Genomic DNA, 57,298 nt, shown 5'->3' with positions numbered 1-57,298 from the left:
TCGTGCGGTTCGGGCTGCCGATCGCCCGCATGGTCGTGGACCTCGCCGCCGCCGCCACGATCGGTGGCCTCGCGCTCGCGACCGTCGGGTTGTCCCGCACGGCGCCCGAGTGGAACCGGGCGATCGACGTCGCCGCCGGTGCCGCGGGCGTCTGGACGGTGGCCGCCGCCGTCTCGACCTTCTTCACGTTCCTCAGCGTCGCCGGCTCGACGATCAGCATCGACGAGCAGTTCGGGCAGTCGATGGGGGTGTTCCTCACCGGGACCGAGCTCGGCCTCGCCTGGCTCGTCACGGTCCTCGTCGCGGCGGCGGTCACGGTGCTCTGCTTCGCCGTGCGCGCACGGGGCATGGTCGCCCTCACCGCGGGCGTCGCCATGATCGGCCTGCTCCCGCTCGCCCAGCAGGGGCACGCTGCCGGGACCGCGAGCCACGACGCCGCGGTGACCGCCCTGGGCCTCCACCTCGTCGGTGCCGCGCTCTGGGTGGGCGGTCTCGTCATGCTCGCGCTGCTGCGTCCCGTGATCGACGGGGACCGTCTGCCGGTCGTCGTCGGCCGGTACTCGAGCATCGCGCTCGGGTGCTTCGTGCTCGTGGCCGTCTCCGGTGTGGCGACCGCGCAGATCCGCGTCGGGGTGCTCGCGAACCTGTTCACCCCCTACGGGGTGCTGGTGCTCGTCAAGATCGCGGCCATCGTCGCGATCGGGGTCTTCGGCGCCGTGCAGCGTCAGCGGACGATCCGCTCCCTCGTCGCCGCACCCGGACGCCGCGGTCCGTTCTGGCTCCTCGTCGTCGCCGAGCTCGCCGTCATGGGCGTCGCCAGCGGGTTCGCCGCTGCGCTCGGCCGGACCGCGACCCCGGTCGACCAGGTCGCCCTGAGCAAGACCACGAACCCGTCGCCGGCCGAGCTGCTCACCGACGACCCCCTGCCGCACGCACCGGGTGCCTGGGGGTGGCTGACGGCGTGGAACATCGACCTGTTCTGGCTGATGGCGGCCGTGCTGCTCGCCGCGGCGTACGCGGCCGGCGTCGTCCGCCTGCGTCGAGCGGGCGTGCGCTGGCCGGTCCGCCGGACCGTCGCGGCGGGCATCGCGATCGTCGCGCTCGTCGTCGCGACGTCCGGTGCGCTCCACACCTACGACCGCTTCCTCGTGTCCGCGAACGTCGGCTCGCACGTGCTGCTCGGGCTCGTCGTGCCGGCGCTCGTCTGGGCGGCCGCGCCGGTGCAGCTCATCCGCCGGGCCGTGCACCCACGTGACGACGACAGCACGGGTGTCCGCGAGTGGACCGGGGTCCTCGTCGACAACCCGGCGGTGCGGTACCTCGTGCAGCCCTTCCCGGCGTTCCTGTTCCTCGCCGCCGCGTGGTGGGCGTTCTTCGCGACCGACGCGCTCCGGTGGTCGATCAGCGACCCGACGGGGCGGACCGTGATCGACGTCGGGTTCCTGCTCGTGGGGCTCCTCGCCGTGCCCACCCTCCTCACGCCGGTCGCCGCCGGGGCGCGGGCGGCGTCGCCGTCGGCGCTCGCGGTCCGGATCGCCGGGGCGGTCGTGGTGGCCGCCGGGCTCGTCTCGCTCGGCATCGCGATGCGCGGACCGCTCGGGCTCCTGCAGGCGTCCTGGTTCGGTGCGATGGGGCGCAGGTGGGGGCCGGATCCGCTCGTCGACCAGGCCCGCGCCGGCACGGTGCTCGTGGTCGCCGGCATCGCGGTCGTCGTGACCGTCGTCGCCGTCGGACTCGTCCGTGTGCGAACGGGCCAGCGGGGCGCGACCGCCGACTCCACGCGCACCGTCGGTCCGGGTGACCCGGTGTCGGCGCGATGAGCGTCGAGCTCAGCGCCGAGCAGCGCGCCGTCTTCGAGTACATCGAGCACACCCGCGACCACGTGTTCATCACCGGTCGGGCGGGCACCGGCAAGTCGACGCTGCTGAACCACCTGTCGTGGAACACCGAGAAGCAGGTCGTCATCTGCGCGCCGACCGGGGTCGCTGCGCTGAACGTCGGCGGCCAGACGATCCACTCGCTCTTCCGGCTGCCGATCGGGCTCATCGCCGACGCCGACCTCCGGCAGGGGCCGGACACCCGCAAGCTCCTCAACACGATCGACACCCTCGTGATCGACGAGGTCTCGATGGTGAACGCCGACCTGCTCGACGCGATGGACCGGTCGCTGCGGAAGGCCCGCGGGCGCCAGTTCGAGGCGTTCGGCGGCGTGCAGGTCGTCATGTTCGGCGACCCGTACCAGCTGCCGCCGGTGCCGGGCGACGGCGACGAGCGCGCGTACTTCACCGACCACTACCGTTCGATGTGGTTCTTCGACGCCAAGGTGTGGCTCGAGGCCGAGCTCCACATCGTCGAGCTCGCGACGGTGCACCGGCAGCGCGACGACGCCTTCGCCGCGATGCTGACCGCCGTCCGCCACGGGCGCGTGACGGCCGAGGTGGCCGGGCAGCTCAACGCCGCGGGTGCACGGACCGCCCCGGACGACGCCATCACCCTGGCGACCCGGAACGACACCGTGACGCGCATCAACAAGGCCGCGCTCGACCGGCTGCCCGGCAAGGTGCGGACGGCACGCGCCGACGTGAACGGGGACTTCGGCGGCCGGAACTTCCCCGCCGACGAAGCCCTCGAGCTGAAGCCCGGCGCGCACGTGATGTTCCTCCGGAACGACCCCGACCAGCGGTGGGTGAACGGGACCCTCGGGGTCGTGCAGACGATCCGCGACACGGTGTGGGTCGACGTCGACGGCGAGTCGTTCGAGGTCCAGCCGTCGGTCTGGGAGAAGTTCAAGTACTCGTACGACCCCGACAAGAAGGAACTCAAGAAGGACACCGTCGGGGAGTTCCAGCAGTTCCCGCTGCGCCTCGCCTGGGCGGTGACCATCCACAAGTCGCAGGGCAGCACCTACGACCGTGCGGTGGTCGACCTCGGCAACCGGGTCTTCAGCGCCGGCCAGACGTACGTCGCGCTGTCGCGGCTGACCTCGCTCGAGGGCCTGTACCTCACCCGGCCGCTGCGGCCGCAGGACATCATCGTGGACCTCGACGTCCGGCGCTTCATGTCCGAGGCGCCCCGGGTCGTGGCGACGGAGCTCGAGGCGGCCCCGGCTCCCGACGACGCCGACTGACCCCCCCCGGTCCGGCGCGACGCGACGCGACGCGGCGTGGCCCGGGCCGGCACTGTACGGTCCGGCGTGCCGCGGCCCGATGCGGCCCGGCCTGCGCCGCCGTCCGGACGACGCAATGGCCGCGCCCCGGACGCACGACGCCCCGCCGACCACGACGGGCGGGCGGGGCGTCGAGGACGCGAGGGTCAGCCCCGGGCGGCGGCCCGGAGTGCGCGGAGGTTCTCCTTGTCGGCGCCGAACGCCGTGAGCAGGAGGACCACGCCGACGATCGCGTGGAAGACGTTGTCCGTGGTGTTGAGTGCGAACACGTTCGCCGAGGTGTTCACGAACACGAAGCCGTACACCGCGAGCACGACGAGCACGACGCCCACCAGGACGTTCGCGTTGCGCGACCCGACGGTGTTGCCGAGCCCGACGATGAGCAGCACGGCGGCGAGCAGCACCCACAGGAGCGCGAGCGGCGGGTTCACCCCGAACGCGTTCCAGAGCATGCCGCCCTTGCGGCTGAAGAAGCCCGGGTCGCCGTCGGCGGCGAAGAAGAACCCGAGGATGCCCCAGACGAAGAGCAACGCCCCCACGGTGAGCGCGAGACCGCGGTTCGGGGAAGCGGTGATGCTCGGTTCCTTGATGGCCACTTCGGTTTCCTCCTCGTACGCAACCGGCGTCGTGTCCGCCGGTCCGGCGATGCGCGCCGGTGCGTTCGACCGCGCGCGACCGGTCGACACGTTCCCGGATCCGAAGGTCGCTGCCCCGCGGTTCCCAGGCTCCGACCGGCGTCCCAACGGTATCGTGTCGGACCCCGACCGTCCGAATCGCACGCGCGTGACCAGACGTGCGACGACACCGACGACCAGCACCCCGAGGAGGACCAGCCCGGTGACCCGAACGCCCGAACGCAGCGCACCCGAGTCGCGTGGACCGAGCGTCTCACGGAGGGTGCGGTGGGGACTGTTGTCGGCTCTGGGGTTCGTGATCGTGCCTCTCGTCTACGCGGTGGCGGTGTTGACGCCGGTGGGGCAGCGGGTCGAGGACGCCGCACTCGGCGGGGTCCGGGAATCCGACCTGTTCTCGTCGGACACTGCCCTGAACGTCATCTCGGTACCGGTGATCCTGTTGCTCGTGGTCGTGATCGCCGCCGTCGCACTCGCTCGGCGCCGGCTCGCGGTGGGGCTCGGAGCCGGTGTCGTCGTGCTCGCCTCGGCAGCCACCTCGACGCTCGTCAAGCGTATCGCCGAGCGCCCGGAGATCGCCGAGTCCACGACGCCGAACTCGTTCCCGTCCGGCCACGCCACCATCGCCCTCGCCGCACTCTTCGCCGTCCTGATGGTCACGCCGCGTCGGTTCCGCCCGCTCGTCGTGGTCGTGGGCGCCGCCTACGCGGTGTTCGTCGCGAACCAGACGGTCGTCTACGGTTGGCACCGGGTGAGCGACATCATCGGCGCCTGTGCCATCGCGCTGTTCTGGGTCGGTGCGGTCCGCGCCCTCGGGCCGCGGGTCGACCGTGGTGCGCGCGGTGACCGGGACGGACGCCGTGGGCCGCGTCGCCTGGTGACCTGGGTCCTCCTGGTCGCCACCGGCGTCACGTTCCTCGTCGGCGTCGCAGCCCTGGTGTACGGCGTCTCGGGCGGGGTGCACGACCACGCCGCCATCCTCGTCGCTGGTCGGATGGCGTCGAGCGCGAGCGTCCTCGCCGTGGTGACGATCGTCTGGATCGCGGACGGCATGCACCACGCGGCGCGGACGGACACCGAGGCACTGCCGGTCCGGTAGGGCGCGGACCCCTGGCGGGAATGCCGGGCGCTGCGGTACGTTGTACCGAGCAAGTCGATGCAAACGCATCGAAATCGCAGGCGGAGGGACTCCGCGGAAGGCGGCGCATCATGCAGTTCGGCATCTTCACGGTCAGTGACGTCACGACCGACCCCACCACCGGGACGACCCCGGACGACACCCAGCGGGTCCGTGACATCCTGACGATCGCCGAGCACGCCGACCAGGCGGGGCTCGACGTCTTCGCGACCGGTGAGCACCACAACCCGCCGTTCGTGGCCTCGAGCCCGACCACCATGCTCGGCTACCTCGCCGGACGCACGAAGCACATCACGCTCTCGACGTCGACGACCCTCATCACCACGAACGACCCGGTACGCATCGCCGAGGAGTACGCGATGCTCCAGGTCATCTCCGACGGCCGCATGGACCTCATGATGGGCCGCGGCAACACCGGGCCGGTCTACCCGTGGTTCGGGCAGGACATCCGCCAGGGCGTCAACCTCGCGATCGAGAACTACGCGCTCGTCCGCCAGCTCTGGGAGAACGACGTCGTCAACTGGCAGGGGAAGTTCCGCACGCCGCTGCAGGGCTTCACCTCGACGCCGCGTCCGCTCGACGGCGTCCCGCCCTTCGTGTGGCACGGCTCGATCCGCACGCCGGAGATCGCCGAGCAGGCCGCGTACTACGGCGACGGGTTCCTCCACAACAACATCTTCTGGCCGATCCAGCACACCGAGCAGATGGTGGGCCTCTACCGTCAGCGCTTCGAGCACTACGGGCACGGGCGTGCCGACCAGGCGATCGTCGGGCTCGGCGGCCAGTTCTTCGCCCGGAAGAACTCGCAGGACGCCGTCGCCGAGTTCCGTCCGTACTTCGACAACGCCCCGGTCTACGGGCACGGTCCCTCGATGGAGGACTTCACCGAGCAGACCCCGCTCACGGTCGGTTCGCCGCAGCAGGTGATCGACCGGTACGCCGCGATGAAGGACCACGTCGGGCACTACCAGCGCCAGCTGTTCCTCGTCGACCACGCCGGGCTGCCGCTCAAGACGGTGCTCGAGCAGATCGACATCCTCGCCGAGGACATCGTCCCCGAGCTCCGGAGGATCAACGAGGAGGGCCGGCCGGAAGGCGTGCCGTCGAACCCGCCGTCGCACGCCGACCGCGTGGCCGCCGCGATGGCCGCCGGCACCCTGGGCAGCGACCACGTCGCCGCGGAGGACGAGTTCACCGGAGCGTCCGTCTGACGCTCGCTTCGTGAGCAGCAATGGTCGGGTCCCGCAAGGTGACCCGACCATTGCTGCTCACCATGCGCGGTGAGCGTGGCCCCAGATCGGACTGGAGGCGCGGTGCCGGCTGGCACCGCGCCTCCTGTCCGTCTCGGCATGCGTCCACGGCGCGAGCCGGGTTTCGGGGTCAGCGACGGGCCACGGGGCCGGCGGCGCGTGAGCTGTCGCTCAGCGCGAGAGCTCGGCCGGGGAGGCCGGCTCGCACCGGGCGGGCCGGCACGAGCTTCAGACCGACGACGCAGCCGACGATGCCGGCGATGAACAGCAGGCGCAGCGCGGTCACGGGCTCCGCGCCGGTGGCCATGCCCCACAGGACGGTGAGCGCGGCACCGGTCCCCGTCCAGACGGCGTACGCGGTGCTGATCGGGATGTGCTTGAGGACGTAGCCGAAGGCGCCGAGGCTCACCACGATGGTGACCGCGAAGACGATCGTCGGCCGGAGCTGGGTGAAGCCCTCGCTCTCGCCGAGGGCGGTCGCCCACACGGTCTCGAGCGTGGCGCTGACGAACAGGACGATCCACGCCACCTCAGCTCACCACCTTCAGGCCGACCACGCAGGCGACGAGGCCGAGGACGAGCGCGACCCGGGCGACCGACGCGGCCTCCTGTCGACGGAGGATCGCGACGACGACCGTCAGCGAGGCGCCGATGCCGACCCAGACCGCGTAGGCGGTGCCGACCGGGATCGCCGTCATCGCGAACGCCAGTCCGACCATGCTGAGCGCCATGCCGGCGACGAACACGATCGTCGGCACGACCTTCCTGAAGCCGTTCGACGCGCCGAGCGCGGTGGCCCACACCGCCTCGAGCACGCCCGACAGGACGAGGACTGCCCACGCCACGACGGTCTCCCTTCGATCTCGTTCCGCAAGTCGCACGACTGTGCGACAACGGACCCCACGGTAGCACGAACTCGCACGACTGTGCGAGTATTATCGTGTGGCCAGGAGCATCGACCTCGACGGACGCCGTCGCACCGTGTCCGTGGCGGCGTTCCGGGTCCTCGCCCGGGACGGTCTCGGCGCCCTGAGCGTGCGGAACGTCGCGGCCGAGGCGGGGCTGCCGCCGAGCACCGTCCGCTACGTCTTCCCGACGCAGTCGAGCCTTCGCGAGCACACCATCACGCTGGTCTTCGACCGCACCCGGGAGCGCATCGCCGCGATCCCCGACGCCCTCCCCGCCCGCGAGCGTGCACACCGGATCCTGCTCGAGCTGCTGCCCCTCGACGACGAGCGCGTGATCGAGCTCGAGGTCTACCTGGCCCTCGGGAACGCGGCCCTGACGGACGCCGGACTCCGACCCGCCCTCGACCGCGTCGTCGCCGAGATGGGCACGTGGAGCGCCGAGGTCCTCGACCTCGTGGGGGTACGGTCCACCGACCGTGAGTACGAGGCCCGTCGGCTGCACGCGCTCATCGACGGGCTCGCGATGCACGTCGTGCGCCTGGCGCCGGGGGAGTCCGGCGAGTGGACGATCGCCGTGCTCGACCGGCACCTCGACACGATCGCGCAGGCCTGACGGACACCCTCCACGGAGCGCCGGTCGCCTATCCTTGCCCGGTGACGACGACCACGCCGCCGCAGCGCACGAGCGCCCGGGTGTTCACCGGCCCCGGGCTGGTGCTGCTCGCCGTCGTCCTGCTGCTCGGGATCCGGCTGCTCTCGCCGGCCGTCGGCACCGCGGGACTGCCGGACGTGGTGCAGGACTTCCTCACCCTGGCGATCAGCGTCGTCGTCGAGTCCCTGCCGTTCGTCGTGCTCGGCATCGTGCTGTCCATCGTGGTCGAGGTGTGGGTGCCCGTCGGCGCGCTCGAGCGGGTCCTGCCCCAGCGGCCGATCCCACGCCGGGCCGTGATCTCCCTGATCGGCATGCTGTTCCCGGTGTGCGAGTGCGGCAACGTCCCGCTCGCCCGCGGCCTCATGCTGCGCGGGTTCACCCCGGCCGAGGCGGTCACGTTCCTCGTCGCCGCCCCGATCCTCAACCCGCTCGTGATCATCAGCACCGCGCAGGCGTTCGGGTGGTCCGGCTGGATCCTGCCGGTGCGCATCGTGGGCGGCTTCGTGGTGGCGAACCTGGTCGGCTGGATCGTCGCCGCGCACCGCCGACCCGCCGAGCTCCTGCTGCCCGCGTTCGAGGCCCGCTGTCGTGCGGCGATCGGCGCCCCGGGGTCGCGGAACCGCTGGCGGGACAGCGCCGCCCAGTTCGGTGGCGAGACCGCCACGATGATGCCCGCGCTGTTCGTCGGCGCCGGGCTCGCCGCCGCGATCCAGGTCGCGGTGCCCCGGTCCACCCTGGTGGCGATCGGGGCGAACCCGGTCCTGTCCGTCGCCGCGATGATGCTGCTCGCGATGACGGTGTCGCTGTGCTCGAACGTCGACGCCTTCTTCGCCCTGTCCTTCGCGTCGACCTTCCTGCCCGGGTCGATCACCGCGTTCCTCATCATCGGGCCGATCATCGACGTCAAGATGATCGCCCTGCTCCGGACGACCTTCCGTGCGCGCTTCCTGGTGCTGCTCGCCGTCGTCTGCGTCCTGTTCGCCGCGACCGTCGGGTTGGTGATGAATGTCCTCGTCTGAGTCCCGACTGCCGTCGTACCTCGGCCTCGGGTCCGTCCTCGCGGTGGCGTTGTGCACCCTGTGGCTCGCCCTCGCCGGGCACCTCGACCTGTACATCAACCCGCGCTACGCGGTCTTCACCGTCGTGCTCGCGGCCGTCGCGGTCCCGGCCGCCGTCGCAGGTCTGGTCGTCGCGGCGCGAGGACACGGGCACGACCACGACCACGACGAGCACGAGCACGAGCACGAGCACCGGCAATCGGGTGCGGCCCGTCGCACGCGGGCCGTCCTCGGCGGTGCCGCGGCCCTCGTCACGATCGGGGTCACCGTCGCCATGCTGGTGCTCCCCCCGACGACGCTGTCGGCACGCACCGCCCAGCAGCGGAGCGTGGACTCCGCGACGCTGTCGAACGCCACGGGCTCCGAGGCCGCGGTGTCGCTGCTCGGCAGCACCTCGGTCGACACGTCGGAGTACGGCGTGAAGGACTGGGCCGCACTCATCCGGCAGACCACGGACACCTCGTCGCTCGTCGGGAAGCGCGTGCGGCTCACCGGCTTCGTCGTGCCCGGCTCGGACGGCTCGTTCACGCTGACCCGGTTCGTGATCAGCTGCTGCGCGGTGGACGCCCAACCCGTCGGGCTCGGGGTCGTCACGGACGGCACCGTGCCGGACGAGGGGCGGTGGGTGCGGGTGACCGGGGCGCTCGCCGCCAACCCCGACCAGTCGGCCGACGCCCGGATCGTCATCCGGGCCGCCAGCGTGCAGGCGATCCAGCAGCCCGAGGACCCGTATGAGTACTGAGCTGCGCAGCCGACCGCGGAACCGCTTCCGTCGCCGCCTCGTCGCGACCGTGCTGGCGTTCGTGGTCGTCGGCACCGCCGCGGCGGTCGTCGGATCGCAGCAGGGTCCGCGCCTCCGTGACGTCTCGTACGACGCCGTCGGCCTGGTGTCCCGACCTGCGCAGCGCGTGATCCTCACCGCGAACCAGGCGGTCGAGCGGGTGTCCGCGAACGAGGTGACAGTGCATCCGGCCGCCGCCCACACCGTGACGTCGAGCGGCAACACCATCGCGGTCGAGTTCGCCGGCCCGCTCGCCTACGACCGCTCGTACGAGATCCGGGTCGCGGGCGTCCGCGCGCCCGGGCAGCGTGCGACCTCCGACCTGCGGGCCTCCGTCCGGACCGGCAGCACCGACGTGCTCGCGCTCGTCCCCGGCGGCGCCGGTACCCCGGACCGGATCGTCCGCCGCTCGCTGGATGCCGGCGGGGCGACCACCGTCTACCGGGCCGCCGGCATCTCGGAGTACGTGCGGCTCGGCCGGTCGCTGGTGGTGGTGACCGGCACCGACGCGGGGTCCGCCGTCGACATCGTGCCGCTCGCGGGCGGTGTGCAGGACGAGGACGCCCCGGTCGAGCACCTGACCCTGCCCACCGCCGAGGGACGGGTCACCGCGCTGCACGCCGCCGACGACGGGGCGTCGTTCGGGTTCGAGTACGCGGACACCTCGACCGGGCAGTCCCGGAACGTCGGTCTCTACGTCGTCGACATGACCGGCACGCACCTGCCGACGGCGATCGATGCCAGCGGGAAACCCAGGACGGGCGCGGTCCCGATGAGCGTCGGGCAGTGGGCGTACGTCCCGCGCACCGAGAGCGCCCTCGTCCGGACCGGTGGCGACGACCTCGTGCTCGTCGACATGAGCGGCCGGACCGACCCCGTCCGACTGGGGAGCGCGACGTACCTGCACGGCTTCGTCGGCACCGGGACGACCGCCGTCGTGGAGACGGGCACGAGCATCGTCCGCCTCGACCTCACCGACGGGGACCGGACCTCGCTGCGGGCGCCCGCCGGCAGCACCGACGCCGCGTACCTCGGCCGGATCGCACAGCTGACCGACGACGCGTACCTGCGTGTCGTCGGCGACGTGCGCTCTGACGGCACCCTCGCCCAGCGGATCGTGCGGGTGGACGGGGACCGCGCCTCCCGGCTGCCCGTGAGCGTGCCGTCGGACGCGAGCATCACCGCGGTCTGCCCGTCCCCGAACAGCCAGTTCGTCGCCGTCGCGACCAAGTCGGCGACGGGGTCGCTCGTGAGCGTCGTCGACGCGACCTCGGGCGCGCTCGAGGCGAGCGTCGGGGCGGAGACCGTGGACTGGTGCAGCGCACTGCCCTCCGGCGACGAGGTCGGCTAGCGGCGGAGGGTCTGCTTCGGGTACTCGCCGAACCGACGGAGGTACTCGCCCGAGAACCGGCCCATGTGGGTGAAGCCCCAGCGGGCGGCGACGTCGGCGACGGACACCTGGCCCGGTGTCGCGGCAGCGAGGTCGTCGTGACACCGTCGGAGCCGGACCTCGCGCAGGTACTGCATCGGGGACCGGTCGAGGGTGCGCTGGAACGCCTCCTGCAGTCCGCGCACGCTGAGGTCGGCGGCCCGGGCGACGTCCGTCACCGTCAGGGGTTCGTGCGCGTTGGCGTGCAGGTACTCGACGGCCGTGCGGATGCGTGCGTTGCGGTGCCCGCTCCAGCCGACCGGCGCCGGCTCGGCACGGAAGCGGTACATCTCGAGCAGCGACCGGGCGACCTCGCGCTGGGACTCCTGCCAGGCGAGCGAGTCCGCGCCCGCGGTGCGGAGTGCGTGCACCGACGACGCGACCGTCCGGCGCCACCGGTCGACCGACCCGGCGGTCGGCGGGGTCGTCGTGTCGAAGTCGACCGCCCCGTCGACGAGGTACCGCTCCGAGGCGACGTCGAGCACGAGATCTCGCCGCAGGTGCACGAGCCGCTGGTCCCAGTCGCGGTAGTCCACGTCGAACCGGCGTTCGATCGGGAACAGCGTGGGGACGCCCGGTTGCATCCGGACCTCGGTGCCGCCGACCTCGAGCGATGCGGTGCCCGAGTCGATCCACTGGACGACGATCTCGCCTTCGACGGCGACGTCTCCGTGGAGCGAGCCGTTCATCTGCGACCGCCGGACGCTCATCCGGTCGTCGCCGACGCCGACGTAGCGGTACCAGTACTCGCCCTCGGTGCGGCTCGAACGCCAGGCCCGTCCGGCGTACATGCCGGCGAGCTCGGTGACGGCCGCGTCGGTGTCCGTGCCGGCGAAGGACACCAGGGACGCGCTTCCCTCGCCCGCCGTGCTCGTCATCCCCCGAGTCTGTCGCGCCGAGGAGGGGCGGGACACCGCGCTGCGCGAGCCGGACGAGCCGCTCGCGTTGTGGGGACAGACCGGACGACGGACGGGAGGCGCGGTGCCGTCCGGCACCGCGCCTCCCGTCAGATCGTGACGCGCGTCAGGCGAGGGTGGCCGCGTCGATCACGAAGCGGTAGCGGACGTCCGAGGACAGGACCCGCTCGTAGGCCTCGTTGACCTGGTCGGCGCTGATGAGCTCGGTCTCCGGCAGGATGCCGTGCTCGGCGCAGAAGTCGAGCATCTCCTGGGTCTCGCGGATGCCGCCGATGGCCGAACCGGCCCAGCTGCGACGCGAGCCGATCAGGGCGAACGCGGGGACCTCGAGCGGCTCGGCCGGGGCACCGACGTTGACCATCGTGCCGTCGACCTTGAGGAGGCCGAGGTAGGCGCCCATCGGGATCTTCGCCGACACCGTGTTGATGATGAGGTCGAACGAGTTCGCGAGCTGCTCGAACGTCTCCGGGTCCTTCGTCGCGTGGTGGGCCACGGCGCCGAAGCGGAGCGAGTCCTCCTGCTTGGAGGTGGTCTGCGACAGGACGGTGACCTCGGCGCCGAGTGCGGCGGCGATCTTCACGCCCATGTGGCCGAGCCCGCCGAGGCCGACGATCGCGACCTTCTTGCCGGGGCCGGCCTTCCAGTGGTGCAGCGGCGAGTACAGCGTGATGCCGGCGCAGAGCAGCGGCGCGACCTTCTCGATGTCGAGCGACTCGGGGACGCGGAGCACGAAGTCCTCGTTCACGACGACGGCCTGCGAGTAGCCGCCCTGCGTGATCGAGCCGTCGGCGGGGTCGACCGAGGCGTAGGTGCCGATGTTGCCCTTGAGGCAGTACTGCTCCTCGCCCTTGACGCAGTTCTCGCACTCGCCGCAGGAGTTCACCATGCAGCCGACGCCGACGCGGTCGCCGACCTGGTGCTTCGTGACGTTCTCACCGACGGCCGACACGTGGCCGACGATCTCGTGGCCGACGACCTGCGGGTACTGGATCTGGCCCCACTCGCCGCGGACGGTGTGGATGTCCGAGTGGCAGATGCCGGCGTAGGCGATGTCGATCTCGACGTCGTTCGGGCCGACGTCGCGACGGGTGATGGTGGTCTTGACGAGCGGCTCGGTGGCCGACGGTGCGGCGTACGCGTTGACGGTGCGCATGGTCTCCTCGTGGGTGGTGCGGTGCGGGCCGGGTCCGGTCCACGACCAGTCTCGTGGAGCGCGCCATCGCGTGGGGGGTCACGTTGGGGCACCCCTGTACGGAATGCCGGCGTGTCGCGTGCGGGCGTCCCGCTCGCCGCGCGTCAGGCCAGGCGGGCGAGTCGCTGGCCGGCGATCCGGGCGAAGCGCAACGGGTCGGCGAGGGCGTCGTCCGGCTCGCCCGTCGTCTGCGTCGCCAGGACGGTGAGCGAGGCAGCGGCGTCGAAGTCGTCGAGCGCTGCCTCGATCGCCCCGGCGACGAGCATCGCCCGGGCAGCGGGGGCGTGCCGCGTCGCGAGGGCGCGCATCACGCTCGGCACCTTGCCGGCAGCGGATTGCCCGTCGAACCGTCCCTCGCCCGTGATCACCACGTCGGCGCCGTCGAGGAGGGCCGGCAGCCCGAGGACCTCGGCGACCCCGTCCGCGCCGCCCGCCAGGGTCGCGCCCCAGGCGAGCAGCCCGAACCCGACACCACCGGCCGCTCCCGCACCCGGTGTCGCGGGGTCGACCTCGGGGAAGCACCGCGCCCAGTTGGCCAGGCGGGCGTCGAAGGCGGCGATCCGATCGGGCGTGATGCCCTTCTGCGGGCCGAACACCGCCGCGGCCCCCGTCGGTCCGAGCAGGGGCGAGGTGACGTCGGTCAGCACGACGGCGCCGTGCTCCGGTAGCCGCCGCATCCACGTGGTGTCGACGCCGGTGACGTCGTCGAGCAGCTCGGCGCCCTGCTGCGGCCGCGGTGGGTGTTCGGGCACCGCGGGAGCCTGGTGGATGAGTGCGCCCAGCCCGATCAGTGCGTCCGCACCGCCGTCGGTCGAGGCGCTGCCGCCGATGCCGAGCACGAGCCCGGTCGCCCCGTCGTCGAGCGCGGCGGCGATCGCCTCGCCGAAGCCCCGGCTCGTCGCGGCGTCGGGCAGGGCCTCCGGCAGCAGGGGGAGCCCGCTCGTCGCGGCGAGTTCCACCACGGCGCGGCCGTCCGGCAGTCGCAGCCAGTGGGTGTCGACGGGCGTCCCGGCGGGGCCCGTGACGGTGATGGGGACCCGGGTGGTCAGGGGGATCGCGCTCTCGAACGCGTCGAGCGTGCCCTCGCCGCCGTCCGCCATCGGCGCGAGGACGACCTCGTCGCCCGGTCGCTCGGTGAGCCAGCCGTCGCGGACGGCCGCAGCGATCTCGGCTGCGGTCGCCGTCCCCTTGAACGAGTCCGGAGCCACCACGATGCGCACGGCACCACCGTAGCGGTCCACCCGGTCCACCCGGCCCGCCCGGTCCATCCGGTCCACCCCGGCTGGTCCGAGGGCCCGGCCGCCCGGCGCGTCCCGCCCGTCACGCTCGGGACCGCCCATCGATACGCGTCGCTGACCGTCCTGGTTCGCGAAACCCGCGATCCGCGAACCAGGACGGTCAGCGCCGAGACCGGAAACGGGCGCCCGGAGCGGCACCGCCCGACGTCAGGGTCAGCGGGTGGGGAGTGCGGCCAGGAAGATCGCCTCGGCGAGGGCCATGTGCTCGATCTCGGACGGGTCGACGCTCTCGTCCGGGGCGTGCACGTTCGCCGTCGGCTCGGACACCCCGGCGAGGATCACCTCGACGCCCGGGATCGCCCGCTCGAGGGTCGCGCAGAGCGGGATCGAGCCGCCGCCGCCGAGCGAGCCGACCGGAGCCGGGTGGTAGGACTCCGCGAGCGCGTCGCGGAACGCCGACGAGGACGGTCCGCCGAGCGCACGGAACCCGGCACCGACCCCGGTGACCCGCGCCGTGACCTCGACGCCGGCGGGCGCCCGTCGGAGCAGGTGCGCCACCAGGAGTTCCCCGGCCGTCGCGGGGTCGACCCCCGGCGGCACGCGGAGGTTCAGCGCGGCACCAGCCCTCGCCTGCACGGACGGCGAGGACCCCGCGACCGCCGGGGCGTCGATCCCGACGACCGTGAGGGCGGGGCGTGCCCACACCTGGGACGCCGGGTCCGCCGAACCGACCGGCACCGCGCCGTCGAGCAGTCCGGCGTCGGCGGCGAACCGGTCGGCGTCGTAGGGCAGGCCGGCCCAGGTCTCGGACGCGTCGAGCCCGTCGACGGTGGTGTCCCCGGTGTCGTCCCGGAGCGACGCGAGCAGGGCGACGAGCACCGCGATCGCGTCGGGTGCCGCGCCTCCGAACATCCCGGAGTGCACGTTCCCCCGCAGTGCCCGGACGCGGAGCTCGACGAACGCGGTGCCGCGGAGCGTCGTCACGAGCGCGGGAGCGCCGACCGCGGCGTTCCCGGCGTCCATCACGACGGCGGTGTCCACGTGCCGGAAGTCGGCGGCGTGGTCGGTCACGTACTGCTCGAGGCCGTCGGTGCCCTGCTCCTCCGAGCCCTCGACGAGGACGACGAGCCCGACCGGGAACGTCCCGTGCACGTCGAGCAGCGCCCGCAGGGCCACGAGGTGCGTGACGATCCCGCCCTTGCAGTCCGCCGCGCCCCGGCCGTACAGGCGACCGTCCCGTTCGGTGAGCGTCCACGGATCGCTCGTCCAGGCGGGCAGGTCCCCGGCCGGCTGCACGTCGTGGTGCGCGTAGAGCAGTACCGTCGGTGCACCGGCGGGTGCGGGGTGGGTCGCGATGACCGCCCGCGAGCCGTCCGCAGTGGTGGCGAGCCGCGCCTCCAGACCGAGGTCCGCGAACGCGACCCGCACCGCCTCCGCGACCCGGTGGCAGTCGTCGAGCGACTGCACGGCCGGGTCGTGGACGGACGGGATCGCCACGAGCGCGGCCAGGTCCTCGAGCCCCTCGGGCAGGCGGCCGCGGACGGCGTCGCGGAGGGCTGACGGGCTCACGAGCGACCGATCTCCCAGATGCGGAACTCGCCGGACGCGTCGACGGACTCCGACAGCCCGGTCAACGACTTCTGCCCGATGACGTTCTCCTGCCCGGCGAGCAGCGGGATGAGCGGGACCGACTCGGCGGTGTCCCGCTGGATCTGCTCGATCTGCTGCGTCCGCTTCGCCGTGTCCGGCTCGACGGCCTGCGCGGCGACGAGGTCGTGCACCGTGGCGTCGTCGAAGTGGTTCGCGAGCAGGTTGACGTCCGCGGCGCCGTAGGCCGGGGTGAGGTACGACGAGGCGTCCGGGTAGTCCTGGAAGAACCCGAGCTGGAAGACGGGGTACTCACCCTTGCCGACGTTCCCGACGTAGGTGTCCCAGCTCGCCGACTGCAGGTCGACCCGGAACAGGCCCGTGTCCTCGAGCTGCTGCGCGATGAGCGCGTACTCGTCGTCGGAACCCGAGCCGTAGTGGTCCGTCGTGTACTCGATGGGCAGCGTCACGGGCGTGGTCACCCCGGCCTGCTGCAGGATGGCCTTCGCGTCCTCGCCCGACAGGGACCGGAATGCCTCGGTCGCACCGGTGAACCCGCTCGGGACGATCGAGTACGCCGGCGCGTAGGTGTCCTGGTAGACGTCCTTCGCGATGGCCTGACGGTCGATCGACGCCGCGACGGCCTGGCGGATCGCCTGCTTCTGGGCGCTGTCCTTCCCGGGCATCGTGTCGAGGTTGAACGCCAGGAACCGGATCTCGCCGGAGTCGCCGTGCACGGTCTGCAGGGAGTCGTCCGACGACAGCGAGGTGACCTCCGTCGGCGTGAGCTGGCGGTACGCGACGTCGGCGTCGCCCTTCTGCACGGCGAGCTTGAGGTCGGCGGACTTCGTGTACTGCTTGATCGTCACGCTCTTCGTGGCCGGAGCGTCGCCGTCGTAGTGGTCGTTCGCGGTGAGGGCGATCGTCGCCCCGCCGTCCGCGGCGTCCTGCAGTGCGTAGGGCCCGGATCCCACCACCCCGTCGTTCGCGTGCACCGTCGTCGCCGAGAACACCTTCGAGTCCACGATCGCCCCCGCCATGCTCGCGAGCACGTACGGGAACGTCTGGTCGTCGGCCTGCTTCAGGGTGAAGGTCACGGTGCTGCCGGACGCCGACACGGACGCCATGTTGGCCAGCAGCGACCCCGGGCCGTTCTTCGACCCGAGGGACACCTGCCGCTCGAACGAGAACACCACGTCCTTCGCGGTCAGGTCGTCGCCGTTCGAGAACCGCAGCCCGTCCCGGATCTCGCACACGTAGTGCGTGCCGTCGGTGAAGTCGCAGGACTTCGCGACCTCGGGGCTGGTCGTGGTCTTCCCGGCGGGGTAGGTGAGCAGGTGCTGGTACAGCTGCGTCTGCACGGTGTAGCTCCCGCGGTCCCAGGCGCCGGCCGGGTCGAGGGACGTCACGACGTCGGTGGTGCCGACGACGAGTCCGTCGACGGCGTCGGTGCCGGACGAGCCGGTGGAGGCGCAGCCGGTGAGCACGGCGGCGGTGGCGGCGGTGAGCGCGATGGCGCTGAGGAGTCGGGTGGTCATCGTCCTGTGGGGGTGGGGTGGTGCTTCGAGAGGGAGAACCGGGCCGGGGGTGGTGGCCCGTCGGTCGCGAGGTCGGCGATCATGACGCCGAGCAGCGGAGCGAACTTGAAGCCGTGGCCGGAGAAGCCGGTCGCGACGGTCACCGGACCGCGACGGTCGATGACGAAGTCCTCGTCGGGGGAGTTGTCGTAGAGGCAGCTGATGAAGGTCGGCTTCGTCGCGTCGACCCCGGGCACGTACCGGGCGACGTACGCCTGCAGCCGCTCGGCCTCGGCGGGCACCGGGGTGAAGTCGCGGTGGTCCGGGTCGACGACGGGGCCGGTGCCGTGGAAGCCGACCTTGACGCCCTCGCCCGGGGTGAGCAGGCCGTAGACGTCGTCCCCGTCGGCCCAGTGCACGAAGCTCGGCCACGCCTCGTCCGGCAGGTGGCTGGGGAAGTGGGCGGGCTGCTCCTGCGTGACACGGAGGGCCGGGAGGCGCGCCCCGCGTTCCGAGAGCAGGTCGCCGACCAGCGTGGGCGCCCACGACCCCACGGCGGCGATCACCGACGACGTGCGGTGGGCGGACCCGTCGGACAGCCGGACGGTCACGTCGTCCCCGTGATCGTCGAGGCCGGTGACCCGGGTGTCGAACCGGAGGTCGACGAGTCCCGTGCGCTCGGCCAGCGTGAGGAACACCTCGATCGCGCGGTCGGACCGGATCCGCCCCGCGGTCGCGTGCGTCAGGACGTGCCCCTCGAACGCGATGCCCGGCCAGCGCTCGGCAGCGGCGTCCGGGCTGAGGGCCTCGTGGGCGATCCCGGCGTCCGCGAGCGCCGCGGCGATGGCGTCGACGACCTCGGGGCGGCCGTGGTCGACGGCGCCCGTCCGGACGATCAGCTCTTCGTGGGCCGCGGTCTCGAGCGCCTCCCAGAGCGCGAGCGCCCGGGTCGTCAGCGCGACGTACTCGGCATCGGCGTAGCCCTGCCGGAAGATCCGGGTCGCACCGTGCGAGGAACCGCGGTGGTGGCCGCGCTCGTGCTGTTCCACGAGCAGGACGCGCTCGCCGCGGGTGGCCAGGGCGTACGCGGTGGCGGCACCCACCACCCCGCCGCCGATCACGACGTGCGTCGTCGTCTGGTCGCTCATGCCGTCGCTCCGGCTCGTCGGGCGTCGGCCTCACGGCGAGCCGGCATGAGCGAGACGACGTCGGCCTCGCTCGGTGCGCTTGCCGGGAACCGGGCGGGGTCGTACCGGCTCGCAACGCCGAGGGTGGTCGACCCGGTGACGCTCAGCTCGGCGGCGATCCGACCGAGCCCGGGGCCGTGCGTGACGCCTGACTCGTTGTCCCCGCCGGCGACCACGAGGCCGGCGAGCTCCGGGACCGGGCCGACGATGAAGTTCCGGTCCGCCGTCATCGACACGACCCCCTGCGTGACGGTCTCGTCGTCGGCGAGTGCAGCCGCGGCGCCCGGCAGCAGCGCCGCGACGATCGGGTGCAGGGCGGTGCGCATGGCCTCGACGAGGTCGGGGCGGTCCGGTCGGCGCTCGGGTTCGGTGTCGCGGCCGGCACCGCGCACGAAGAGCGCCTCGTAGCCGCTGCCGGCGCCGTACGTCAGGCCGCCGCGGTGCTCGCGGATCCACAGCCCCTCGAGTTCGGGGAGCATCAGGGTCGGCAGCGTCCCTGGGAGGCCGAACGGCTTCGTGACGAGGCGGCTCGCGACCACCCGCACCGTCGGGAGCTCGCGACCGAGGGGTGCGAGCAGTGCGTTCGTCCAGCTGCCGGCCGCGAGGACGACCCGCGCGGCGTCGATGACCTCGCCACTCGCGGTCCGGACACCCGTGACGGAGCCGTCCCGCGCCTCCAGGCCCGTGACCGTGGTGTGCTCGCGGAACGCGACCCCGCGCGCGTGCAGTGCCCGGACCAGGGCCGCGGCCGTGTCCGGCGCACTGATCTGGATGCCGTCCGGGTGGAGGAACCCGGCCGTCACCGCGGACGGGTCGAGGCCGGGGACGAGGTCCGCCGCCTCGTCCGGGGTGAGCGTCCTGGCACCAGCCGGGCGCAGGGGGTGGTCCTCGAACGGCGGGATGTGGTCCGCGCGGCCCTGGTCGGTGACCGTCAGCCAGACGTTGCCGTTCCGGCGGTACCCGGTCGGCCCGTTCCCGGACTCGGCCAGCCGCCGGTAGAAGTCGATGCCGTACCGCTCGACGTCGCGTTCGGACTCGTTCCAGTACCAGGCGTACCCGGCCGCCCACTGTCCGACGAAGCCGGCGCCTGCGGTGGTCGTCCCGCCGGCGGCGGGGCCGCTGTCGACGAGGACGACGCGCTGGCCGAGGTCGGCCAGGTGCCACGCGGTGCTCAGGCCGATGATGCCGGCGCCGACGACGACCGTGGGGGAGTCGGGGGAGGACATGACCAGATCGTAGTTGTCGTGTGTTGCCGACAGGTGTCGTGGATGACGCCGTGTGACGCCGGGTGACCGTCAGCCCGCGAACGCGGCGAGCACCGCGCGGGCGGACCGCGCGACCAGGGCGTCGTCGTACGCGGCGTCGGACTCGTTGCGGGCCGTGAGCACGGCGATGACGATCGGGCCGCCGTCCGGTCGCGTGACGCGTGCGACGTCGTTCCGGATGCCGCCGGCGCCCCCGGACTTGTCCGCGACCGTCCACCCGGCCGGTGCGCCGGCGCGGACCAGGGTGTCGCCCGTGGCGTTGCCGCTCATCCACCGTTCGAGGAGTGCGGTGTCGGAGCGGCCGAGCGTCCGTCCGTCGAGCACCGTCGCGAGGTCCGCCGCGAACGCCGCCGGGGTCGTGGTGTCCGCGGTGCTGCCGGGCTCGATCGTGTTGAGCGCGGGTTCGTCGTGCACCACCTCGGTCGTCCGGTCCCCGAGCTCCGTCAGGGCCCGGCCGAGCCCAGCGGGTCCGCCGATGCGGTCGAGGACGAGGTTCAGGGCGAGGTTGTCGCTCTGTCGGACGGCGGCCTCGGCGAGCTGGGCGAGCGTCAGGCCGTCGGCGACGTGCGCGCTCGTCACGGGGGTGTGCCCGGCGGCGGTGGCGTCCGCCGCGGTCCACCGCACGTGCTCGTCCCGGTCGGCGCCGTGCACCTGGCGGAGGAACGCCGCCGCCGCGAACACCTTGAGTGTCGACGCGTACCCGGAGCGCCGGTCGCCGCCGTACGCGACGGTCTCGCCGGTCGTGGTGTCCGTGGCGACGACGCCGACGGTGGCGTCGTACTCCCGCTCGAGGCCGGCGAGCGTCCGGTCGACGGCGGTGCGGTCGGCGGCCCCGATGCTCGGTGTCGGTGTCGGTGTCGGTGTCGGTGTAGCCGTCGCAGTGCTGGCGGTGCCGGTCGGACGAGGGGCTGCACCGGCGCTGCACCCGGTGAGGGCGAGGGCTGCTACGACGCCGACGACGAACGGGGCAGTGGCACGCATGACAGCACTCTCGCGCGCGGCCCTGGACGCTGCCCGCACGCCTCGGCTCCGTCGGTGGATCGCCGGAGCGCCCGAGGCCGCGGTGCCTAGCCGCCCCGTCGCGAGCGTCGGATCCTGGCTCGCACGACACTCGCCCCGACCACGCCGATCGCGACGGCAGCCAGCCCGACGGTGGTGGCGAAGGTGAACAGGACGTGCTGCAGCGTGGATCCCGCTGGCGAGAGGTCGCCCCAGATCCCGAGGCCGATCGACGTGGCCAGGGCCGTCAGGGCCGGGACCGCGAACGCGAGCGTGAGCTTCGACACGGCGTGGCGGTGTCCTCTCGTCCTGGCGGCGTTGCCAGACCCGACCCTCGTGGTCGGACGATGAGAATGATGCCGGTGAAATTCCAGATGCGCAACACGGGAGGGTGTCAGCGAGTCACGATCCCACGACGGTGCCGTCGGTGGAACGACGAAGGGCCGCCCGGTCGGGCTGTCGTTTCTCAACGCAGGTGAGACTTCTCTCGGCCTAGATGAGACCGGCTACTGGTTCGAGCCGCTCCAGGCGCCGCCTGAGAGCGAGGCCGACAGCGCTTCTGCTGGCCATGCTCGTCAGGTCGAACGATCCAGCGCGCGAAGGCTCCGTACCACCACGGTGCGCTCGAGGGGATGTTGTGCGCCTGAAGCACGAGGGGGCTCCGTGCGCCTGTTGTCATCTGCCAGCTGACTTGTCCGACTGCCACGCCAGGTGTTTGACAGACGGAAATGGACAGCTTGCACGGCTCGAGTCAAGAGGCGCGAGCTAGCCCTGAGCACCGCCGACCTACCCTCGTCTGCACGGAGAGTGCGCGCGAAGGGCGCGCGCTCCCCCTCCAGCCGGTGCGATTGACAGTGGGCGCATCCATTGGCGGCCACCCTGGTGTCGTCGTTCCAAGTCCACGGGCATCGGCTGTAGCTCAAGCTGCTGCATCCTAGGGCGCCGCTCATTGCATGCATTTCGGCTCCTATAGACCAGGATGGGAGGGTTCGCGGCGTTGGCGCCGCATGTTCGTTGCCCTACAGCCGGAGTGCCCACCTGTGGTAAATCACGTCGCCTTCATCTGGAACATCGCCGAGTCTCTCCGCGGCCCGTTCAAGCCCTCCGAATACGGAGCCGTCGTTCTCCCGTTCACGGTGCTCCGCCGGCTCGACGCGGTCCTGGCCGCCACGAAGCCCGCCGTCCTGCAGACCGCGAAAGCGATCGGGGCGCTCCCCGAGATGCTGCAGACCGTCACGCTCACCGAGGCATCCGGTCACGAGTTCTACAACACGTCCCCGTTCGACCTCGGGAAGCTCGTCGCCGACCCGCAGGACCTCCGCGCGAACCTCGCCTCGTACCTGGCCGGATTCTCGCCGAACGTGCGGGACATCTTCGACCGGTTCGAGTTCGACAAGACACTGAACAAGCTGGCCGAGAAGAACAAGCTGTTCGCGGTGACGGAGAAGTTCGCCCAGGCCGACTTCCACCCCCGCACTGTGAGCAACATTCAGATGGGGCTCGTGTTCGAGGAGCTCATCCGGTTCGCGAACGAGAAGTCCAATGAGACCGCCGGCGACCACTACACGCCCCGCGAGGTGATCGCGCTGATGGTGCAGCTGCTGTTCGCCCTCGACGACGACGCCCTAGCCAAGTCTGGAGTGGTTCGGTCCATCTATGACCCGACCGCCGGCACCGGCGGGATGCTCTCCGTCGCGGATGAATACCTGCGCAGGATGAACCCTGGCATCCAGCTCAGCCTGTACGGGCAGGACTATAACGACGCGTCGTACGCGATCTGCAAGGCCGACATGGTCATCAAGGGCCAGGACGTCGACAACATCGCCCTCGGCGACACCCTCACCGAAGATGCCTTCCACGACAAGAAGTTCGACTACGGCTTATCCAACCCGCCGTTCGGCGTCGACTGGAAAGATCAGCGCGCCTACGTCAACGACGAGCACACCAAGCTCGGCTTCAACGGCCGCTTCGGCCCCGGCACCCCCGCTGTCAGCGACGGGGCCATGCTCTTCCTGCTGCACCTCGTGTCAAAGATGCGCAAGCCCGAAGACGGCGGATCCCGCATGGCGATCGTTCTCAACGGGTCGCCACTGTTCTCCGGCGGTGCCGGCGGCGGCGAGTCGAACATCCGCAAGTGGCTACTCGACAACGACCTCGTCGAAGCGATCATCGGCCTGCCGAAAGACATGTTCTACAACACCGGCATCTCCACCTACATCTGGATCCTCACCAACCGCAAGGACGGTGACCGCAAGGGCCGGGTGCAGCTCATCGACGGCCGCGAAATGCTCACCAAGCTTCGCAAGGGCCTCGGCTCCAAGCGCAACGAGCTCTCGCCCCAGAACATTGAGACGATCGTCGGCCTCTACGCCGGGTTCGAGGATGGGGAGCACTCGAAGATCTTCCGCAAAGAGGACTTTCTGTACCGCACCATCACCGTAGAGCGCCCCCTCAGACTCAACTGGCACGCCACCCCTCAACGCATCGACGCCGTCCTCGAAGCCAAGGCCATCCAGAAACTGAACGAGGCGGATGCCGCAGCGCTTCGTGGTGCGCTCGACCGGCTCGGCACCGTCACGGTGTGGAAGAACCGCACGGCCTTCCACAAGGCGCTGAAGGACGCCGCGAAAGCCGAAGGCCTCACTCTCCCCGTAGCGTTGCTCAAGACCGTGACCACCGAGCTTGGCGAACAGGACGACACCGCCGACACCTGCACCGACAGCAAGGGCAACCCGGAACCGGACGCTTCCCTTCGCGACACCGAGAACGTGCCATGGGACGAAGACGTCGACACCTACGTCGCCCGCGAAGTCCTCCCCTACGCCCCAAACGCATGGGTCGACCAATCCAAGACCAAGGACGGCGCGGAGATCCCCTTCACTCGCCACTTTTACCAATACGTCACGCCGCGCCCGCTCGAGGAGATTGATCGTGACCTTGAAGGAGTCCTGGCGGATCTGCGAAAGATGCTGTCGGCGGTCGAGGCGTGACCGGAATCACCTGGCCGGGTGCGGATGGACTGCCTCAACTCCCGTTCAAGAGGCTCTTCACGCCCGTCAAACGAGCGCCCCGTGACGGTGCACAGATCGTGACCGCATACACTGACGGGCAAGTCACCCTGCGGTCTAACCGAGCCAAGATCGGTTACCACGAGGCTGCCGACACTTCGACCTACCTCGGCGTGCTTAAGGGTGACTTCGTGGTCCACGGCTTAGACATCATGCGAGGGTCGGTTGGAGTTTCAGACTCAGATGGAGTGATCTCCCCCGTTTGCATAGTGTGCGTTCCTACTCCGCTGATTGAGCCACGGTACGCCGCCTACGCCATGCGTTTGCAAGCTGCGTCGGGCTTTCCGAAAGCCCTTGCGCGAGGGGTACGTGAGGGCGGCGCCGATTTCCGCCGCTGGGACACACTGGCGGAGCTGCCACTGCCCGTGCCTCGCGTCGAACAACAGCGGGCAATTGCGGACTATCTCGACCGGGAGACAGCGCAGATCGACGCGTTCATCGCGAAGAACGAGGAACTGATCACCCTACTAACCGAACGCCGCGCCGCCGTGATCGGTCGAGCCGTGACACGCGGCCTGGACGAGAGAGCCGACTGCTTGACGAAAGGTCCGGACTGGATTGGTTCAGTACCGGCCCACTGGACGGTGCAGCCGATCAAGCGTGGGTATTCAGTCGTGGTGGGGAAGATGCTCAACGAGTCGATGTCCGTCGGCGAGCTAGTTCCCTATGTTCGGGCTGCGAATATTCAACCCGGCGGACTCGACTTGGGTAACGTGAAGGAAATGAGGGCGACAGCCGTTGAGTGCAAAGCGCTCGCGCTCCGAGCAGGAGATGTTGTCTTCGTCGAAGGCGGCGGAGGTTACGGTAGGTCGGATTTCCTCTCAGATGATTTGCCCGGTTGGGTTTTCCAGAATCACGTGATCCGTCTTCGACCCCGACCTGGGCAAGAGGGGCGGTTCCTGAACTATTGGCTGCAGCATGTTCGAAGGCTCGGGCACTACGAAGCTCTTAGCGCATTCGCTACTATTCCGAATGTGTCGGGAGATAAGCTCGGACGGATTGAGATGCCGGTCCCTCCACTGGTGGAGCAGTGCCGAATAGTGGCGCAAATCGAGGAAGCTACGACGCGGATCGATGACGCGCTCGCAGTGGCCGACCGAAGCGTTGAGCTTGCGCGTGAGCGTCGTGCTGCGCTGATCTCGGCTGCTGTGACTGGGAAAATCAATGTGGGGGTGGCTGCATGAGTGGTGTTGCTGGGGCACATCTAGAGTCGGCGCTCGAAAAGGAGATAGCCGAACACCTCGCGGCGAACGGATGGTTGTACTCACCAACCGACGCCGGGTACGACCGGGAGCTCGCGCTGTTCCCCGAGGACGTGCTCGGTTGGTTGGAGGAGTCGCAGCCGGCCGAGTTCGCGAGGGTCGTCCGGCCGATTGACGGGGGCGCTCAGCGCGTCGCGGCGGGTCAAGGCCTTCTGACGCGTCTTTCCAATTCGCTGGACCTGGACCCGTTGAAGAACGGCGGGACGATCCGGATTCTGCACGAGGGGTTCTCGATGGTGCCGCTGCACGGTGGTGCGGTGAAGTTCCGGTTGGCGCAGTTTCGGCCGGCGACCACGCAGAACCCGGACACGCTTGAGGCGTACGCGAAGATGCGGGTGCGGGTGGTGCGTCAGGTGCACTACTCGGTGAAGTATCCGAACAAGGCGTTGGATCTGGTGCTATTCGTGAACGGTATCCCGGTCGCGACGGTCGAGTTGAAGACGGACTTCACGCAGCCGATCGGGAACGCTATCGATCAGTACCGCTTCGACCGTTCGCCAACGGGTGAGCGGTTGTTCGGATTCGCGAAGCGGTCGCTGGTGCACTTCGTGGTGTCGAACTCCGAGGTGCAGATGACGACAAAGCTCGCCGGTGCTGCGACTCGGTTCCTGCCCTTCAACAAGGGTGCGGACGAGGGCGCGGGGAACCCGGTGAACCCGGTCGGGTCGGCCTCCTCGTACTTCTGGGAGGAGATCCTCCAGCGCGACACCTGGCTGCAGCTATTGGGGTCGTTCGTGCACCTGCAGGTCGAGACAGATGTCGACCCTGACACAGGCAAGAAGACGAAGACGCAAAGGGTGCTGTTCCCCCGCTACCACCAGTGGAGGGCCGTGACCCGGCTCGTTGAGGCGGCTCGGACCGAGGGGGCAGGGAACCGTTACCTTGTCCAGCACTCGGCGGGGTCGGGGAAGACGAACTCCATTTCGTGGCTCGCCCACCGCCTCTCCCAACTGCACGACGACCAAAACCAGCGAGTGTTCGACACGGTCGTCGTCGTCACCGACCGCACCGTGCTGGACAAGCAACTGCAGGACGCGATCGCACAATTCGAAAAGCAAGCCGGCGTGGTGCAGTCCATCACCAAGGATGGAGGCGAGTCGAAGTCGAAACAGCTCGCCGCAGCACTCACCGGCGGCAAGAACATCGTCATCGTGACGATCCAGTCGTTCGAGGCGCTGATCACCGCGATCCAATCCCTGCCCGAGCTGAAGGGGCGCCGATTCGCGGTAATCGCTGACGAGGCCCACTCCTCGCAGACCGGGTCAACGGCGGGAGCGTTGACGAAGGTGCTGTCTCCGGACGAGCAGGCCGCCGTCGCTGAGGGCGCGCCGATCGATTCGGACGCGTACCTGCAGTGGGCCATGGCGGTCACCGCGTCCGCACCGAACATCTCCTACTTCGCGTTTACCGCCACCCCGAAGGCGAAGACGCTGGAACTGTTCGGGCGAGCCCCGAAAGATGCCGGGCCGGATGCGACGCCGGAACCGTTCGACCTCTACTCAATGCAGCAGGCAATCGAGGAGGACTTCATCCTCGACGTGTTGCAGAACTACACCCCGTACAAGGTGGCGTGGAAGCTGCAACACCCCGACAGCGACTACGACGGCGCAGGCGAGGTTGACGAGTCAACCGCGGTGAAGGCGCTCGTCCGGTACGTCCGGCTGCACCCGACGAACATCAGCCAGAAAGCCAAGATCGTCGTCGACCACTTCCGCACCTTCGTGCAGCCGCTGCTGGACGGCAAGGCAAAGGCGATGGTCGTCACCGGATCGCGGGTCGAGGCCGTGCGGTGGAAGAAGTACCTCGACACCTACATCACCGATGCGGGCGTCTCAGGGGTGCGGTCGCTGGTGGCATTCTCCGGCACGGTCGAGGACCCCGACGACGTGGGTGAGGGGCTGACGGAACGGACCCAGAACCCCGGAGTGCAGTCGGATCTCGCGGAGGCGTTCAAGCCAGCCACGTACAACGTGATGATCGTTGCGGAGAAGTTCCAGACCGGGTTCGACCAGCCCCGACTGGTCGCGATGTACGTCGACAAGAAGCTCGGCGGGGTGCAGGCCGTGCAGACGCTCTCTCGGCTGAACCGCACCCACCCGGGCAAGGACAAGACGTTCGTCCTCGACTTCGTCAACGACCCACAGGAGGTGCTGGACGCGTTCCTGCCGTACTACCGGAAGGCGACGCTCACTGCGACAACCGACCCGAACCTCATCTATGACCTCGTGGCGAAGCTCGACTCGGCCGGGATCTACGACATGACCGAGGTGGAGCAGGCGTTCGACGCCGCGCTCGCTGGCGGCCTCAACGCGAACTCGAAGGTGTCCGCTGCGACTGCGCCGGCAGTGGACCGGTTCCAGAAGCGGTGGGTCGCGGCAGTGCTCGATGACGATAAGGACGAACAGGACGAGCTTCAGCTGTTCAAGGCGGATGTGGGGAACTTTGTGAAGTTCTACGACTTCATCTCCCAAGCCCGCAACCTTGAGGACACGGACCTGCCCCGCCGGCACTACTTCTTCCGCCGCATCCTTCCGCAACTCTCGACCGCGACGATCCTCGAACCAGTCGACGTTTCCGATGTGTCCCTCGTGGGCTACAAGATCAGCGCCGGCGACGCCGTGAAGCTGAATCTCGAGCAGGGACCAGGGTTGGATCCGATTACCGCGATCGGGTCGGGCGCGATCCACGAGAAGCACCGCAGCGCACTCGAGGAGATCGTCCAGAAACTCAACGAACGCCTCGGCGACAAGTACGGCGTCGGCGTCATCGACCTTCAGATGAACCACATCGTTGGCAAACTCGCGCTCGACAAGGATCTCAGGGGTCAGGCGTCGGTGAACACGGCGCAGCAGTTCGCGGAGTCCCCGGCCCTACCAAAGGCGTTCACCAGGGCGCTGCTAGGAGTGCGGGAGGAGACCCCGGCGTTCATCGACGATCTCTTCACCGACAGCGGCCTGTTCGGCGAGCTTGGGAAGGCGCTGCCGGCAATGCTGTACGAGTACTTGAAGAGCCAGCCCGATGTCGAATGAGCAGAGAAGATCGACCATGAGCGCACTTCACCCCGCTATTAGTGCGGTCCTGCGAGATCCGCCTCATGTGCCTGGCCGCGATCACGATCGCAACTCTCCGGGGCCGGAGCACACGACGAGCCTGACCCTGGCCCGAGCACTTGCCGTCGGATGTCTGAGCCGGTTGGACCCAAGCCTCACGTCCTTGAATGTGTGGGACCCGGCCGCCGGATCAGGCTTCGCCGGGCTCCTACTCACTGATGCGCTGAGGTCCGCCGGGGTGCACGTCAGCTACCGCGGGCAGGACATCAGCGAGCACGTGGTCTCAGTAAGCAGGCAGCGCTTCGAGACCGTGCCCGACGCCGCAATGGCCGTGGGAAACACCTTGGTACACGATGAGTTCGACGCCTTCCCGGCCGACCTCGTGATTGTCGACGCCCCGTGGGGCCTTGACTGGAGGGATTTTGCCCCGCAGGTGGAGGCCCGTCGGGGATCTGGTGCGTTTGAATTCGGCCTGCCTCAGCGCTCAGACAGCACATGGCTCTTCATCTCGCTCGCCCTCGAGAAGCTGCGTCCGAGCGCCGACGGCGGTGGGCGAGTCGCCGCGCTAGTGACCCCAAGCGCCTTGTCAGCTGGAGGCGATACGGCGTCAGTACGGCAGAAGATCGTCGAGGCCGGGCTACTGGAATCGGTAACCCGCCTGCCCGATGGTTTGGCACCGAACACAGCTATCCCGCTCTACCTCGTCACATTCACCAACAGACCAGCAGCCTCTCGCCGAGGCAAGGCAATGATCGCCGATCTGCAGACCGAGTTCACGACTGAGCACCAGCATCGTTCGATGCCGGCTGCGGCATTCCTGAAACTCGAATCGGGGCTCAGAACTGGAAAGCCCGGCCCCCGCAATCGCAGCATCCCCGTACATCAATTCACTCGACGAGATGCGCGCCTTGGGCGAGACTCCGGCGAGGGCCATCGGCTCTCGTGGCGCCTAACGACGTACGCCAACACGCGGATCGACGACCGCCTCCTCGAATCGCGGTACGGCTCGGCTTCTGGAGTGTCGATCATCGATGCACCGAAGGAGATCATCGACCTTGACCCAAGTTGGATCTTCGGTGATGAAGCGCGCGAGCTCCTGAACGACATAGAAGCAAAGGGGTGGCCTGGGCGACGGCTCAGCAGTCTGATCGCACGCGAGCCGACTCCGTTGAAGCCTTCGGCCGACACGAAATCGGACGGACAGGTCTACGTTCCGACGGCCCTTGGAGGCTTCGCAGCCGCGGAAATCGCTGGCGCGCACTTCGACGGTCGACTGCTGTCACTTCGACTCGACGATGAGACTATCGACCCTGGCTTCTTGACGGCCTGGCTCAACTCTGAGCAAGGCGTCGCTAGTCGCAGAAGAGCCATCCAGGCCAGCAGCACGGGGACAGTGCTTAACGCCCTGAGATCGGACCCCAATTCATTGATGCGTTGGGCCGATGAGCTCATCGTCCCCGTACCGGACCGCGGAACGCAGCTTGCGCTCGCCTCGGCCGACGAACGGCTCGCGTCCTTCGAAGCTGAGCTCTCCGCACAACGCGAGAGCGTCTGGGCGTCCCCGGAGAGTGCCGAAGATGTGGTGAACCGGATTGCTGGCGCATTCGACGACTCACTCAGTAGCTGGCTGGATGAGCTGCCGTTCCCCGTGGCTTCTGCGTTGTGGACCGCGGAAACAGCATCAACTCCCGGCGAGCAGCAACGCGCGTACATCCACGCATGGGAGGCGATCGTCACATTCCACGCGACTGTTCTGCTTTCCGCGAGTAGGACTGACCCCGGAAACAGCAGCGAAGTCGAAGCGGCGATCCGTCAGACGCTGCACGACCAGCATCTAGGCATCGAGCGCGCCACATTCGGCACGTGGGTGATCATCATTGAACGCGTGACCAAGGAGCTCCGTCGCGCACTCGAGGCGGGCGACGCTGATGAGATCGCTCGAGTCCGACGAGCATTCGGGGGCTTGTCCCAAGCAGGTATCGAGCGGCTGACCTCGAAGCTACTCGTCAAGAAGTTCAGCGAGGTGAACACGAAGCGAAATCGGTGGCTCGGCCATACGGGCTACACCTCGAACGACGAGTGGAAAAGACAGGTTGTCTCGCTCGAAGCGGACCTCAGTGAACTCCGGCAGATCCTCGGAAGCGTCTGGACGCAACTACTTCTCGTGCGAGCGGGCGGGTCGGAGCTCCGACGCGACGGGCGCGTGCAGACCGCTGAGGTCGCAGTCGGGACTCGCTCACCCTTCAAGACCAAGGACTTTCGCGTTGGAGAGGAGATGATTCACGGCGACCTATACCTTGTGAGAGAGGGATCACAGTCGCCGCTGCGGCTCGGACAGTTCGTACAGCTGAGGGCCGCTCCGCGCGATGCGCAGTACACGACGTACTTCTACAACCGCACGGACGGTGCGAGCGTGCACATGGTCAGCTATCAGCATGGGCCCGAGAGCGAGATTCAGGATGATGCTGAAGGCTTCCGCTCGGAGTTCGGCGGCCTGGCGCTCGGATGATTAGGAGGACTCCGGGTGGGCGGAGGCGGGAGGGACTACTGCAGCTTTGGTCAACTGGTTGATTCAGGCCGCCAGGGCGACCCTTGGGACATCAGCGGCGAGGCCGTGGCTGCCCCCGGCGGAAATCCCACTGACCGAGACGCTGGTCTCTACTAGGCGCTGTTGCTTGTATTAGCCCGCGTTGTCGGGGGACGACCAGACCGATCGGCGATTGGCTTGTCTACCAGGGCGGACGATTACGACGGCGCCGTGGGCTGGTCCCAGAGGCTCGCATACTCTTCCGCGACGACGTCCCATAGCGCGGCGCGGGCTTCCTCGACCGTGTCCAACCGAGCCGCGTCGGGCGCGAGGATCACGAACTCGTGCGGGATGATACGACCTGCTCGGTCATGCCGACCCTCGGGGTCGGCGAATCGCACCGCTACTGTCACACCACGTTTACGGAAGGCGTCGATGGTGTCCTCAACGCCGGCGAAAGCGGCCTCGTACGCATCCAGCGGGTCCGGCAGGTCGCCCGTACGCAGGAACCGGAATCCCCAGTTCCTGCCGCGCGTGGCCCAAATGAAGTTCACTTCACGCTCTTCTGCAGCACCCGGTCTTCGACTGCTTGACGCAGTTCGAGCTCGAACCCGGTCAGCACTGCGGTGAGGAAGTCATGCTTGGCAACCGCCGCGTCGTGCACGTCTTGAATCTTCTCGCGGCTGTGTTCGAAGACCGTATCGAAGATGAACGGCAGCGCCACAGTGACGAGCTTCAACGGACCCGGCAGCTTCAACTTCGCGACGATCAGCGCGAGCAACGGACCGGCCGACCGCATGAGATCGTTGGCGACCTTGCTGCCGTTACGCAGCGCTTTGGCCCAGCGAACGTGCCGCGAGAACGGCAGCATGGCCGCGATTGGCAGGATCAGCCGGACCCCAACCTGCTTGCCGACGTCGATCTTCCCGGGCTCGAACCGTGCCGAAGACAGCAGCACGAAGTCTTCTCCCAGCGAAAACGCCTCGGGCTCCTCGATAAACCCGGCGAGCTCTCCCTGCAGACGTGCGATCTCCTGACCAACTTTCTCAACGAGCAGATCCCGGAACCCTGTCACATCCATCGCGGGCAACAGGTCTGCCTTCGAGAGGCCGAACAGCCAGATCCTGGGGAAGCGCACCAAGCGTTTCCCGTCCGGCATCAACTCCTCCTGCAGGCGCGAAAGATGAGTGCGGTAGTTCGTCACCAACGCCTTGAGATACCGCTCCTCCTCGCCGGCATGATCCAAGAGACGCTGACCATCAACGAGGAGCACCGCAACATCAGACCCAAGCAACGACCGGAACGTCTCCACGCGCAGCCGCTGCTCCTTCTCCGTTGCAGGGCCCTCCTCGAACCACTCACCCGGATAGTCATGCCAGATCAGGCGGAGTTCCTCCGCCGCCGGCCTCTTCGACTTGCCGACGGGTCCCCCGCGGCGCTTGATTGAGAACACGTACCGGTTGCCACGGAACCGCGTCTGCAGGGGCGTGGTGCCCGTGTTCTTCATGCCGAGGTAGTTCTGATGCAGCCGCAGGCCCTGCGCAGCATCGTTCGCGACGATGTCGTACAGGCCCTCATCCGCGACCACCGGTTCCTGCGCAGCCCCGTAGAACGAAGACAGCAGCACGGTCTTACCACTCCCAGACTCCCCGAACACGGCGATCTGCTGTTCACGAGCAACCTTCAACGACTTCATGCATCGAACTTAGAGGACGCAAAGCAAATTGCCTCACGAAGGAACGCCTAGGAGCCACCGTAGCCAGCCGTCTGGTGCGGCAGCCGAACGGGCCGGTGCCCCCGGTGAAGTGCCTCGCTTTCTCGATGACCCCGTTCCCGGTGCCAGTCCCTGCCAGCACGAGCTTTGCTCATAGGATCGACCCATGGGGCACAAAGAACCGATGACAATCGCCAACGCTCTGCGACAGATCCAGGAGCGGAGGCTGATACTCCCGGCGATTCAACGCGAGTACGTCTGGAAGCCGTCGCAGGTGATCCGCGTGTTCGACTCGGTGATGCGCGGCTACCCAGTCGGGAGCTTCCTATCGTGGAGGGTCATGCCGGACACCATCAGTGACTTCAAGTTCTACGGGTTCATGAAGGACTACAGCGCCTTCGATAACCGCCACAACCCCGTCATCGACATCCCGACTGACCGCGAAGTGGTCGCGATCCTCGACGGCCAACAGCGACTGACCTCGCTCAACATCGGGCTTCGAGGAACGTACGCCTACAAGAACCACGGCGGATGGGCAAACAAGTCCTGGTCCTACCCGGAACGTCGGCTCTTCCTCAACCTCGCCGGCGAAGCACCAGAGAACGAACTCGGGCTGAAGTACCACTTCCAGTTCCTGACCGATGCTGACGTCGAGGCGGCGCGCGACGATGAGACGAAGATCTGGCTTCCCGTGGCGGATGTCTTCGGCGCGTCAGAGATGTCCTCGTTGATCCAGCTCCTCGCCAAGCACGGCGTGGGCAATGATCCTGTTGCCTCCGGGCTGGTCAGCACGCTGTGGGACGCGATCCACAAGACGGCGTCACTGCACTTCTACGAAGAGACCGAGCAGGACATCGAGCGCGTCCTCGACATTTTCGTGCGGGTCAACTCGGGAGGGACGGTCCTGTCCTACAGCGATCTCCTCCTGTCAATCGCGACCGCGCAGTGGGAGGGTGATGCTCGCGCGGCAGTCCACGGTCTGGTGGACGAGCTCAACAACACGGGCAACGGCTTCAGCTTTTCGCGCGACACCGTGCTCAAGGCAGGTCTGGTGCTGAACGACGTTCGCGATATCAGCTTCAAGGTCAAGAACTTCACGGCCGCCAACATGGCGCAGCTCGAGGCTAGGTGGGGCACGCTCAGCGCCTCGCTCCAGGTCGCCGTCGGGTTGTTGAGCGACTTCGGTTTGTCCGGCGGATCGCTCACCGCGGACAGCGTCTTGATCCCCGTCGCTTACTACGTGCACCACCGGAAGCTCGATCACTCCTATCGGCAATCCCCAAACACGCGGGACGACCGCATGGCGCTGCGTTCGTGGGTACTGCGATCGTTGATCGTCCGAGGAATCTGGGGCTCGGGCCTGGACACGCTCCTCCGCGACGTCCGGGAGGTCATCAGAAGTGAGGGGGCCGAAACCTTCCCGGCGGCTGCCATCGAGCGAGCTATGGCAGCGCGTGGCAAGTCCCTCGCGGTCACCGACGCCCTCGTAGACGACGTGCTGAGCCTTGAGTACGGTCGCCCGCGGACGTTCGCCGTTCTTGCGGCGTTGTTCCCTCACGTCGACACTCGAAACCAGTTCCACGTCGACCACATCTTCCCAGGGTCGCTCCTCGAACAGAAGGGCCTCCGCCGGCTCACGAAGGACGACGGAACACCGCAGTTCACGCCCGATGAGATCGACGATCTTACGGAGCGGAAGAACCAGCTGCCGAACCTGGAGCTGCTTCCGGGTCTGGAGAACATCGGAAAGCTCGCCGAAGTGCCAGCGAACTGGGTGGCGGCCAACTACGCGACCTCCGAAGAGCGGAGCTCGTTCTTGGAGCGGAACGCGTTACCGGCACAGCTCCCTCACGGCGCGGCCGAGTTCGACTCGTTCTTCCGCGCGCGCCGGGAGCTCCTCGAGGCGCGCATCCGGACGACGCTCAGGCCGGCCGGCCGAGACTACGTATCGCAGTCGCCGTCCGTGCTCGCGCTTGATGAAGAACTCGCAGGAGGCGATGACGTCGACTGAGCCGGCCGGTGGGTGCCGACCGACATGCCGCTCTTACGTCGGCGGCGGATGATCGATCGGCCGACGAACGAGGCCAGTTACTCTTGAGCACCTGCAGTCGAATTCGTTTTCGTCCCAGATTCGGAGGGCCGATTGGCAGTGAGGGTGGAGCATGAGTCGGCCCTTCACGGACAGCAAGATCAGTTCGGTGATGCCCACTGAAAATCCGGTGAGAAGTGAGGTGAGCGCGTGAGCTTCGAGTTCCCGTCCTCATGGGACCGCGGCGGCCTCGAAACGGTGGGGTTCGAGGGATTCGTGACGTTCGCTGAAGTCCGTCTACCGCGAGTACTGAAGTTACCGAAGGACCGGGGTGTGTACGTCGTGCTCTACGAAGGCTCCGAACGGCCAGACTTCTCCATCGACTCTCCGGCGAAGGGGGCGCCGTACCCGCCCGAGGTACTAGCAAGCGCTTGGCTCGAAGAGACTCGAGTTCTCTACATCGGAGCGGCCGACGCCCAGGGGCGAGGGATTCACCATCGCTTGAAGCAGTACGCACGCCGCGGCAACTCACACACGGGAGGTCGAGCAATCTGGCAGATCCCCGACGCTGACGAGGAGCTCCTCGTAGCCTGGGCAGAATCGGGCGACGAGCCGGGCGTCGTCGTGGAAAAGCGGCTGCGAGCCGAGTTCAAACGGATTTACGGTCAGTTCCCGTTCGCGAACTGGATCACCTGACGCAGCACCATGCGGAACCTATCGTGTACCTAACCGCCACAGAGCCGGCGGTGCACATAGACGAGCGCGGAGCCTGCCGCTGCTTCTTTCTCGGGTTCTATCAAGCATGTTGAACGTAGTTGACGGGGTCCTTGCGGGATGATGCGTACACGTCATCGATAGGACGACAACGTGGACATCAGCCTCACCGGTATCGAGCAACACCTCGTCATCGTCCAGACCGACAAGCGAGTATCCCAAGCACTCGACGACCAGGTAGCAGATGACGTAGCGCAGCAGCTCATCGACGCGCAGCAGCACGGCGTGGCCGACAATCCGCCAAGCACCGACATGTATCCAATGCTCGACGATGGTGAGGACGGAACTCCCTCATGGCTAATCGAAGCTGGGTCAGATCCACGACACGTCTACATCACCACCGCTACCCGATGGGACGCGCTCTCGAACGAGAACCGTGACGTCTTTCAGCGGCTCGCGCATGGAGAAGGTGGTGACGGGGTGGCGATGATCGTCATCCTCAACGACGTGACCGGAGTGCCCGAGTTCACGGGCACCGTCCGGCCCGTGCATCGAGTGACCCTCTGACTGGTGCCTGCACCTCGCGAACTCAGCCCGACTCCGAGTGACGCGTCGCGCGCGCCCGGCCCACTGGGGGACAAAGCGATGGCCGGAGTTCCATGCGGAAGTGCGGTGCATCCCACGTACCTCGCATCTGAAAGGGATGTCGAGCACGAGGTGCCGCTGGGTCACGGAGGGTCGCGCGTGGACCTAGGGTGGCGACGATGAACGGATCGAACGAGCTCGTCGTGGCGTCTCGGTGGACAACAGCGCAATCGTGGTGGATCGCAAGCGAACTCTGTCGACGGAACAGCAGCTTGCTCATCGATCAAGACTACGACGACGGTGCTCGCCGGCTACAGGTGCGTCGCGACCTCCCCCGTGAGGCGGGCGGGGCGGCGCACGTCACTCTCCACCCCAGGCACGGAATCGAGGGCGTTGGCAAGTCACAGTGGACCAGCTGGCGAGACGTGTTCGCCGCAGACGACGCGCACGAGTGGGTACGCAGGATCGAGCGGGCGCGCAATTGGCAGGTGCCTACGACCGCGTCTACTACGCGCCGCTCGCTCGCGTATCGCGTCGTCGCTCGCGTTTTGGCGGCCACCGTCAATGATCGTGAGCATCTGGAGCCGGTGTCGTGGGCCGGCATGCTTGGGTCCACTCCCCACGACCTCTCGTGGTTGTCACTCTTCAGCGGCATCTCCGATCTTCCGAGGACACCGGGCGGTCTGAAGGATCCGCGCCTGTGGGTCCTGTTCCGCGGCAGCCCGGAGGGTGTCCTGGTTATCAGTGAGGCGGGTGTTGCGTACCGGCGCGATGGGAGCGCTTCGGTTGACCTTGCAAATCGCTATTCGGTGCGCCGACGGATCGACGATGTCCTGCACGATCTCCTCCCAGCGTGATCCCGACGGGATCGACAACCGGCCGGGGATTCGCCCTCCGAAGCTGACGTGAGTCACCGTACGCCCGTCCGATGATCGAGTTTGTACGGCACCAGAGTGCCGTACTCAACCGGAGCGGTCACTACCCAGGGGGTCCGCGCTTGCCCACGACCTCCGTCACCACGGCTCCCTGCCCCCCCCCCCCCCTCAAGACATCGGGTGGCATCGCGAGCACCGTCTCCGTTCGGCCCCGGTCAAAAGCCGTAGAGTTGCTGACGCGCGTTGAAAGCTGCCGGGCCGCTTCGAGGATGTTCTCCGCGATCGCCCCAATTGCTGCGTCATCGAGTGAGCCGATCCCATCGGTGGAGGGGCGGCCCTGGGTTTCGTCGCTCTCAAGCGCGACGATCAGTTCATCGTCTCGAAGGACCGGACACCTTTGCGTTGTGAGTGCTGGCGATGATCTGGCGCTGCCTCTTGGAGAGCTGGTCCATCGATCGAAGTCCGGTGCCATTGACCTGCAGCAACACTTCGACGGCAAGTTCGATCCGTAGCTCGTCGACTTCACGGGCAAGCCGTTCGCCTGCGGCGATGAGCCTCAAGACGGCCCGTCAGTCTCGACTCACTAGCGGACGCAGCATTTGGGCGGTCGAACGAGGGCTTGCGGACGCGACGGCCCCAGCACGGCGCCACCAGTGTGCCGAAGCCGGTGACGGTCCGATACCGTCACTTCGGCCGTCCAAGTGTGGTGTCCGGACGCGGTCACTTCCCAGCCGCCCACACAAGCTAAGTCGGCACCGCCGCCGGTCATCGTCGCCGCTCGAAGACTCTGCTCTTCGCCAGCCGGTGTCGGTTGTCCGTCCTACGATCGGACAAACGAGGAGGCATCATGATCGACGCGGACGACGGCCGAGCGGAACGGCTCGCCCAGTGGATCCGGCAGCTCCCCCTTGCGGACCAGGTCCACCTCACCGGAACGACCGTCGTGCTCGAGAGGATCCGCCAGCGCCGGGGAGCCACGCTCCCCCACCCGTACGACGAGGCGACACTGCGTGAGGCGCCGCTCCCCCGCGCCGCAGCAGCAGAAGCTCGCCGCATCGCCGCGCTCTATGCGGCGGCGCCCCCGCACCTCGGTCCGGACGGCGTCGACGACCACCAGCGGATCGTGAACCTCTGCCAGTCGTTCGCCGACACCGTCGAAGCCCGCGTCCCTGGCGCTGCCGATCCCCGTTCGGAGAGCGCCGCATGAGCAGCTCATCGATTCGATCCCAGCTCGAGCGGAAACGTGCGCAGCGGGTCGCCGCTGAAAAGCACGCATCGACCGCGCGGTCGAAAGAGAGCTCGAGACGGTCCGATGCAACCAAGGCGAGGACGTCGGCCGCTAAGGCGACCAACGACGCGACCCGGAAGTCCCGCCTGCGAGAAGCCGACCGGTACGAGAACGATGCGAACGCAGCGGGCAAGGACGCAGCCGCCTGGCAAGGCAAAGCAAGCGGCTACCTCAACGAGGAGGTTCGCCTACAGAAGCAGCTCTCCGACGCGGAAGCAGCGGAACGGAAGGCTGCGGACCGGAAACGGGACCAGGCGGACGCCGCATCTGAACGTCGCCGAGCTGAGCAGGTCGCGGCAGCGAACCGTGAGACGGATCGGTTGCGCCGCGAGATGACGACGAGGTTCGACACCCACGAGCAGGCCATCGCGGAACTGCGGGCGCCGAAACAGGAGGCGCTGCGCGTTCTGATCCTCACGGCGTCCAGCCATGACGACCTGCGAGTCGGGCGTGAGCAAAAACGTATTCAAGACGCCGTCCGCTTCGCATCGGGCAGGGACCACGTCGAACTCGACGTTCGACCCGCAGCAACCGGGGAAGACCTCCTCAGCGGCCTCACCCAGACGGTGCCGCATGTGGTGCACTTCTCGGGGCACGGCAACGAGGACCTCATCGTCTTCGAGGAGGACGTCGACTCGCGGAATGCCGGCGCACCACTGCCGAGCCGCGTTCTCGGCCGAGCCCTGCAAGCTGTCGACGAGACGCCGCTCCTGGTGGTCCTGAACGCCTGCAGCACCGCCCGGCAAGCGGAACGACTCGTCGATGGCATCACGTCGTTCGCGATCGGCCACTCCGACTCGATCGGGGACGCCGACGCCATCAACTACGCCGCGCGGTTCTACGCCTCGATCGCGGACGGCCAATCCATCGGCGCCGCACACGAACTCGCGATCACCCTGTTGGAGATGATGGGCCTCCCCGGCCATGAGCTGCCACAGCTGTACGCCGCGGACGACCTCGAGCCGTTCGACGTGCGGCTGGTACTCCCGGCGTGACGCCACGCCTCTTAGGCTGATCGTCCGGCGAGTCTCGACGCTTTGGGTCAGGAGTGTCAGGAGCGCGCTGTCGATGCGGTCCCCGGGCGGACCAGCCTGATCGCTGCCGTCGTCAGCCGTCCTTCGACGAGCGACTCCAAAAGCACAGCGTTGGTCGAGCTCCGCGGTTGGCGGATCGTCGGTTCGCAAGTCTGCGCTGATCTTCCTTGCCCGCACCTATCGACGTTGCAGAGCCTGTGTCGCGGGGGCTGACTCTCCCGCTCAGCGGCTCGCGGTCTCCACGGGACGCTGGGACGTGGCAGTCGTATAGATTCCTCCTGTCCGCGAGGGATCGTCGGATCGGGGTCAGCTGACTGTTGGGCATACCCCGAGGGCTACGAGCGTTAGTGTGTAACGAGATCGGTGACAGCGGTTGATAGTACTGTACAAGAGCAACAAGCTAGAGAAGCAGTGCACCGACGAGCGCGAGATGCGTCGGAAGTGGCCGAAGGTGGAAAAGAAACTGCGGCTACGCGTGAAGGCGCTGTACACGGTCCGAACGCTTGGTGACCTTCCGGTAGAAGACCCGGGTGGCGCGTGGCATGACCTCAAGGGCGACCGAAGTGGTACCTGGTCCGGTGAGCTCAGCGGCAACTGGCGCCTCATCGTCGAACCGAGCCCGAACAAACTGCACGCGAGCGAAGTCACCGTGGTCGACATCGAGGACTACCACGGTGCATGACAAGGCCAGCAACTCCCGAAAGGAGACACCATGACCACCACGAACTATGCCGTCGCCCCCGGCGAGTACCTCGAGGAGTGGATCGAGGACAACGGTCTCTCCCAGCAGGGCGTTGCGGACCGCCTCGGATATAGCCGCAAGCACGTGAACGAGATTGTCAACGGTCGGGCGCCCGTCACTGCCGACACTGCCGCGCGCCTACAGCGGGTGGTAGGCATACCGGCTGACGCTTGGCTCCGGTACGAGTCTGCGTACCGGGCGGATCTCGCTCGCATCGCCGACGAGGAGCACCTAGCAGATCACTTCGACGACATCCACCCGAGTGCTGCAACGTACCTCCGAAGCCTCGGCGCGACAACAGCCACAAAGCGTGAGCCCGGCAAGTTTGTGTCGGACTTCCTCGCGTTCCATCGGTGCGGGACCTGGGACGCCTGGGTGCACATGCACGACTCAGCGACTCGCGGTGATTACGCCCTCGCTGCGCTCACGGAGTCGAACGCCACCGTCGACTCCACTGTGTTGTCAACGTGGCTGCGAGCCGCCGAGTTCAGTCAGCCGTTCGAGCGGGGACGCTCGCTGTCGTACGCACCGGACCAGCTGGAGGCCGCGCTACCGACGCTTCGTCAGCGAGCTGCGACGCCCGACGATCGAATGCTGCTCGACATCGCTGCGATGCTCGAGGACGTCGGAGTGGTGTTCATGGTGGTGCCGCCACCAGCGAACTTCCCGCTACTGGGCATGACTCGGTGGATCGACAAGCGCGTGCCCGTTATCCAGCAGACCGGACGGTGGGGTAGGGACGGCTTTGTCATCTGGACCCTTTTTCATGAGTTGGGGCACGTGCTGAATGACCCTCGCGGCGAGATGCACCTCGAGTATCGAACCGAGAAGAAGCGCACCTCAGCCGCGGAGAAGCTGGCTAACACGTTCGCCATGCAGGTTTTGTTCGGCGAAGATGGTCTCGAGCCGTTCCGAGGGTTGAGTGCCGACCGAGAGATCTCGCGACGGGCAGCTGAGGTTGGAGTGGCGCCAGGCGTAGCCGTGCATCAGATGCACCGCAAGCGGTGGCTTCCGTACGACTATGGCAACCGCTTGTTTGTGGAGCTGAGCGGGACGTTCAACGCCTGACCAGTAGCCGGTCGTGCACCGGCCAGCGGTGGTTCACCCGGAGGATCCGCACACCCTCTGTCGCTATCGCCCGTCCGATTTGATTCTCACGACATTGTCCCGAACGGACGTTCGCGCACCAGACGGCAGTACTCGTTAGCTCGGCAGATTGTGCCGCAAGTCGTATCCGGTGTCGGCGGCGAACTGCAGCCGGTTGCGTACTTCTTCAAGCGATGCCGCGTCGTCGTCGTTGCGGAAGTCGGCGCGGAGGAGCGTGTTGGCGGTGATGATGTCGTCAGTGCGGTCTTTGTATCCGGCGGCGGCTGCGGTGAGGAAGATCGTGGGGTCGGCGGGCCGGATGAGTTCGGTGCCGGCGAAGCCGATCGTATCGGGTTCGAACCCGAGCGCAGCCATGTCGACTTCATCCTCGGTGAACGCGACGACTTGGTACGGCATCTTCCGCTTGCTGATGGCTGGGTAGCCGGGCCGGTCGGAGATGGCGCGGCCAGAGATACGGCAGCCCGCGCTGATGAGGCGTTCCGCCTGCTCGACGAGCGGCAAGTCAGACGTCCACCGAGTCCTCACACCGCCTGGTCCGGGGTAGCAGGCGATGGCGAAGTCGATCAGGCCGCCGACCTGACGAGATTCCCACCCGATGTCGGTGCGGTGCACGCGTTTGCCGAGGCGTGCGAGCGCGTCGTCCACCTGCCCCGCCGTGAGCCCTGACCGCACGAGTCCGTCGAAGGTGGAGCCGTTGACGGCGAGCAAGCGTGCGACAGCGAAGGTGTTGTAGATGGGTGCGGCATCCTTCCATCGGTCGTGCACGCCAAGGACCTGTTCGCCGTCGATCCAGACGCGGCGCCGGTCGATATCGACGAGCAGTACGGTTTCGGTTTGTTCTGCGAGGGCGATCTGTGTCGCCGTCACGGTTCGCGGCGCCAACAGCAGCAGGTCCGCAGCAGCTCCTTCGCTGCGAGGTCGTTGCGTCAACGAGGGAAAGCGTGCGCGGCGGCCGTCGGGGAGGCGGATGGTGTCGTGCGACTCGATGACCGCAGCAAGCCCTGCGAGCTTGAGGACGGTCAGTGTGAGGGTGAGATCGGTGGTGTCGCCGAGCCCGTATGGCATCGTGATCTGCGGGCGGCCGGAGTACGCGGCACTAACCCATTCGAGCCCTGGCATCATCAGCTGCGGCCTTCCGGGCTGTCGGGGCGGGTGAGCGCGACGAGCCACCGGGTTTCTTCGAGGAACGGTTCCCACCCATCGCGGGTGTCGCCGTGGGCTGGTTTGCAGATGTTGCCGGTGTCGGTGCTGCGGAGGATCACCTGCCACAGCTCGCTGCTGGGTGGGTCGCGAAAGAACGCGTGCCCGTGCACGCCGGTGGCGTCAACGGCGACGTTAAGGAGGAACAGGTCGGGCCGGCGGTTCACGACCGCCACTTCCGTCCGCGGAATAGGGCGATGATCGTCGACAGGGGTCGTCCTTGCTGCATCCAGTCCAACGGCGTGAGGACTCGGTCGTCGACGGTGAGGAAGGTGCGGGGTGTGGTCATGAACTCCGTCATCGCGGCAGCGTCGAGGAGCGGCTGCGGTGCTGCCGCGTAGAGCACGTCGAGGCCGGGCAGTAGTGCCGCAGGGCCGCCGTCGTTAAGTCGGAGGAGTTGCCAGTCGGGGATGCGTTCTTCGTTGTCGAGGTCGAAGCTGAGCAGCCGGTTCGCCTCGAACAGCTCGCCGACGTCGTCGATGCTGACCTGCAGGGCCGCCGCGGCCTCCGCCTCGGTGAGGGTGGTGTCGAGGAGGTTCCTGCGGATGCGGGCTTGGGTTGTCTGCCACCAGTCCTCGGGCACATCTGCCGGACCAACCGCGGAGTGTTCGGGTTGGCGGGGGATCTGTCGGCCGTCGTCCGCGTAGGCGGAGAGTTGTTCGCGGGTGACTTCACCGCGGGCGTACATCCACAGCTGTGCCTGCCAGGGCATGTCGTCCGGGAACCCTTCCAAGTAGCCGGAGTGGATCACCGCTCGAACGGCCTTCTCCCGTCGGGCGATTTCGGTGGCGGGGATGAGAAGGGTCTGCACGATGCGGTTCGCTTCCCGCACCGCAGGCACCGAAAGGTCCGACAGGACCGTGTCGGTCTTGTCGTAGAGCTCGTACCCGGGCTCGACGTCGATGGGGCGGACGAGGATCTGCGCCAGGTGCGCGTCCGGGTTGTCGGTGTCCTCGAGGAGGACGTGCCCCCAGAGGATCCAGTCATTCGATAGGTGCAGGGACACCAGACGCATCATCAGCGAGAACCTCCAAAGGGAAGGGTGCGAGCAGGACGGATCATGGATGCTGGGGGAAGTCGGCGGTGGTGCGGCCGATGCGCCACGGCGTGTAGCGGAGGATGAACCGCATGATGCGGTCGGCTTCGACCATCTCCGGGTCCGTCGGGTCCTGCCCGTCCGGGTCGACGTTGGTGAGGCGGAACCAGGGCGGTTCGTCGGCGTGATCGATGAGGACCACCGCGAGCTTGTCGTCCGGGTGATCCGTGTCGGTGAACATGACGGACCCGAAGAACCGGGCGTCGTCATACGCCAACGTCAGCGACAGCAGCTGCAGCATCAATCCGCCCCGCCCTCACCGTCGCCGTTGCCGGGGTGCCAGCGGAGGTCGTGGGCGAGGTCGGATTGGAAGTGCAGCAGCTGCCATAACCCGTTGACCGCGTCCGTGTTCGCGGTCACCCAGTCGGCTTCGTAGAGGACGTGTGCGGTGATGAAGTCGTCCGTGCAGCACCCTTGCGCGCTTGTGAGGATGGTGGTGTCTTGCGGGATGATGACCCTCACTGTCGCGTCATCCGCGGACGCCGGCTCGTAGCCGAGCGTCTGCATGTCGGGATGGTCGGGGAAGAACGCGGTCAATCGGTCCGGGGCGACGAGGACGCCGGACTGCTGCGCCGCCCACCGGTCCGACATCACTCCACCCAAAGCGATGAGTTCGTCCGCTTGCTGATCGATGGTGTCGTCCCGGCGCCAGCAGGTGCGGACCCCGCCGTATCCCGGGTACGCCGCGAGGGCCCAGTCGACCAGCTGGCCGAGGTCTGCGGCTTCCCACCCAAGAGGCGTGTGGAACACGTGCGCGCCGAGGGCTGGCATGGCGGCGCGCACCTCCTCGGCGGGAACCCCGATGCGTTCGGCGATGTCGTGCGTGCCACCACCGTGTAGGACGATGCTGCGAGCGATCGCGAACACGGTCCGCCAGCCCGGTGTCGCTTCCCGCTGCATCGACGTGCCAGACAGCTGCCGGCCGTCCGCCCACACCCGACCACGTTTCCCATTCACGACCACCAGGTCGGGGTAGCGGCGCACCAGTGACAGCACCCCACCTTCGGAACCGCCAGGCAGGAGGATCACATCATCCACACGGCCGCCAGTACCGCCCCCGTCGGTGATGGTGGTGGTCGGGTCGGGGGTGGCGAGGAATGCGGTGCGGCCGTCGTCGAACCGGAGCCGGTCGAACGCCTCCACTCGTGCCGGCATGCCTGCAGCGGCGAGGGCGGTGAGGGTCTGGGTGATGTCGATCGTGTAGCCGAGCCCGAACGGCAACGACAGAATCGTCTGCTCGTGACGGATGTCCTGCACCCACTGCCGGTCAGGCATCAGCCTGCCCCATCGCTTCCGGACCACGCCCCACCGCACGAAGCTCGGACAGCACGTCCATCACCTGCGTCGCTGCTACCAGCAGCGGGTCAGCAGGGTCCGTCAATCGCGTTCCGTTGAGGAGCGTAAACACCCACCCGTCCTCGGTGGTGCGGACGCTGACGGTTCGTTGCAGGATGGATGGCCCGGTGGAGTTCGTGAACGTCATCCCCGCCAACGTGGGCCAGATGACGGCGTCGAACTGCGCCGACAACGACAGCAGCCGCAACGGAACCGGCTCGAACCGCGGCGGACGGTGGTCAGGCATCGCTCGCCAGCCTCGGGTCGTCCTCCGACAGCCGCTCCAGCCCGAGCCCGGATGCGTCGAGGATCGCGTCTTCTGACTCCGCCGTGGCGACGAACGACCCGATCTGCGCGTTGACCGCGACAAGAGTCCCTATCCGACTCCGCGCGTCCAACACCACCGCGGCAACCTCCTCGGCGGTGCAGTCAGACGTCAGCTCCGGCTTAGAGGGGTGCAACGCCGGAAACTCAAGCTGCTGCACCGGCGGATGCCACTTCACCCCGATTCGAAGCACCCGGTCGTCGGAGTCGTTGCGGTAGAACATCGCGCCGAACGGATGACCCATATCGAGCGTGAGATCCGCGCCGTGGAGTGTCCAACCTGCGGCGGCGTAGGCCGGGTCCCAGCGCTGCACCGAAAGGGCACCGAGCCCCATCTTCAAGCCCGGGATCAGCGCCTGGCCGTCCTGCAGTTCCGCGTAGAGGGCCTGCAGGTTCGGGGGACTCTGGTCCCGCATGTCCGACAACGGGATCCGTGCAATGCCTCGGATGGCGGCCTGCTGCCGTTCGCGGCGCTCAGCTTCGTCCCTGTTTGCGCTCATCGTCGCTTCGCTTTCGTGCTTTTCCGGACCTCTGGTCGGCGACCTGCTGCGCCATCTCGGCTGGTGGATGCCGGTGCTGTGAACGCTACGAAACAGGTGACGTTGGCGGTGGCTCGGGAGCGCATCTCCGTCCAGGAGCAGGAAAGTTCCTCGCGGATCCGCCAACAGCGCAGGCTCCTGCTGACGCGGCTACAGAACGCGGTAGGTGGCATCGCGGAGCCGGCGTGCACGGTCCGTTGGGAGGGTGCCGTTGCGTCGTGCCGCTCGTTGCTGTGTGGCCCAGCGGGCGATCGCTCGCTCGGTCGGATCAGGGGCGTCGCGACGAGGTGCACGTCCCGTCTGCGCCCAAAACGACTGATGCCGCATCAGCTGCTCTACCCACCGGTCCTCGTGCGGGTCCCACCGGAAACCGGGAAACGCCTCCAGGCGGAGCGTTTGGTAGCTGCAGTGGCCGGCGCGGACTTCTGGGCGGCGCTGGTACGCGAGCCGGTCGACGAGCGCTTGCTCCTTCGTCCTTGCACGTGGGCGGCGAGAGTCTGACCGGGGCAGTCGTCCGGTGTCGCTGACGAAGTCGTCGAGGTCGTGGATGAAGTTGACCCAGTTCCTGACGGTGGTCGCGGACGATGCGTTCTCCCCGATGTCGGCGAGGTAGAACTCGACGCCCCTGCGCTGGTCGACGCTCAGGAGCGGGATCGGCCGGTCGGCAACTTCTGCGTAGAGCTCGTGGAGCTCGAAGACGTAATCCTGCGCGCCGTCAGACGTGTCCATTGATCCCTTCCCGGGACCGGCGGTCGGTCCCGGGAAGGGTTATGCGCGGACGCGGGCAGGATCACGTCGACGGGGTCCTGCTCGTTGGGTGCTTCGTCCAGAAGCAGGAAACAGAACGCGTCGTCGACGCTTACGGTCGCTACACATCCGCAGGCAGGACGCCTTTCCGGCCCGCGATCACATCAAGGACGGCTGTCGTGGCGCCGCGGACGCCGGAGCAGTCGACGAAGCTCGGGAAAGGAGCACCAGCAGCACCTCGCACTCGCGCTGCTGCGCGAGATTGGCCTCTTACCGAGAGCGCGGCGCCTGGTGCACACCGGCAGTGTTCGACGCCCGCTGTGCCTGCGCTGCCCGCATTTGGCGGAGGACTGCCTGCGCGGTGCGTTCGGGTATCGCCTCCAGCAACGCCTGCAAGTCACTCGCTGCGGGGGCTTTCGGCGCCTGCACCGCTGGCGCGTCCACGACATCCCCAAGGACGAGGTCGGCGAGCGCGATGTCCTCGAGCCGCAGGATCGCCTCCCCGCGCAGCAGCCGAAGCAGCCTCGGGTAGCTCGTCTGCGCCTGGGTTGCGTACTGCTTCGGGCTGAGCCCTCGCGCTTGCATGCGTTCTCGGATCCGCAGCACCTGCTGATGCTGCAGCTGCGCGGCCCGGAGAAAGACCTCCGCCCGCGGGTCAGCAGCCTGCACCCACCGCAGCACCGGCGTGTGCCCGAAGCCCCGCGCATCCTCGGCGAAGTCCCGGGGGGCGAACCGCGGCCCTGCCATCTCGACCCCTTCCGACCCCCGAAACGTGCCTAAAAAGCACCATAAGGAGCATATTCATGCCAGAAGCAGGACCCAAATCGCGTTTTCGCCCCGCTAGCGTCGGCGTCGCAGCATAGGGGTAGACATGACCCTCACCACCGCGATGAACCCAGCACTGGCGTTCGGTTCGCGCTCCCTCCCCCGCCCTCGGCCCTCCAGGCCGAGGACCAGCCGACCGCAGCGCACGCTCACTCCCGCGGACGCTGCGGAGCTCGCGCTGCCGGCGACCGTCACCTGGATGCCGGACGAAGAACGCGCCCGCCCGAAGACGGCACCCGCGAACTCGGACCTGCTCAACCAAGAGCTCTACGACGTCGCGCTCTTCCGGCAACCGCACCGGTACCCGCGCCAGAAGAACATCCAGGGGTTGTACTTCTTCACCGGCGCCAGGAAGCACATCTGGCACGAATCGCAGCTCGAGGCGCAGGTGATGCGTTGGCTCGACATGCGAGAAGACATCGTCGCGCTCAGCGCCCAGCCGGTGCGTATCGACTTCGCGGACGGCACGTCGCACACGCCGGACCTGCTGACGCTGCACAGCGACCACCGTCAGGTGCTTCGCGATGTGAAGCCGGAGAAGTACGTCCCGAAGTTCCAGGAGCAGTTTGCGAAGACGCGCGCGTTCTGTGAGCACGTCGGCTTCCACTACGAACTCCACCACGAGCTGCCCCGACAGGTCGACGTGAACCTGTCGTGGATTGCCGGGTTCAAGCACCACGGCTACCGACCCCCTCCAGAAGCCATCTCCCGAACGGTCGACGCCCTGCGCCAGCCGCTGCCGCTCCACGACGCCGCGCGACTGCTCGCTCCCGAGGACCTCGCTCGCGGCCGCTCTGGCCTGTTCCACCTCATCTGGACCGGACTACTCGGCCTCGACCTCACCACCCCTATCTCCGACCGCACATTCGTCGAACGGCTCCTCCCATGAACAACATCAACACCGATGACCCCGTCGAGTTCCGTGACGGCAGCATCCACCAGTTCGTCACCCGCTCGGGCAGCGTCATCCGCCTCCGCAACATCGCCACGGGCCAGGTCCAAGACATGCACATCGCTGAGCTCAGCCAGCAGGCGGCCGGCCTGCCTAGGACGTTCACCGAGCACATTCGTCGCTTCGAAACGCTTCCGCAGAAGCACAAGACGGCTGCGATGACGTTGGCTGACCACCTCGAAGAAATCGAAACGGGTGTCAACCCCGCTCGAACCGGTCGTCGCGCGGAGTACGACCTCGACAAGACCACACAGAACGAGCGAGTCGCGGCCAAGGTGCAAGAGCTGCGCAAGAGCGGGCAGAAGGCCTCTCGCGCGACCCTTATGCGCAAGCTCGCCGCCTACCGAGAGCGCGGAACTTCCGCGCTTGCTGACGGCCGCGCGCACCGCTCGGACCCTCCCATGAAGAACATCCACCCAGACATCTTCGAGGCGCTCTGCGCCGTCATCGCGGACCAGCGGAATCGTTCGACCGGCACCAAGAGCCGCCTTATCGACGAAACCGCTAAGCACCTGGTGATGTGGCGTGGGGCAGATGCGCCGTCCATGCCGTCGAACGCGACGATGTACCGCTACATCGACCTGCTGACCATCGGCAAGCACACAACTGGCTCCGCGTCGACGCGACGGTCGCTGGCAAACAGGCCCGTCCGGGTCTTCAACACCCGGACGGAGTTGCTGCCCGGCAACGAAGTGCAGGTCGACTCCACCACCCTCGACCTCCTCGTCAAGTCCCCGGGCGGCGCCGCTGTCCGCCCCATCCTCACGGTGCTGTTCGACCGTGCCACCAGGCTCGTCCTCGCGTTTACGCTTCGGCTCACTGCGGCGAAGGCCGTTGACCACGTCGCGCTTCTCGCGCAGGCGCTGACACCGCCGCAGAACCGCCCGGACAACAGCGAGTTCCGTGCCATGGTGCAGCGGGTGAACCCAGGCGTGCCATTGATGGACGCGGATGAGCGGCGCGACTGGGAACAGTCGAGGCCGTTCGTCCACCCCCGCTGCATCGTCATGGACAACGGCAAGGACTTCATCTCCGAAGCCTTCCGCGCCGCCGCCGAGATGCACAGCATCGACATCCGCTACAGCGCTCCGCACACCCCGACGAGCAAGCCCCTCGTGGAACGCAACTTCGGCAGCATCGACAGCCTGCTCATCCAGTACCTCAACGGCTACGTCGGACGCTCCCCCGAATACCGCGGGTACCGCGTCGAGCAGGAGGCGCTGATGGACATCTACGCCCTCCACGAGCTCCTTGACGACTGGTTCCTGAAGTTCTGGAACCACCGTCCCCACGGTGGCCTGCGCGACCCGCTCGACCCGAGCATCGTGCTCACCCCGTTTCAGATGTTCACCGCCGCCTCGAGGGTGACCAGCAACCTCGAGACGACCTTCACCCGCGACGACTACATCGCCATGCTGCCGACCAAGCACCGCCGGGTGACCGACACCGGCGTCGTGGTCAACTACCGCCAGTTCGACTCAGATGAGCTCCACCCGCTGCGCAACACCCTGTCGGACGACAGCCGCCGCAAGGGCAAGTACGAGGTGAAGCTCGACCCGTACAACCCGTTCAAGGCCTGGCTGCCGAAGCCGGGCGGGGGCTGGATTGAGTGCACCCTCCGCAACGGCAACGCGAACCTTTACCCGCACCTCGAAGACCGCGACTTCGACCTCAACGACACCGACGAAGACGCCGACGAGGACCGCCGGAACGTCGCTGCAGTGACGGCGGCGCTCAGCGGAGCACCCCTGCACACCGCCATCGACACGGACACCGACACCGACACCGACACCGACACGGACACGGACATTTCCTCGCCCGACAACTCCCATGACGATGACACCGACGTCACCGTGTACGCCCTCTACTGAAACGAACGACCGATGATTCACTTCCACGGCGACGACCGCCCAGCAGCTCTTCACCGTCTCGAAAGCCTCGACAGCTTCCTCGCGTCGACCTCCGAGCCACCACCTGCCCTCGACGACCGGTCCTACGCCGCCCTTTCGGAGCAGGAACGTGCCGCTCACGACCGGGCGCGCGTCGTGCACCTTTCCGGGGGCATCGTTCTCGCCACGCCGCACTACGCCACGGCCCGCACCCAGCTCGAGAAGGCATTCGCCGCGAACGCCGGACGGAACTCCGGCCACGCCGGACTCGTCATCTCCGGCGGCTCGACCCTCGGCAAGACCACGCTGTGCAAGAGCCTCATGCGGCACATCTACCGCTCCTACGGGGCCCAGGTTCCCGAATTCCGCGCACACAACCGCATTCCCGTCGTCTACATCGAAGTTCCCGCGGGCTCCACCGGGAAGCTGCTCATGCGCACCTTCGCCGACTTCTTCGGCCTCACCGTCAGCAGCAGCGAGACGATGCTGAGCATCCGAAATCGGGTTGTCGACCTCATGAACTCTGCCGGAACGCAACTCATCGTCATCGACGAACTCCACAACCTCGCTAGCCACACCCAGGGCAACGGGGAATCGCACGACCTCCTGAAGAACCTCCACAACGACCTCGCCGCGACGTTCCTCTACGCCGGCATCAACGTAAAGAAGATGCTCGCAACCGAACGTGGAGCACAGATAGGCGGACGGTTCTCCCTGCTGGAGCTGCACCCCTACAACCTCAGCGACCTGAAGGACGCCAGGACATGGAAGGCGCTCATCAGCACGTTCGAGAAGCAGCTTCCCCTCCGCCACCACGAACACGGCACCCTCACCGGCCACTCGGACTACCTGCACGACCGCACCAACGGCTCCATCGGCAGCCTCGGCCGCCTCCTCACCGGAGCAGCCACCGACGCAATCATCGACCCGAGCATCCCATTCGAGCGCATCAACCGAGCCCTGCTCGACGCGCAGCAGCTCGACGCCGCCGCCGAAGCCGCCTACGCCAACCGGGTCAGCCGGACCGCACACAGCAAGAAGACTCGCCGCTCAGGAATCGCAGCATGAACGACCATCTCTCCCGCCCCTACCCGATGACGCTCAGGCCGCTGCACTTCGAAACCGAAGACAGCTACACGCGTCGACTGCTGAAGGTGAACCGAGAGTTCGAATCGCACCAGAAGCAGCTACTACGCACCGCGAAAGCGGAGACGGGGAGCCTCGCCTGGAAGGACGTGCTCGAGCTGAAGACCGGTCGCAGCTTGCGCTTCGGCGCCCCGCTCTCCACTGCCGAACTCAACGGTGGCGAACACCGCTGCGAGCTCTGCCCGGACGCTGGCACTGCCAGGCTGATGTGCACTCTCTGCGCCAAGGGCGAGACGGTTCTGCAAGCGCCCCACTTCACGAGCCCCGTGTGCATCCGGCACCGTCGCTGGGTCGGACTCGACCTCTCCACCAGGCAGAGCACAGTCGACGCCGCCACCGTCCGCGCAGCGCTCCGCTTCAACCGCCTGCGGAACAGCGGCCGACTGACCCCGCACCTCTTCAACGTCCTTCGAAGCGCAACTGCTCGAATCGGCAACGGCGATGTGGCCGACCTCGCCATCATCGTCGACATCGCCGCCGCCGTGACCACCGGCCGGTTCCTCGGGCACCTCCTGCGCCCTGGCACGGACTACGCCCACGCTCACGCCGTCCTCACTGACGCTGTAACCGGTCCTGCTGGCCGCAACGCCACCAAGGTCACCGCAGCCCTCTGGGGTTACTTCCGCCCGACGTTCTGGGCTCTCCGCCATGCAGTCGTCACGGCAACGCCGCACGAACTGGCATGGGCACACGACCACGCCGTCCCGCAGTACCTCGCCGACGCCTACATCGCCGCACACCAGGTCATCCCCTTCGCGTCGTACAACGCAGCAGGCAAGGGCAGCAGCGGTCGCCTCATCGGCCGTGGCGGCCTTGTCATCTGTGACCACGGGCACCAGCACTCGAGCAAGCGCCGATGCCCGGTCTGCACCAACAGCGCGGTCGCACCCGGCTACAACGACCTCGCCACTACCCACCCCGACATTGCCAAGGAGCTCGACCCAGTTCTCAACGGCGCCACCACTGCACAGACCATCCAAGCCGCGGCCCGGCTCAGCCTCGCGTGGCGGTGCCCGCGCAACCGACACGTCTACTGGGCGACCGCGTCCAACCGAACGCAGGGCGGCACGAACTGCGGCATCTGCAGCAACCGCACCATCGTCCCCGGCATCAACGACCTCACCACCACCCACCCCCGACTCGCAGCCGAACTCGACCCCGCCTACGAAGCAGGTCACCCGGCAACCAAGATGTGCGCCGGCAGCGGCGACAAGCCCGAATGGATCTGTCCCGACTGCGGACACCACTACAAGATGTCCCTCTACAACCGGAGCCAAGGCTCCGGCTGCGAACCCTGCCGCCGCGCTCGGCTCCAAAGCGAGCGCACGAGCCTCGTCGACACGCACCCTGACATCGCTGCGCAGTGGCACCCCACCCGCAACAACGGCAAGCAGCCCGAGGACTACTCGCACGGCTCCAACGACACGGTCTACTGGCTGTGCACCACCGGCGCCGCCCACTGGTATCCGCAGCGCATCGACCGGAAGGTCCAGGGCTACGGATGCTCGCTCTGCTCCAGCCGGCGACTGGTCCTCCGAGTCAACGACCTCGCAACCACCGATCCGCTCCTCGTCACCGAGTGGCATGACTACCTCAACGCGCCCAAGCGGCCCGAGTTCATGTTCGCCGGCACCGACCGCCACTGGTGGAAGTGCGCCTTCGGACACGTCAAGCAACAGAGCGTCCCGAACCGTCGGAAGTCGCGCGGATGCACCGAGTGCGAACCCGAGGACCGGATCCTCAACTGAAACCGAACAACACGACAACGACGGCGAAGCGCATCAGCTTCGCCGTCGTTGTCGTCGTACTGACCAGTCGGCCCGGAAGGTCTCACGTCTAGTGAGAAGAATCTGGAACGCGTCAATCTGGCGTTCTCAAGCAGCGCATGGTCTCATCGCTGCGAAAGAGTCTCACCTGTCTCGAGAAACGACACGGGCGGCCCTTCGTGTCGGAGCGAGTGACGGGAATCGAACCCGCGCTACCAGCTTGGGAAGCTGGAGTTCTACCATTGAACTACACTCGCGCGCCCGCTCAGCGGGACGTGGCAAGCCTAGCGGATTCTGCGCTGGACGCCAGCCGAGTGCCCGCCGAGCGTGGTGTTGCCCACTCGCACCGCGCCTCCCGACCGCACCCGTGTCTCCGCTGTGAGCCGGTCCGTCCGACGGACAGGTGTCGCCCTCGTGTGTACCGTCCAGGTGGATCCGCACGACCCGCGAACCCGAGGAGGACCCGGATGGTCAGGCATCCCCTCATCGACGACGTGGTCGGCCCCGCGATCGTGGTCGACTCGGCTTCGCCGGTGGTGTGGCTGACCGAGGCGCTCGCCTCCCTGCTCCGTCGGGCAGCGGACTCCGGACGCTTCGTCCTGCTCCGCACCGGCCCCGGATCGGCCCTCACCCCGGCGCTCCGGCATGCCCTCGGTGCGTACGGCGCGGCCTGGGCCGTGACCGACCCGGACGGCACCCTCCGGGACGGCCGGACGGGCGTCACCGCCTCGCACATCGAGGACTTCGTGCACCGCGGCCCGGAGCTCGTCGGCACACCATCGCCCGAGCACCCGGTGGCCCGCGACTCCGTGCGCCAGATCAGCATCGACCTCACGCTCCGGCACCACTCCGAGCGCGCCGTCGACATCGGCTCCGCGATCGAGGCGCTGTGCGAGACCGTCGGCACCTGCCCCACCCGCTGGGGCACCGCCGAGCCGCTCACCGTGCCGTGGGACCGCTGGGTCGTCACGCAGTACGCCAAGCACGAGGCGCCGGCCGTGTCGACGTCGTACGCCGTGGGCGAGGGGTTCTCGGCGACGATGACCGCGCACCTGCTCGACGGCGTCGTGGTCGAGACGATGTCCGCCGTGCTCACGGTGCCCGAGGACGGCACCGACCGGTCCCTCGCCCCGAAGCTGCTGGACGCCGTGCACCGCGTGGCCGAGGACGTCGAACCCGTCTTCGGCGTCGTCATGCAGCGCCGTGGCGACGCCGACCACCTCGTCCGGGCCGTGTCGCACGGCGAGCCGGAGCCGCTCGCGGTCGTCGTCGGTCCCGAGGCCACCGAGTTCCTCGACCGGGACGGCGTGTGGCCCCCGCCGCGCACCACCACCTCGACGTTCGGCGGCGGCGGCCTGGTCGTCCGCCTCGACGACGGCTGGCAGGCGCTCGAGGCGTTCCTCGACCGGATCGACGAGGACCGCTTCCTGCACCTCGTCGGCGGCGCTCCGCTCGACCCCGCCCACGACGAGGGCACGCTGGACGGCCACGTCGGGGACGGCTCGCACGTGTTCGGCGGTCGCCGTGCCCCGTGACGTCACGCTCCTCTGCCGCGGACCGGTCGAGACGCGCGACGTCGCCGAGGCCCTGCTGCTGCACGACGAGGGCTGGGGTGTCCGCGCCCTCGACGACGGCCCGGTCATGCAGGTCTGTCGTGACGCCACGCACCCCGTGATCACCGTGCTCGGGGTCCGGCGAGTGGACGCCCTGGACGAGGTCGAACGGATCCTTCCGGACGCCCCGACGCTGTCGACACCGCTGTGGTGGGTGGACACCGTGACGCCGGCGGGCGCGGACGGCGAGTCCGGGATCTCGGCCGCGCTCGAGGCCGCGATGGACCTCGACGCGGTCTGCATCGTCCACGGCGACTGAGCGGCGGCGCGGCAGCCGCCCCGAGCCGCCGCCCCGAGCCGCCGCCCCGAGCCGCCGCCCCGAGCCGCCGCCGCCCGGCGCGTCAGTCGCGGTCGTGCATCGCGGCGAGCTGCTCGTTGTAGGCCTTGAGGTCGGCGTCCCCGTCACGCTCGGCCTTGCGGTCGAGGCGCTTCGCGTCGCGTGAGTCCGACCGCACCCAGTTCCGCACCACGAGGAGCGCCACGAACACCATCGGCAGCTCGGACGCTCCCCACGCGATCCCGCCGCCGGTGTGCTGGTCGGCGAGGAGCGCGGCGTCGTTCGTCTGGCCGAGCGCGTGGAACCAGTCGATCGCGAACACGGACTCCGACGTCATCACCGCGACACCGAAGAACGCGTGGAAGGCCAGGGTCGCGAGCAGGGCGATGATGAGGATCGGGTACTGCGGACGCTTCGGGCCCGGGTCGACGCCGATGAACACCCAGAAGAACAGGTAGCCGCTGAACACGAAGTGCACGACCATCGCGACGTGCCACTCGTGCGACTGCATGGCGTACTCGTAGGCGGGCGTGAAGTAGAACACGACGAGGGACCCGGCGAAGATCACCCCGGCGACGGCCGGCTTCGCGAGGAACTGCATGTACCGCGAGTGCGTGAACAGCATGAGCCACTCACGGGCGCCGCGGGACCCGTCGTTGCGGACCGGCAGGGTGCGGAGCGCGAGCAGCACCGGGCCGCCGAGCACCAGCGGCAGCGGCACGAACATCATCAGCAGCATGTGCTGGATCATGTGCGACGAGAAGTGGATCATGCCGTAGACCGCCGGCCCGGCCGAGGTCGTCCAGATGAACAGCGCGCACCCGAGGAGCCAGGCGACGGTGCGCCCGACCGGCCACGAGTCGCCGCGCCGGTGGAGCTTCCGGACGGCGAGCAGGTACCAGCCGGCCCCGACGACCGCGAGTGCGAGCCACACCCAGTCGATGTGCCACTCGGTCAGGTAGGTCTGCACGGTCTGCGGCGGCGGGTACGGGAAGCCGATGAGCCCGGAGCGGGTGTCGTCGCCGGTCTCCGGGGTCTGCGGGATCGGCGGCTGCGAGCGGGAGACGGCGACCGAGACACCGATCGCGATCGCCATGAAGACGATCTCGGCGAGCGCGAACCGCACGAACAGCCGGCGGTCGAGCGGCGCGCGGAGGAGCCCGGGCACGAGCCGACGACGCTGGACGACGCCGGCGAGCCCGAGCAGCACGAGGATGGCGGCCTTGACGGTGATGAGCCACCCGTACGTCGTCGTGACCAGGTCGAGCGGTCCGGTCAGGCGGAGGGACGCGTTCACGATGCCCGAGAAGGCGACCGCGGCGAACGCCCACCCGGCGAGCGTCGAGTACCGCGACACCACGCGGCCCGTGGCGCCCTTGGTGCGCGTCCGCAGGGCCACGACGGCGACGAGGCCACCGGCCCAGACGCAGACGGCGACGAGGTGGACCGCGAGCGAGTTCACCGCGTTGGCGTGCTCGAGCGACCCGGCGGCGTGCCCGGAGAGCGCGAGCGGCAGCAGCGCGAACAACCCGGCGACCGTCGCGACCGCGAGCGTCGTCACGCGGGTGGCGAAGGCCGCGACGACGGTGGCGACGAGGATCGCCACGGCGGAGACCACGAGCGCCTGACCGATCTCGACCTGGAACGCGAAGAGCAGGAAGTTGCGGGCGAACACGGGGTTCGTCAGCGGCACGCCGAGGGTGTTCGCGCCCGTCAGCACGATGCCGACGACGGCGGCGAGGAACCAGACCGCTCCGGTCACGGCCGCCCAGCGCGCGGCGCGGTGCTGCACGCTCGACATCGCCCGGTGGTCCTTCTTCTGTGCCGGCAGCGCGAAGGCGGCGACGACGAGCAGCCCGATCGTCAGCGCCGCCATGGTGTCGTGCACCACGCGGGCGACGGGCAGCCCGTACTCGACGAGGTCGCCGGCGGACACCAGCTGCTGGTTCGCGGTGAAGGCGCCGGTGAGCGTCATCCCGAGGATCGAGCACGCCACCGCCAACGGGACGGCGACGACGAGGACGGTCGCGACGGTGGACGTGCGCGCGGTGACGGGCGCCGATTCCGGCGCCGCGCCTCCTGGCTGGGTTTCGGGTGACGTGACGGTCATGACCGTCCAATGGTAGGCGTCGGGGCCTGGAGGCGCGGCGTGCGTCGCGCGCACCGGCTGCGGCCCGCCTCAGGCCACGCCGTCAGACGCGCCGCTCCCAGATGCCCTCGCTCCCGACACCGACGAACCCGACGGCCTCGTTGACGTCGAGCATCGGGCGGTTCTCCTCGGCGTTGAACGTGATGATCGACGGGTGCCCGGGGAAGTCCTGTTCGATGCGCTCGATGCCGGCAACCTTGAGGAGCCAGCCGAGCCGGTGCCCGCGGTGCTCCCGCAGCACGAGCGTGTCGCCCTGCATGACCGGCTGGTGGGCGGCGTCGGGCACCGCGAGCTGCGTGAAACCGGCCAGGGTGGTCGTCGGCAGGTGCTCGACCGCGACCGTGACCATCGTGCGGGGTGAGCGTTCCAGGTTCGCCTCGTGCTCCGTCAGACGCTCCCGGGTCCAGACGTCCTCCGGCTCCTCCATGTCACCCTCGGGGGCGTCGGTGCTCATCCGCGTCTCGAGGAGCGCGATGCCGTCGAGCCACTGCTCCGGCGTCGGCCCGGTCCAGGCGTGCACCCGGTACGC

At 68.2% G+C, this 57,298-nt stretch carries 52 protein-coding genes and 1 tRNA gene (2 of these 53 only partly in view); 26 read left to right on the top strand and 27 right to left on the bottom strand.

The window, feature by feature from the left end; translation table 11 throughout:
* Both ACIQUC_RS08615 and ACIQUC_RS08610 read left to right on the top strand, forming a co-directional pair.
* Positions 1-1,820: the 3' portion of a cytochrome c oxidase assembly protein gene (locus ACIQUC_RS08615; RefSeq protein WP_402265552.1), read on the top strand. 124 nt of this gene lie to the left of the window's left edge; only the last 1,820 of its 1,944 coding nucleotides appear in the window; its start codon lies beyond the left edge, outside the window; it ends in the stop codon at positions 1,818-1,820.
* Complete coding sequence (locus tag ACIQUC_RS08610) at positions 1,817-3,127, top strand: ATP-dependent RecD-like DNA helicase (RefSeq protein ID WP_402265549.1); 1,311 nt, start codon at positions 1,817-1,819, stop codon at positions 3,125-3,127. The genes ACIQUC_RS08615 and ACIQUC_RS08610 overlap by 4 nt, the downstream gene beginning before the upstream one ends.
* Positions 3,128-3,312: 185 nt before the next feature.
* On the opposite strand, the gene ACIQUC_RS08605 is transcribed toward ACIQUC_RS08610, so the two are convergent.
* A complete protein-coding gene (locus ACIQUC_RS08605; RefSeq protein WP_187290541.1) occupies positions 3,313-3,762 on the bottom strand; it encodes a DUF4383 domain-containing protein in 450 nt (149 codons plus the stop codon).
* A gap of 340 nt (positions 3,763-4,102) precedes the next feature.
* Between ACIQUC_RS08605 and ACIQUC_RS08600 the strand changes: the two genes are divergently transcribed.
* Together ACIQUC_RS08600 and ACIQUC_RS08595 are read left to right on the top strand one after the other, a co-directional pair.
* Positions 4,103-4,897, top strand: a complete 795-nt coding sequence (locus tag ACIQUC_RS08600; RefSeq protein WP_402265546.1) for a phosphatase PAP2 family protein — start codon at positions 4,103-4,105, stop codon at positions 4,895-4,897.
* A 110-nt stretch (positions 4,898-5,007) separates the two neighbouring features.
* Positions 5,008-6,147 (top strand): CE1758 family FMN-dependent luciferase-like monooxygenase, encoded by a 1,140-nt coding sequence (locus tag ACIQUC_RS08595; protein WP_022908185.1) that lies wholly within the window; start codon positions 5,008-5,010, stop codon positions 6,145-6,147.
* A 169-nt stretch (positions 6,148-6,316) separates the two neighbouring features.
* Here the strand turns inward: ACIQUC_RS08595 and ACIQUC_RS08590 are convergent, their stop codons facing one another.
* Both ACIQUC_RS08590 and ACIQUC_RS08585 read right to left on the bottom strand, forming a co-directional pair.
* Positions 6,317-6,715 (bottom strand): DMT family transporter, encoded by a 399-nt coding sequence (locus ACIQUC_RS08590; protein ID WP_402265543.1) that lies wholly within the window; start codon positions 6,713-6,715, stop codon positions 6,317-6,319.
* Position 6,716: 1 nt separating this feature from the next.
* Complete coding sequence (locus ACIQUC_RS08585) at positions 6,717-7,031, bottom strand: DMT family transporter (RefSeq protein WP_402265540.1); 315 nt, start codon at positions 7,029-7,031, stop codon at positions 6,717-6,719.
* A gap of 97 nt (positions 7,032-7,128) precedes the next feature.
* On the opposite strand from ACIQUC_RS08585, the gene ACIQUC_RS08580 reads away from it, so the two are divergent.
* Genes ACIQUC_RS08580 through ACIQUC_RS08565 form a run of 4 tightly spaced genes read left to right on the top strand, consistent with a single transcriptional unit; the run spans position 7,129 to position 10,936 of the window.
* Complete coding sequence (locus ACIQUC_RS08580; protein WP_402265537.1) at positions 7,129-7,707, top strand: TetR/AcrR family transcriptional regulator; 579 nt, start codon at positions 7,129-7,131, stop codon at positions 7,705-7,707.
* A gap of 41 nt (positions 7,708-7,748) precedes the next feature.
* Entirely contained in the window at positions 7,749-8,765 is a 1,017-nt protein-coding gene (locus ACIQUC_RS08575) for a permease (RefSeq protein WP_402265535.1), read from the top strand.
* A complete protein-coding gene (locus tag ACIQUC_RS08570) occupies positions 8,752-9,546 on the top strand; it encodes a TIGR03943 family putative permease subunit (protein ID WP_402265532.1) in 795 nt (264 codons plus the stop codon). Before ACIQUC_RS08575 ends, ACIQUC_RS08570 begins: the two co-directional genes overlap by 14 nt.
* Complete coding sequence (locus tag ACIQUC_RS08565) at positions 9,536-10,936, top strand: hypothetical protein (RefSeq protein WP_402265529.1); 1,401 nt, start codon at positions 9,536-9,538, stop codon at positions 10,934-10,936. The genes ACIQUC_RS08570 and ACIQUC_RS08565 overlap by 11 nt, the downstream gene beginning before the upstream one ends.
* Here ACIQUC_RS08565 and ACIQUC_RS08560 read toward each other — a convergent pair.
* From ACIQUC_RS08560 to ACIQUC_RS08520, 9 genes are all read right to left on the bottom strand, one after another.
* Complete coding sequence (locus tag ACIQUC_RS08560) at positions 10,933-11,892, bottom strand: helix-turn-helix transcriptional regulator (protein ID WP_402265526.1); 960 nt, start codon at positions 11,890-11,892, stop codon at positions 10,933-10,935. The genes ACIQUC_RS08565 and ACIQUC_RS08560 overlap by 4 nt on opposite strands.
* Positions 11,893-12,037: 145 nt before the next feature.
* A complete protein-coding gene (locus ACIQUC_RS08555; protein WP_022907070.1) occupies positions 12,038-13,084 on the bottom strand; it encodes an NAD(P)-dependent alcohol dehydrogenase in 1,047 nt (348 codons plus the stop codon).
* Positions 13,085-13,227: 143 nt separating this feature from the next.
* On the bottom strand, positions 13,228-14,343 hold the full coding sequence (locus ACIQUC_RS08550; protein ID WP_402265523.1) for a glycerate kinase: 1,116 nt from the start codon (positions 14,341-14,343) through the stop codon (positions 13,228-13,230).
* A gap of 231 nt (positions 14,344-14,574) precedes the next feature.
* Positions 14,575-15,930 carry a M20/M25/M40 family metallo-hydrolase gene (locus tag ACIQUC_RS08545; protein WP_402265521.1) on the bottom strand — a complete coding sequence of 452 codons (1,356 nt, stop codon included), beginning with the start codon at positions 15,928-15,930 and terminating at the stop codon, positions 14,575-14,577.
* Complete coding sequence (locus ACIQUC_RS08540; protein WP_402265518.1) at positions 15,927-17,486, bottom strand: ABC transporter substrate-binding protein; 1,560 nt, start codon at positions 17,484-17,486, stop codon at positions 15,927-15,929. The genes ACIQUC_RS08545 and ACIQUC_RS08540 overlap by 4 nt, the downstream gene beginning before the upstream one ends.
* Positions 17,483-18,613, bottom strand: coding sequence for an FAD-dependent oxidoreductase (locus tag ACIQUC_RS08535; RefSeq protein WP_402265515.1), 1,131 nt, complete (start codon positions 18,611-18,613; stop codon positions 17,483-17,485). Before ACIQUC_RS08535 ends, ACIQUC_RS08540 begins: the two co-directional genes overlap by 4 nt.
* Positions 18,610-19,878, bottom strand: a complete 1,269-nt coding sequence (locus tag ACIQUC_RS08530) for an NAD(P)/FAD-dependent oxidoreductase (RefSeq protein ID WP_402265512.1) — start codon at positions 19,876-19,878, stop codon at positions 18,610-18,612. The genes ACIQUC_RS08535 and ACIQUC_RS08530 overlap by 4 nt, the downstream gene beginning before the upstream one ends.
* A 69-nt stretch (positions 19,879-19,947) precedes the next feature.
* Positions 19,948-20,898, bottom strand: a complete 951-nt coding sequence (gene bla / locus ACIQUC_RS08525; RefSeq protein WP_402265509.1) for a class A beta-lactamase — start codon at positions 20,896-20,898, stop codon at positions 19,948-19,950.
* 86 nt (positions 20,899-20,984) lie between these two features.
* Positions 20,985-21,203: a hypothetical protein gene (locus tag ACIQUC_RS08520; protein WP_402265507.1), complete on the bottom strand. Its 219-nt coding sequence runs from the start codon at positions 21,201-21,203 to the stop codon at positions 20,985-20,987.
* 753 nt (positions 21,204-21,956) lie between these two features.
* Between ACIQUC_RS08520 and ACIQUC_RS08515 the strand changes: the two genes are divergently transcribed.
* Genes ACIQUC_RS08515 through ACIQUC_RS08500 form a run of 4 tightly spaced genes read left to right on the top strand, consistent with a single transcriptional unit; the run spans position 21,957 to position 30,805 of the window.
* On the top strand, positions 21,957-23,906 hold the full coding sequence (locus ACIQUC_RS08515; protein ID WP_402265504.1) for an N-6 DNA methylase: 1,950 nt from the start codon (positions 21,957-21,959) through the stop codon (positions 23,904-23,906).
* Positions 23,903-25,168 carry a restriction endonuclease subunit S gene (locus ACIQUC_RS08510; RefSeq protein WP_402265501.1) on the top strand — a complete coding sequence of 422 codons (1,266 nt, stop codon included), beginning with the start codon at positions 23,903-23,905 and terminating at the stop codon, positions 25,166-25,168. Before ACIQUC_RS08515 ends, ACIQUC_RS08510 begins: the two co-directional genes overlap by 4 nt.
* Positions 25,165-28,275 (top strand): type I restriction endonuclease subunit R, encoded by a 3,111-nt coding sequence (locus ACIQUC_RS08505; RefSeq protein WP_402265498.1) that lies wholly within the window; start codon positions 25,165-25,167, stop codon positions 28,273-28,275. The genes ACIQUC_RS08510 and ACIQUC_RS08505 overlap by 4 nt, the downstream gene beginning before the upstream one ends.
* Entirely contained in the window at positions 28,265-30,805 is a 2,541-nt protein-coding gene (locus tag ACIQUC_RS08500) for an N-6 DNA methylase (protein WP_402265495.1), read from the top strand. The genes ACIQUC_RS08505 and ACIQUC_RS08500 overlap by 11 nt, the downstream gene beginning before the upstream one ends.
* A 236-nt stretch (positions 30,806-31,041) precedes the next feature.
* Here ACIQUC_RS08500 and ACIQUC_RS08495 read toward each other — a convergent pair whose 3' ends face one another.
* Positions 31,042-31,377: a hypothetical protein gene (locus ACIQUC_RS08495; protein WP_402265492.1), complete on the bottom strand. Its 336-nt coding sequence runs from the start codon at positions 31,375-31,377 to the stop codon at positions 31,042-31,044.
* Entirely contained in the window at positions 31,374-32,519 is a 1,146-nt protein-coding gene (locus tag ACIQUC_RS08490) for an ATP/GTP-binding protein (protein WP_402265489.1), read from the bottom strand. Before ACIQUC_RS08490 ends, ACIQUC_RS08495 begins: the two co-directional genes overlap by 4 nt.
* 184 nt (positions 32,520-32,703) lie before the next feature.
* On the opposite strand from ACIQUC_RS08490, the gene ACIQUC_RS08485 reads away from it, so the two are divergent.
* The 4 genes from ACIQUC_RS08485 to ACIQUC_RS08470 all read left to right on the top strand — a co-directional run bounded on the left by ACIQUC_RS08485 (position 32,704) and on the right by ACIQUC_RS08470 (position 36,722).
* On the top strand, positions 32,704-34,548 hold the full coding sequence (locus ACIQUC_RS08485; protein WP_402265487.1) for a DUF262 domain-containing protein: 1,845 nt from the start codon (positions 32,704-32,706) through the stop codon (positions 34,546-34,548).
* A 228-nt stretch (positions 34,549-34,776) separates the two neighbouring features.
* Positions 34,777-35,262: a hypothetical protein gene (locus tag ACIQUC_RS08480; protein WP_402265484.1), complete on the top strand. Its 486-nt coding sequence runs from the start codon at positions 34,777-34,779 to the stop codon at positions 35,260-35,262.
* 171 nt (positions 35,263-35,433) lie between these two features.
* Positions 35,434-35,847 carry a hypothetical protein gene (locus ACIQUC_RS08475; RefSeq protein ID WP_402265482.1) on the top strand — a complete coding sequence of 138 codons (414 nt, stop codon included), beginning with the start codon at positions 35,434-35,436 and terminating at the stop codon, positions 35,845-35,847.
* A 197-nt stretch (positions 35,848-36,044) separates the two neighbouring features.
* Positions 36,045-36,722, top strand: a complete 678-nt coding sequence (locus tag ACIQUC_RS08470; RefSeq protein ID WP_402265480.1) for a hypothetical protein — start codon at positions 36,045-36,047, stop codon at positions 36,720-36,722.
* A gap of 389 nt (positions 36,723-37,111) precedes the next feature.
* Here ACIQUC_RS08470 and ACIQUC_RS08465 read toward each other — a convergent pair whose 3' ends face one another.
* Positions 37,112-37,300: a hypothetical protein gene (locus ACIQUC_RS08465; protein ID WP_402265478.1), complete on the bottom strand. Its 189-nt coding sequence runs from the start codon at positions 37,298-37,300 to the stop codon at positions 37,112-37,114.
* A gap of 287 nt (positions 37,301-37,587) precedes the next feature.
* Here ACIQUC_RS08465 and ACIQUC_RS08460 point away from each other — a divergent pair, with 287 nt between their 5' ends.
* The 4 genes from ACIQUC_RS08460 (at position 37,588) to ACIQUC_RS08445 (ending at position 40,872) form a co-directional block, all read left to right on the top strand.
* Positions 37,588-37,947 (top strand): hypothetical protein, encoded by a 360-nt coding sequence (locus ACIQUC_RS08460; protein ID WP_402265475.1) that lies wholly within the window; start codon positions 37,588-37,590, stop codon positions 37,945-37,947.
* A complete protein-coding gene (locus ACIQUC_RS08455; protein ID WP_402265472.1) occupies positions 37,944-39,023 on the top strand; it encodes a hypothetical protein in 1,080 nt (359 codons plus the stop codon). Before ACIQUC_RS08460 ends, ACIQUC_RS08455 begins: the two co-directional genes overlap by 4 nt.
* 490 nt (positions 39,024-39,513) lie before the next feature.
* Complete coding sequence (locus ACIQUC_RS08450; RefSeq protein WP_402265469.1) at positions 39,514-39,744, top strand: type II toxin-antitoxin system RelE/ParE family toxin; 231 nt, start codon at positions 39,514-39,516, stop codon at positions 39,742-39,744.
* 30 nt (positions 39,745-39,774) lie between these two features.
* Positions 39,775-40,872 (top strand): HigA family addiction module antitoxin, encoded by a 1,098-nt coding sequence (locus tag ACIQUC_RS08445; RefSeq protein ID WP_402265466.1) that lies wholly within the window; start codon positions 39,775-39,777, stop codon positions 40,870-40,872.
* Between the two features lie 135 nt (positions 40,873-41,007).
* Here the strand turns inward: ACIQUC_RS08445 and ACIQUC_RS08440 are convergent, their stop codons facing one another.
* From ACIQUC_RS08440 to ACIQUC_RS08400, 9 genes are all read right to left on the bottom strand, one after another.
* Positions 41,008-42,033 carry a hypothetical protein gene (locus ACIQUC_RS08440; RefSeq protein WP_402265464.1) on the bottom strand — a complete coding sequence of 342 codons (1,026 nt, stop codon included), beginning with the start codon at positions 42,031-42,033 and terminating at the stop codon, positions 41,008-41,010.
* On the bottom strand, positions 42,033-42,287 hold the full coding sequence (locus ACIQUC_RS08435; protein ID WP_402265461.1) for a hypothetical protein: 255 nt from the start codon (positions 42,285-42,287) through the stop codon (positions 42,033-42,035). Before ACIQUC_RS08435 ends, ACIQUC_RS08440 begins: the two co-directional genes overlap by 1 nt.
* Positions 42,275-43,129 carry an antitoxin VbhA family protein gene (locus ACIQUC_RS08430; protein ID WP_402265458.1) on the bottom strand — a complete coding sequence of 285 codons (855 nt, stop codon included), beginning with the start codon at positions 43,127-43,129 and terminating at the stop codon, positions 42,275-42,277. Before ACIQUC_RS08430 ends, ACIQUC_RS08435 begins: the two co-directional genes overlap by 13 nt.
* Before the next feature lie 40 nt (positions 43,130-43,169).
* Positions 43,170-43,448, bottom strand: a complete 279-nt coding sequence (locus ACIQUC_RS08425) for a hypothetical protein (RefSeq protein ID WP_402265455.1) — start codon at positions 43,446-43,448, stop codon at positions 43,170-43,172.
* The gene (locus ACIQUC_RS08420) at positions 43,448-44,482 is read right to left on the bottom strand and encodes a hypothetical protein (protein WP_402265452.1); all 1,035 of its coding nucleotides are present in this window, start codon (positions 44,480-44,482) and stop codon (positions 43,448-43,450) included. The genes ACIQUC_RS08425 and ACIQUC_RS08420 overlap by 1 nt, the downstream gene beginning before the upstream one ends.
* Positions 44,475-44,789 carry a hypothetical protein gene (locus tag ACIQUC_RS08415; RefSeq protein WP_402265449.1) on the bottom strand — a complete coding sequence of 105 codons (315 nt, stop codon included), beginning with the start codon at positions 44,787-44,789 and terminating at the stop codon, positions 44,475-44,477. Before ACIQUC_RS08415 ends, ACIQUC_RS08420 begins: the two co-directional genes overlap by 8 nt.
* Positions 44,782-45,366: a hypothetical protein gene (locus tag ACIQUC_RS08410; protein ID WP_402265446.1), complete on the bottom strand. Its 585-nt coding sequence runs from the start codon at positions 45,364-45,366 to the stop codon at positions 44,782-44,784. Before ACIQUC_RS08410 ends, ACIQUC_RS08415 begins: the two co-directional genes overlap by 8 nt.
* Before the next feature lie 189 nt (positions 45,367-45,555).
* Positions 45,556-46,134, bottom strand: a complete 579-nt coding sequence (locus ACIQUC_RS08405) for a helicase associated domain-containing protein (protein ID WP_402265443.1) — start codon at positions 46,132-46,134, stop codon at positions 45,556-45,558.
* Between the two features lie 288 nt (positions 46,135-46,422).
* On the bottom strand, positions 46,423-46,899 hold the full coding sequence (locus ACIQUC_RS08400) for a helix-turn-helix domain-containing protein (protein ID WP_402265441.1): 477 nt from the start codon (positions 46,897-46,899) through the stop codon (positions 46,423-46,425).
* Between the two features lie 124 nt (positions 46,900-47,023).
* On the opposite strand from ACIQUC_RS08400, the gene ACIQUC_RS08395 reads away from it, so the two are divergent.
* From ACIQUC_RS08395 to ACIQUC_RS08380, 4 genes are read left to right on the top strand one after another with little or no spacing between them, the layout of a single operon-like run.
* The gene (locus ACIQUC_RS08395; protein WP_402265438.1) at positions 47,024-47,866 is read left to right on the top strand and encodes a TnsA-like heteromeric transposase endonuclease subunit; all 843 of its coding nucleotides are present in this window, start codon (positions 47,024-47,026) and stop codon (positions 47,864-47,866) included.
* The gene (locus ACIQUC_RS08390; protein ID WP_402265435.1) at positions 47,863-49,800 is read left to right on the top strand and encodes a hypothetical protein; all 1,938 of its coding nucleotides are present in this window, start codon (positions 47,863-47,865) and stop codon (positions 49,798-49,800) included. The genes ACIQUC_RS08395 and ACIQUC_RS08390 overlap by 4 nt, the downstream gene beginning before the upstream one ends.
* Positions 49,801-49,812: 12 nt before the next feature.
* Positions 49,813-50,886 carry a TniB family NTP-binding protein gene (locus ACIQUC_RS08385; protein WP_402265433.1) on the top strand — a complete coding sequence of 358 codons (1,074 nt, stop codon included), beginning with the start codon at positions 49,813-49,815 and terminating at the stop codon, positions 50,884-50,886.
* Positions 50,883-52,712 (top strand): zinc-ribbon domain-containing protein, encoded by a 1,830-nt coding sequence (locus ACIQUC_RS08380; protein ID WP_402265430.1) that lies wholly within the window; start codon positions 50,883-50,885, stop codon positions 52,710-52,712. Before ACIQUC_RS08385 ends, ACIQUC_RS08380 begins: the two co-directional genes overlap by 4 nt.
* A 204-nt stretch (positions 52,713-52,916) precedes the next feature.
* On the opposite strand, the gene ACIQUC_RS08375 is transcribed toward ACIQUC_RS08380, so the two are convergent.
* Positions 52,917-52,987, bottom strand: a tRNA-Gly gene (locus tag ACIQUC_RS08375).
* A 210-nt stretch (positions 52,988-53,197) separates the two neighbouring features.
* Here ACIQUC_RS08375 and ACIQUC_RS08370 point away from each other — a divergent pair.
* A complete protein-coding gene (locus ACIQUC_RS08370) occupies positions 53,198-54,265 on the top strand; it encodes a DUF6177 family protein (RefSeq protein ID WP_402265428.1) in 1,068 nt (355 codons plus the stop codon).
* Positions 54,255-54,602 (top strand): hypothetical protein, encoded by a 348-nt coding sequence (locus ACIQUC_RS08365; RefSeq protein ID WP_022907058.1) that lies wholly within the window; start codon positions 54,255-54,257, stop codon positions 54,600-54,602. Before ACIQUC_RS08370 ends, ACIQUC_RS08365 begins: the two co-directional genes overlap by 11 nt.
* 82 nt (positions 54,603-54,684) lie before the next feature.
* Here the strand turns inward: ACIQUC_RS08365 and ACIQUC_RS08360 are convergent, their stop codons facing one another.
* The gene (locus tag ACIQUC_RS08360; protein ID WP_402265424.1) at positions 54,685-56,730 is read right to left on the bottom strand and encodes a cytochrome c oxidase assembly protein; all 2,046 of its coding nucleotides are present in this window, start codon (positions 56,728-56,730) and stop codon (positions 54,685-54,687) included.
* 82 nt (positions 56,731-56,812) lie between these two features.
* Positions 56,813-57,298, bottom strand: the end of a protein-coding gene (locus tag ACIQUC_RS08355; RefSeq protein WP_402265421.1) for a GNAT family N-acetyltransferase. The gene runs 606 nt beyond the window's last position; 486 of the gene's 1,092 nt are visible here — the last part of the coding sequence; its start codon lies off the right edge, out of view; the stop codon is at positions 56,813-56,815.

The organism is Curtobacterium sp. NPDC098951, from assembly GCF_044759965.1.
Classification (GTDB): Bacteria; Actinomycetota; Actinomycetes; order Actinomycetales; family Microbacteriaceae; genus Curtobacterium.
Note: the sequence above shows the minus strand (reverse complement) of the source record. Positions and strands in the feature narration are given on the sequence as shown.

Coding starts and splice junctions, on each gene's coding strand:
- ACIQUC_RS08610 (WP_402265549.1), top strand. CDS start 1,817: ATGAGCGTCGAGCTCAGCGCCGAGCAGCGCGCCGTCTTCGAGTACATC.
- ACIQUC_RS08595 (WP_022908185.1), top strand. CDS start 5,008: ATGCAGTTCGGCATCTTCACGGTCAGTGACGTCACGACCGACCCCACC.
- ACIQUC_RS08570 (WP_402265532.1), top strand. CDS start 8,752: ATGTCCTCGTCTGAGTCCCGACTGCCGTCGTACCTCGGCCTCGGGTCC.
- ACIQUC_RS08565 (WP_402265529.1), top strand. CDS start 9,536: ATGAGTACTGAGCTGCGCAGCCGACCGCGGAACCGCTTCCGTCGCCGC.
- ACIQUC_RS08560 (WP_402265526.1), bottom strand. CDS start 11,892: ATGACGAGCACGGCGGGCGAGGGAAGCGCGTCCCTGGTGTCCTTCGCC.
- ACIQUC_RS08555 (WP_022907070.1), bottom strand. CDS start 13,084: ATGCGCACCGTCAACGCGTACGCCGCACCGTCGGCCACCGAGCCGCTC.
- ACIQUC_RS08540 (WP_402265518.1), bottom strand. CDS start 17,486: ATGACCACCCGACTCCTCAGCGCCATCGCGCTCACCGCCGCCACCGCC.
- ACIQUC_RS08535 (WP_402265515.1), bottom strand. CDS start 18,613: ATGAGCGACCAGACGACGACGCACGTCGTGATCGGCGGCGGGGTGGTG.
- ACIQUC_RS08530 (WP_402265512.1), bottom strand. CDS start 19,878: ATGTCCTCCCCCGACTCCCCCACGGTCGTCGTCGGCGCCGGCATCATC.
- bla (WP_402265509.1), bottom strand. CDS start 20,898: ATGCGTGCCACTGCCCCGTTCGTCGTCGGCGTCGTAGCAGCCCTCGCC.
- ACIQUC_RS08505 (WP_402265498.1), top strand. CDS start 25,165: ATGAGTGGTGTTGCTGGGGCACATCTAGAGTCGGCGCTCGAAAAGGAG.
- ACIQUC_RS08500 (WP_402265495.1), top strand. CDS start 28,265: ATGTCGAATGAGCAGAGAAGATCGACCATGAGCGCACTTCACCCCGCT.
- ACIQUC_RS08490 (WP_402265489.1), bottom strand. CDS start 32,519: ATGAAGTCGTTGAAGGTTGCTCGTGAACAGCAGATCGCCGTGTTCGGG.
- ACIQUC_RS08485 (WP_402265487.1), top strand. CDS start 32,704: ATGGGGCACAAAGAACCGATGACAATCGCCAACGCTCTGCGACAGATC.
- ACIQUC_RS08470 (WP_402265480.1), top strand. CDS start 36,045: ATGAACGGATCGAACGAGCTCGTCGTGGCGTCTCGGTGGACAACAGCG.
- ACIQUC_RS08460 (WP_402265475.1), top strand. CDS start 37,588: ATGATCGACGCGGACGACGGCCGAGCGGAACGGCTCGCCCAGTGGATC.
- ACIQUC_RS08455 (WP_402265472.1), top strand. CDS start 37,944: ATGAGCAGCTCATCGATTCGATCCCAGCTCGAGCGGAAACGTGCGCAG.
- ACIQUC_RS08445 (WP_402265466.1), top strand. CDS start 39,775: ATGACCACCACGAACTATGCCGTCGCCCCCGGCGAGTACCTCGAGGAG.
- ACIQUC_RS08440 (WP_402265464.1), bottom strand. CDS start 42,033: ATGATGCCAGGGCTCGAATGGGTTAGTGCCGCGTACTCCGGCCGCCCG.
- ACIQUC_RS08430 (WP_402265458.1), bottom strand. CDS start 43,129: ATGATGCGTCTGGTGTCCCTGCACCTATCGAATGACTGGATCCTCTGG.
- ACIQUC_RS08425 (WP_402265455.1), bottom strand. CDS start 43,448: ATGCTGCAGCTGCTGTCGCTGACGTTGGCGTATGACGACGCCCGGTTC.
- ACIQUC_RS08420 (WP_402265452.1), bottom strand. CDS start 44,482: ATGCCTGACCGGCAGTGGGTGCAGGACATCCGTCACGAGCAGACGATT.
- ACIQUC_RS08415 (WP_402265449.1), bottom strand. CDS start 44,789: ATGCCTGACCACCGTCCGCCGCGGTTCGAGCCGGTTCCGTTGCGGCTG.
- ACIQUC_RS08410 (WP_402265446.1), bottom strand. CDS start 45,366: ATGAGCGCAAACAGGGACGAAGCTGAGCGCCGCGAACGGCAGCAGGCC.
- ACIQUC_RS08405 (WP_402265443.1), bottom strand. CDS start 46,134: ATGGACACGTCTGACGGCGCGCAGGATTACGTCTTCGAGCTCCACGAG.
- ACIQUC_RS08400 (WP_402265441.1), bottom strand. CDS start 46,899: ATGGCAGGGCCGCGGTTCGCCCCCCGGGACTTCGCCGAGGATGCGCGG.
- ACIQUC_RS08395 (WP_402265438.1), top strand. CDS start 47,024: ATGACCCTCACCACCGCGATGAACCCAGCACTGGCGTTCGGTTCGCGC.
- ACIQUC_RS08390 (WP_402265435.1), top strand. CDS start 47,863: ATGAACAACATCAACACCGATGACCCCGTCGAGTTCCGTGACGGCAGC.
- ACIQUC_RS08385 (WP_402265433.1), top strand. CDS start 49,813: ATGATTCACTTCCACGGCGACGACCGCCCAGCAGCTCTTCACCGTCTC.
- ACIQUC_RS08380 (WP_402265430.1), top strand. CDS start 50,883: ATGAACGACCATCTCTCCCGCCCCTACCCGATGACGCTCAGGCCGCTG.
- ACIQUC_RS08370 (WP_402265428.1), top strand. CDS start 53,198: ATGGTCAGGCATCCCCTCATCGACGACGTGGTCGGCCCCGCGATCGTG.
- ACIQUC_RS08360 (WP_402265424.1), bottom strand. CDS start 56,730: ATGACCGTCACGTCACCCGAAACCCAGCCAGGAGGCGCGGCGCCGGAA.